Here is a 57,671-nt window from a genome sequence, read left to right on the forward strand (position 1 = left end):
GTAATTTAATATTAAAGTGCTCCGTAATGCCTGTGTGCACTGGCAATAGATAACTACCTGATTAAGTAGAATGATTCTATATAGTAGTCATGTATTGATCTCTGGTATAATGTTCACTAAGTTTATGTGTGTAATGATATAAACAACTGATAAAGAGCTACAATAAAAGTGAATAGTATCCCACGCATATAATTTATGAATATTACGCATTACAAGTGTAGTGCAATTTTAGAATAGGGTGTGTTGTGCCTTTTAACTCGCGCATGATGCATAGTAATAATTTTTAAAATTCAATATTATGGAATATTCCTTGTATGATTGTATGTTAACCAAAGACAATCCCAACGATAAGCTTGGGAAAGTGACGAACCAGAAGCCCAAAAACTTTGAAAATTTATTGGGTAATCTTACTGGCCCTGGTTCCATTTTAAAGGAAACGGAGTCGAAAGCTGTGATCGAAAAGTATTGGGAAACCATTATTGGCTTTGTTCGTGAAGGTTATGGTTATCACGACGATCACATTAGTGTGAATTTGGACATTGCCGGTGTTTTCGAGGACGAAAACGATAGGTTCGATCCATCGCGACACAGCATTAATGTGAGCATTGTTCCTTGTAGTGAATTAAAGACAGCTACTCAGAACATTAAGCCTACCTATGTGAAACCTAATAAGGAAGTGCCGGAAATTCAAAAGGTTTACGACTGGGGAACTGAAAAAATGGATGAGTTTCTTACTCCTGGTGCAGCATTGGAGATTGAAGGCAGTGCACTTAAAATTTACGAGGAGATTGATGGGCAAGGTGTGTTTTTCATTAACAAGGCCGATGGGGTAGAAACCAAGGCTGGCATGCCTAAATTAAATGAGCCCAAGAAACTGTCCTTAAAAGTTCCTGCTTTAAACCCAGGTCAATATAGAATAGAGATTCGCAATACTACCAGAAATGGGAAAATATTAAGAATCGGAATATCAACCGCATATTATACCGTCCAATAGGTTTTTCGCTCATTTACTTACAACAGCCCGCACCTTATTCTAAGGTACGGGCTTATTTTATGCTTTACTTTCTTTGAGCAAGGGCATGCTTCCACCGAGAGCAGGGTCGTGCTCCTACCGAGAGCAGGGGTGTGCTCCTATCGAGAGCAGGGGTGTGCTCCTACCGAGAGCAGGGGTATGCTCAAATGGGTAATTGAACAATTAAAGTAAAAAACCGCTTAAAGCACTAAGAAAGTTTCCAATTGAATTACTTCTGGTAACGAAACTGATACCTGCCATATTCGAAAGGGTATTGCTGGCCATCTTTGGTAAAGAATCCTTTGTTGTCGCACAAGCCATTGCCGTAGCTATAGGTACACGATTCGTTCTCTGCCGTAAACAATACTTCTCCTGAAGCAATAAATTCGCAGGCATGACTTACTAACAAGGGTGTTAATATCTCTGATTGGTATTCCCTTCCTTCCGAGTTGATGCCGGAGGTGGTACCGCTAATAAAAAACTGATCATCCCAATGGTTGTTTGAGGTTTCGTATCCTTCAATCCATTCTTTGCTTAGCTTTCCGCTAAGGCTGTAGGTGTTTTCTTTTTCGTCGGTAAATAGGATCTCTTCGAATGTAACATCGAAAGTTAAGTTTTCGGAGCTTGCCGATTTTCTACTGTCCACTTTAATGCTACCCGTAATGTTTAAATTGTTGATGTAATATTGCTCAAAACTTACGGTATAGCAGCATTCTTCGCTTTTGAACTCACCTTCTATTTGGGTGGTGATACGTCCTCTTTTTAGCTTGCCTAAGTAATCGATGCTGTTTTGTTGTCCGTAGTTAATACTTAGTGTTTTTGTGTTTTCCTGATTGTTGTTATCAGCAATCTTTACAAAGGGTATGGAGTCTTGTTTTGTGGCAGTGCCATTGTCGATACTCAGCATGTTGTACTCCACTTCGTTCAGGATATTTTCCAGTATGGAATTTACCATTGCATTTTCTTCCACATTTACCGCGTTGGTAAGGTTCATTTCCAGTTCGTGTTCATTCGAATTGCACGAGTACATCACAAGCATAGAGGCTAACAAGTAGCATACTTTCTTCCCAAATCTCATCATTCAACTTCTTTTTTAGTGATATGCAGTTGTTTACGGATTTGTTTAAGAAAAGTTATACCTGATTTTTCTGGATTTAAGCAAGTTAGATCATCAGTTTTTATGGGGAGATTTTGTTATTGATTTGTTGGATTATTAAGTCATTTGACTGTTCATGACTTTCAAAAAAAATCCCTCTCTACCGAAGTAAAGAGGGATTTTGAATATGGAAAATTCTATTCTGATTTTTGTGCTATCAATTAGGCAAAATAGAATTTGATAATAAACAATACCACTATAACAATCATTACCGGGCTAATTTCTTTGTAACGACCCGTAAGTAATTTTAAAGTTACGTATGATAACATCCCGAAAACAATACCATCAGCAATACTGAAAGTTAATGGCATCATAATGATACAAAGGAATGCTGGAACCGCTTCTGTAAAGTCGTTCAAATCAACTTTCAAGATTGGCGACATCATGAATAAACCAACAATTACCAAAGCAGGAGCTGTAGCAGCTGAAGGAATCATGATAAATACAGGAGCAAATAACAATGCCAAAGCAAACATACCAGCAGTTGTAAGTGCTGTCATACCTGTTTTACCACCTTCTGATACACCTGCAGCACTCTCAACGTAAGTAGTTACAGTTGAAGTACCCAAGATAGATCCGAAGAATGTACCAACAGCATCGGCAAATAAAGCTTGTTTTACACGAGGTACACGACCATCTTTATCCAACATGTCAGCTTTAGAAGCTACACCAACCAATGTTCCAACAGTATCGAACATATCCACAAATAGGAATGTGAATAATACGATAGCCATATCAATGGTGAAGATTTGAGAGAAATCGAATTGGAAGAAGATAGGAGATACTGATGGAGGAAGACTTACAAATTTGTAGTTTTCCGGCATGTGAGTTACTCCTAAAATTAATGCCAATATGGTTGAGAAAAGGATACCAATTAAAAGAGATCCTTTTACGTTTCTTGCGAAAAGAACACCTGTTACCAAAATACCAACTAATCCTACAATTACGCTTGGGCTTTTCATATCGCCTAAGCTTACCAATGTAGCAGGATTGTCAACAATAACACCAGCTCCTTTTAATCCAATAAATGCAATAAATAGACCGATACCCACCGAAACAGAGTGTTTCAGGTTCAACGGAATGGAGTTAACGATTAGCTCGCGAATGTTGAAAGCTGTTAATAAAAGGAAGATGATACCTTCAAGGAATACGGCAGTTAAAGCAAATTGCCAGCTGTATCCCATTCCTAATACTACGGTAAATGCGAAGAATGCATTTAATCCCATACCAGGAGCCAATGCGAAAGGTAATTTAGCAACCAAAGCCATAACTAAAGTTGCGATGATAGCCGAAATAGCAGTCGCTGTAAATACAGCACCTTTGTCCATTCCGGTTGCACTTAAAATATCTGGGTTAACCGCAAGGATATATGCCATGGTCATGAAGGTAGTAATACCTGCAACAACCTCGGTACGAAGGGTTGACCCTAGTTTGGTAATGTTAAAAAACTTATCTAACATGATTACTAGTTTTTAATTGATGATTAGAAATTCCACTTCACTGCAAGAGTTGGACGAACTTCGAAATCGTCACCTGCAAAGTTGTTAGAGATTTCAACCTCGCTACCAAAAGAGAAGTTTTTAGAAACATTGTACCATAATTGAGGCTCAGTTAAGAATACAGTGTCATCAGATAAACCATTTTCAGTCCAAAGGTCAGCAAAACCTGAGAAAGTCATTTTTCCATCGAAGAAGTTAACATACCAAGTACCAGTAATTTGGAAGTTAGCATCATCAGCATCTTTAATAGCTTTGTAACCAGCATAAGTTGAGAATCCTGATTTAGCACCACCTTTTGCGTAGTTCACACCAAAAATCCATGCATCGTTAATGGTATAACCAAAGTTATCAGCATTACCAACACCACCATTGTACTCAATGTGTAAACCAACTGGCATTTTCTCTGTTTTTAATACACGAGCAATCTCGAAGTATCCTTGGTTGATACCGTTATCTGCATCGTAATCAAAATCAATGAATGTAAAAGTGTTACCCCACTTGTCCATTTTGAACATTTCAAAAGTAGTTGTGAAGTGTCCACGGTCGAAATCGCGGTGTAATTGAAGGTTTTGTGCGTTAGCAGCAAAAGAAACCAAAACAGCGAAAATAGCAAGTAATTTTTTCATGATAAATTAAATGATTGTTTAATAGAATTTAATTAGTAAAAAATTTATAAATGGTTGTTTAATTCTTTGTGATCTCCTTTAAGTGGTTGACTACTGTAGGGCAACCAGTTTCCTTTAATTTTTGATAGGATTGATGTCCGGATGCAATTAAAATACAATTACAACCTAACTCTCTGGCAACTTCATAATCGTGTGTGGTGTCGCCAAACAGGCAAACCTCACTGGCTTTTAGCTCATGTTTTTTCATCAACTGTAAGCCATTGTCAATTTTCGAACTTGCGTATATGTTATCAATTCCTGATATCTCATCAAAATACTTAATAATATTCTCACTACGAGTTGATTCATTAAGCATGTTTTGTTCCATTGCTGATAAAATAAATTGCTTTTTCCCCTCCTTATTAAAGTGAGATAGCAAATTAACAGCTTCAGGAAAAATTCCTGATTGTGGCAATAAAGATGTATAATGATCTATGAATTCATTTGCAGCTTTATCCCAATCTTCGGTCTCAAAATTAAATCCTACTACTTCGTAGTAACTTTTCACAGGAAAAGTAAATACTTCGCGATAGTGTTCGGTTGTTAGTAAAGGCAATCCTCTTTTGTTTAGCATTTTGTTGATGCTAAGCACTCCAATCGACAAATCGTCGAGTAAAGTTCCGTTGTAATCCCAAATAATTGCTTTAAAATCTAACATGCCAGCTTTAGTTTAGGATTTGAGGTTCTACAAAGAGTTGCTTTTGTAATCGAGTGAAAGTCGATAGAATTTATTTTGATTTGTTTGTCTCTTAATCCTTCTTTTATTGAGAATTGTTTCAATTGTAATGCAAGGGTGTTGAGAAAAACAAGGTAATCCTTTTTCGGGTCTGGGAAAGAACATCCACCACAGATGTAACTGGTAAGTTCTTGAATATTTTTCAAGGCAGCCAAAGTACACTTTTGGTTTTCGCTAATTTGTACAATGGAATTTGGTTTAAGTTCGGACGAACCAGATATGCAGTCAACAACAACTCCCGTTTTGTTTTCGGAAAGTACAAGGGTTTTGTTGATGTATGGAACATGCAGATTTGTGTTCTCGCTTACACGCTCAGTTCCCACTTCGATAGGATCTGTATCGTAATCGATAATCGCATATTCTATGTCTGCTCGATCTATAATGCGAGCTGCATTGGTTTTCTTCATCCTTTCGTTTTTTGGCCCAATCTTGAAGGTTTTTCTTCCGATTGGGAATTACCAGTTTCCCAGATGATATTTTTTTAATGAGCGGCAAAAATAGTAAAAATTTTAAATTTCAAAATTGTTTCGATTCAATTGCAAAACAGATAAAGTGTAGAAGCCTTGTTTTTAAAGGGGATAAGTGATGAATAAAAAATGTTGTTTTAATTTTAAATGAATTAAAATTGCATTGCAAACAGCATTTATTAGTTTCGTTTGGATTTTGGATAAGGGCCATCTTAATTTAAAATTATTTTTTAAACTGAATTTGGTATCTTTTATTATTCAATCATTTCTTATCGTCAAATAAAAATTGAGTTATGGTAGTTATTGAAGCTCATGTGGTTCCTGGGGGAACTGAAAGCATCCGTTTGCAAGAATATGCATTGCATATTTTCTCTGGAATCAATACAAATCAGGGAATCAAAAAAGCGATTAAGCGAGGTTTAATTCGGGTAAATGGATTACAGGCTTCAACTGGATTGTGGGTAAAAGCTGGTTTTAAAATTGAACTGTGCGATTTGGAGCTGCCACCAAGTAAGATATATAAGTTGCCATTAGAAGTGGTTTATGAAGATGATCATATTGCTATAATTAATAAGCCTGGTGGGATTTCGGTAAGCGGTAATCAGTTTCGTACGGTACAAAATGCTTTGCCTTACAATCTTCGACCTTCGATGAGGAAGAATGCTTTGCCTGTTTTTCGTCCGGTTCACAGGATTGACAGTCCTACCTGTGGATTATTACTCGTTGCTAAAACGGCTGATGCATCTGCCAAATTGGGCAAACAGTTCGAAGATCGGTTGGTAAAGAAAAGATACAGAGCAGTAGTCATTGGCTCTTTGCACGAAAAAGGAAAAATTGATATGCAGGTGGATGACAAGGATGCGGTAAGCACATTTAAGTTGGTAAAAAAGTCACCATCTATTCGAAACAGATTTTTAAGTATGGTTGATTTGTATCCTGAAACGGGAAGAACACATCAATTAAGAATTCATATGGCCGGTATCGGTAACCCAATTTTGGGAGATAAGATTTACGGTACAGAAGGGGAAATTCTTCGAGGGAAAGGATTGTTTTTATGTGCAGCCGAGTTGCAGTTTTCTCATCCTGATTCTGGAGAGGAGATGAGTATTTCCATCGATCCTCCATATAAATTCGGTCGATTTATGGAGATGGAGGAAAAACGATGGGAGAAATACAATTCGGAAAGTGAGATTGTGTAAGCATTACTCGTAAAAAGCCTCAATCCCTGGGTATTCAAATTTTTTAATAGCCATTTCTTGTGGGAAAATCATGTATTGAACTTCAGCTTCAGAACACACTTTTCCGTCCGGATCAAGAATTTCTGCATGAATGGTTGCAAATCTTCGGTCTTTCGAAATTAGTTTGCCGCGAACGGTTAGCTTTCCTTTATCTGTAAAGGCGGAGTTTTTAAATTTGGCATTCAGAGCTGTAGTTACTCCAGCAGTTTCACATTTTACAAATACTACCCAACAAGCTATTTCGTCAAGAATTGTAGTTTGAATTCCACCATGTAAAACATTTTTAAAACCAGAAAGGTGAGTTTTTGGCTCCCATTGGGAAACAACATATTCGCCATCTTCAAAAAAATCCATTTGTAGGCCTTGTTCGTTGTCGGGCGAACAGCCAAAGCATTTTCCGTTTTCAGTGGAACGATATGGGTTGATGATCTTTCTCATGATACGATTTTAAGTTTTAATTTTAAGAATCCGAAAGTACAACAAGAAAATGATTGTGGAAAATCTAAAATCGAAATTTTAGTTGAAGTTTTATATCTGATTTCGTATTGCCAAGAATCAAAGAAGTGCCTGATCCAATGCTTTCCGTGTTGGAATATTTTGTTTGAGCATATCTGGCATAAAGGGTAATATTATTACTGATTTTATAATTTAGGTTGAAATAAAATCTACTTCCTTTATTGTAATAGGCCGGAACGGAATAAGCGTATAAAATATCGTTTTCATAGGCATATATTCTTGTGTCGTAAGAATCGGTGTCGAATAATGCATATCGCAAACTGATGTTTAGTGGAAATTGAGAAAATCTGTAAATCAGGTCTTGATAAATGAGAAAGCCATTTTCGTTATTTTCTGCCTGCTTGTATTTTGAAAATTCTATTCTGTTTCGGATTTCCCAGTTCGCTGCAGGTTTTGCTGACAGGTGCAGTCGAAATTGAGTTTTCTTAAATTCAATAGGGGTATTTATAAAATCAGAGTTAACGTTATCAGCCTTGTTTTCTTGTTTGTATCTAAAATAAACCGATAGCTTATCACTTTTTGTATATTCTATTTGGGAAAAATATTCATGACCATTGGTCGGCGAATTACTTGAATGTTTTAGCCAGGGAAATTCAAACTGATCGTAGTAGGCTTTTATGCTCCATCTGGGAAATGGATGAAAATTAATACCAATGTAAATCCCTTCTTCATTTTGGTTTCTACTCTGTTCCGAAAAGGAATTTGAGTAATGAGCATGATATTCTTTATCGTATTTGCGGTAAATGGTCTCAAGATTGAATTGAGGATGAATTTGGATGTTTGCTCCTTGTAGTATTCCAATACCTCCCGATTTTGATTGGGCTGCTTCGCCAAATAAATGAATATTATTGATTCGTGTTTGATAGTTTATGCTTAGGTTGTAGTTGTTCTTACCCGTAAAATTGTAATGAGAATAAGCTTTTTTGGTGATTTTTATTTCTGGCGAATAGGAATACTGAATAAAAGCAGCACCAAGTTGAGTATTTTTTAAATTCCAGGTGAAATACCCACCCAACAACTTTTCTTTTAAAGCATCTTTTTTGTTCAACTCATTCCTGTTTCGGTGTAAACCTGTATTTACAATGCTTGATGCAAATGAAGAAATAGTGTCGGTATCAGCGCTAGCATCTATCTTTTTATAAGAAGCAAATGCGGCAATATCAATTCCCTTTAAAGGAGATGTAATGATCGACATTCCTCGAAAAAATCGATTTTCATCAGTTGATTTGTAGGATCTGATACCTTGGTATTTTCTTGCATTTTGAGTGGTGAAGGAAGATTTTTTACCTCCCATGCCTGACCATAAACTTAAGCCTTGGCCAAATTTGATTTGGTAATCGCCCAAATTGATCTGTTTGAAAAGACCATTTGATTTTTTTTGAACATGAGCCGAATAAAAATCGAATCCATTTGAGTTTTCATCCTTAAAAAAAGGTTCACCCTTATCGTTCTCAGCAGTAAAACCAAAGTTTATTCCTGATTTAGGAGATTGCATTTGGTACCTGCTGTAATATTTCCATGGATTTCCAAGGTATTTGGAATTTTCATCAGCTGTTTTATATCCTGCCTCTTTTTGAAAATTGTGTTCACATCTAATTAAGAGTTGATGTTGTAGCTTTTTTACACTGATTGGTTTTGTTTTTGCCTTTGTGGAAATTAAAGGGGCGATGTTTTTAACCAGTTCAGCAGAGAAGCCTTTAATTAATTGCATTTCGTAAATGCTAAGTATTGCTCCGTTTTCTTCTCGATACTTAATTAATTGTTCTATTTGGTTTTGATTCAAAAAGTATAGCTTTCCCAGTTCAGTGAAATTAGCCGTGTTGATGTTTAATGGGTTTTGAATCAATTTGGTGATTTCTTCCAATAAATTGGTGTAATCAGGATTTTCTTCCTCTTGTTCTGCGATATTCTCAATGATCTGCTCTATTAAATCTTGCTCTCCCGTTGTATTCTGTGCATTAGCGATACCTATAAAAGAAAGGAATAGTGCCAATAGTAATATGCTGCGAATTTGTTTCATGATTTGGTCTTAAAATTGGAAACTAATATCGGCCGATGGAGTGTAGCCAAGAACAGGATGTCGCGAGAATGCAATGTTGGTTTTTAAGTTAGAGAAGTTATAGCCTATTCCGAGGCTTATAGAATTTGGGTGGTTGTATGCTCCGGCCCGAAAGAATAATTTTTCATTTACAGGGTATTCTATTCCTGCTTTTACTTGTAGGTTATCATCTATATTCTTTAATATTTCAGAGCTGATAATGGCTCCATTCGATAATTTCCATGAAATTCCAAATCTGCATATAGTTGGAATTTTATCATCGTAATCCCAGGTTTCGAATTTCTCCTGTGTAGGATTGGAAAGATGAAAGCCCATATAGAAATTGGAAGCAATTTCTGCTAACAATCCAAATTCGAATGTATACTTTGATTGTGATCCATATTCGGCATTAAGTTTTTTGCTAATTTGATTGAATTGTAAACCGGCCCAAAAGTGTTTTCCTAGGGCTCTTGAATATGAAAGTCCTATTTTAGACTCTTTATAAAGTTCAAAGCCGAATTGAGTGTAGTTACCGGAAAAGCATCCAAATTTACTTGGAATGTTGATGTAGAATGATTTGGTACTTAGTTCTTTGTTTGTGAATCTGTTTTCGTAGTAAGCACCTAAAGATTTTTTCTTTAATAATGCGAGACTAGCTTGGTTGTGGAAACCTGACCATTCATCGTAGAGTGCAACGGATGCATTTCCCATTGCAAAATAACGTGCTCCCGCAGGCCTGTTTTCATTCGAACAGAAAACCTTTATCGAGATGAATAAAAGAATAAATAATAAAATTTTGCGCATAGTATATTAAAAAAAAACTGTTTTACAGGATATTTACATACCAATGTCTAATAAGTTAAGCTTAAAAGCCTTGCCTTATTATGCGCTCTGATTTTTATTTACACTTATTTTGGTTGATTGAGTTCAAAATTCAAGTTAAATTAAAATAAAAAATCTGCATATCATAACGAAATGCAGATTTATTTCTATAAATAGGGTTTTGCTTTCCTAATTAGTCTTGTAATCGTATTTTACAGTCGATAATTCTTCGTTTGCTTTAACGATTTTTTCTTTCAATCCTTCTTTGAATTCAATTACAGCTTCCTGAAGATTTTCGTCACCTACCGCAAGAATTTGTGCTGCAAGAATACCTGCATTCATTGCACCGTTGATTCCAACTGTTGCTACAGGAATTCCTGGAGGCATTTGCGCGATACTTAAAAGAGCATCCATTCCATCAAGTGATGCCTTAATTGGTACACCGATTACTGGAATTGAAGTCATAGCTGCAATTACACCTGGAAGGTGAGCCGCCATTCCTGCTCCGGCAATGATTGCCTGAATACCGTTTTCTTTTGCGTTTTTAGCAAATTTTTCAACTTGCTCAGGTGTTCTGTGTGCAGATAATGCATTGATTTCGAAAGGAATTTTGAAATCGTTAAGAACTTTTGCTGCTTTTTCCATAACTGGCAGGTCTGATGTGCTGCCCATTATAATGCTAACTTTTGCTTTCATTTGGTTTTTTCGTGGATTTAATAAATAAAATGACAAAAAATTGTACTTTTGCAGCAAAATCAGGAATTGTTTTAATCCCAAAATGTGAACCTGCATCCGTCGCTAATTTTATAGCGTAAAAATGAAAAAAAAATATGTATGTTCCATGTGGAGTTGAAACATTTTTTATTTCCTGAAAAAAATAAGGATAAAATTACAATAACGATAGCTTAGGGCATTGCCTTAACCGCCCGATAACTCAGAAAAATTCTGACAGGGGAAGTCGGACAACTAAGACAAATATTAAAGACTAATGAAAACTGTAAAACTTCTTGATCGAGAATTTCGTGTATCAATTCCAGCAGAGGAAATTGACAAGGTAATTGCCCAAATGGCTGAAACAATGAATAAAGAATTGGCAGGAAAAGATCCTTTGTTCATTTGTATTTTAAATGGTTCATTCATGTTTGCATCAGATTTGATGAAGCAAATTACTGTTGAAAATGCACAAATCACTTTCATGCGTTTGTCATCTTACGAGGGAACAAGTACCACAGGTAAAGTGAAAAAATTAATGGGCTTTACTGAAGACTTGAAAGATCGTACAGTTGTATTATTAGAAGATATTGTGGATACTGGAATTACAATCTCGAATACTTTAGAGCAGATCAAAGATTACGAAGCAAAAGAGGTGTTGGTAGCAACAATGTTGTTCAAGCCAAAAGCTTTAATCAGAGATGTGAAATTACACTATGTAGGAATGGAAATTCCAAATGATTTTATTGTTGGTAGAGGTTTGGATTATGATGGAATTGGAAGAAACCTACCAGATATCTACACTGTAATTGATTAAATAATGTTGAATATTGTTTTGTTTGGACCTCCAGGTTCGGGAAAGGGGACGCAATCTAAATTAATACAAGATAGATTCGGTTTGATCCATCTTTCAACAGGAGATGTTTGCAGGGAGGAAATAAAGAAAGCTACACCGGAAGGGTTAGAAGCGAAAAGACTAATTGATGGGGGAAACTTTTTTCCAGATAAGTTGGCGTATCGCATTGTAGAGAAATTTATCGATTCGAATAACGAAGCGAGGGGTTTTGTGTATGATGGAATGCCTCGCCATGTTGGTCAGATTCCTGTTTTTGCAGATATGTTAGCCAAGAGAAACAGTATGGTTGATATTGTGGTTGAACTGAAGGTAGAAGAAGAGGAGTTGATTCAACGTTTGTTGAAAAGAGGAGAAACTTCGGGACGACCAGATGATAGCGGACGTGAAGTAATTGAAAAGCGTTTGCGAATTTATGATGATGTAACTGCGCCAATCGCAGAAGAATATAAAAAAGCAGGAGTTTACTTTTCTGTCGATGCAATGGGATCGATGGATGAAGTTTTAGACAGAATTTCGAAATTAATCGAAGAGAAATTGTCTATTAAGCCTGTACTTGCTAAGGTGCATTAGAAAATAACAAACTATGTCGGGATCTAATTTTGTTGATTACGTAAAGATTTTTTGTAGATCGGGAGCTGGAGGGAATGGTTCAACGCACCTTCATCGTGATAAGTTAACGATGAAAGGAGGTCCTGATGGTGGTGATGGTGGTCGTGGAGGTCACATCATTATTCGTGCAAATGCTCAGTTATGGACATTGATTCACCTGAAGTTTAGCCGTCACGTATTTGCTGGTGATGGTGGATCGGGAAGCCAGAGTAGAAGTACTGGATTCGATGGTGAAGATAAGGTGATTGAAGTGCCTTTAGGAACTGTAGCGCGTGATGCTGAAACCGGAGAAGTTATTTTCGATGTTACCGAGGATGGAGAGGAAAAAGTTTTGGTAAAAGGTGGTCGTGGAGGTCTGGGAAACTGGCATTTTAGATCATCTACCAACCAAACGCCAAGATATGCACAAACAGGTGAGGAGAGAGTTGAGCGTTCGGTTATTTTAGAGCTGAAAGTTCTTGCTGATGTTGGTTTGGTTGGATTTCCTAGTGTTGGTAAATCAACTTTACTTTCTGTTGTATCTGCAGCTAAACCAAAAATAGCGGAATACCACTTTACAACCTTGGTTCCTAATCTTGGAATTGTTGCTTATCGCGATGATCGTTCTTTTGTTATGGCCGATATTCCTGGAATTATTGAAGGAGCTCACGAAGGAAGAGGTTTGGGATTGCGCTTCTTACGTCATATCGAACGAAATTCAGTGCTTTTGTTTATGGTAGCTGCGGATAGTGATGACATACATAAGGAATACAAAATTTTGCTGAATGAATTGAAACAGTTCAATCCTGAGTTGTTGGATAAGCAGAGATTGCTTGCCATCACCAAGTCCGATATGTTAGATGAGGAGTTGATGGATGAAATTAAGCAGGATTTGCCGGATGTTCCATGTGTTTTTATATCTTCGGTGGCTCAAAAGGGAATCATGGAGCTTAAAGACATGATTTGGAAAGCAATTAACGAATAAAATATATAGTGAATGGATACCTTAATTCAATTGGATAAAGAGCTTTTTATGTGGTTTAATAGCCACAATACACCATTTTGGGATGTTGTAATGATGTTTTTTACCCGAAAAGAATTTTGGATTCCATTGTACCTTTTGCTTTTGTATCAGATTTACAAAGTAAAAGGAAAAGAAGCCATTTATTGGATTTTAGGTGCATTTTTACTTATATTTTTGTGCGACCAGATTTCTACTCAACTATTCAAAAATGTGTTTGAAAGATTTCGCCCAAGTCACGATCCTAGTTTGAAAGGAGTTGTAAATTTGGTTAGTGGTTATACAGGTGGTCGATATGGATTTGTATCCTCTCATGCAACAAATTCATTCGGTTTTGCACTCTTTACATCTCTACTATTTAGAAATAAATTATACACATTCTTCATATTTTCTTGGTCTTTATTGGTAGTTTATACCCGTGTTTATCTGGGAGTTCATTTTCCGGGTGATATCATTGGAGGAATGATTTTAGGATTGATCATTGGATACGGCGTTTATCGATTAATCAAATGGTTTTCCAACTCACGCAAAGGACCAATAACTCGAGGAAGACGAAACATTCAATCTCTTTCTTATTCTGCAGCCTGGTTGCTTTTAGGAGTTGCTTCTTTCGAAATCATTACCATTTGCTTGGTGGTAAGAAAACTGTTGAAATACGGCTTGTTTTAGAAATCGGTTAAATTTATCGACTGTCAAAAGGAGTAGCAAACTCCGGTTTGTAGGAAATTACTCTTGAAATTTGCTCAGAAACTCCGATCAGTCTATTCTCACTCTAGAGGAGAAGTTAGAAATCCGGAGTAGCGAAATTTGCCTTGTAAATTGGATTGAGAAAGCCAGATTTGTAAAATTCCAGTGTGAAATCCTTTCAGAAACTCAGATTAATCCATTTTCATTGTAAAAAAGGAGTAAAATAAGCTGGAGAAATACAATTTACATTGAAAATAGGAGTGGGAAATATAGATTTCTAAAATTTAACCTGAAAATTCTATCAGAAACTCAGATTTTTCCTTTTTCACTCTAAAAAAGAGTGAGAAATCCAGATAAATGAAAATAAAATTGAAAAATGGAAGTAAGAAATCGAGATTTTAGAAATTTCAATATAAAACGCTTTCAGAAGAACAGTTTACTTGTGTTTTAAAGGGAAAAAGCTTTGCGAAACTTAGTTTTATAGAAAATACCATTGAAAATCGACTCAGAAATTCAGATTTGGAAAAAAACAAGCAAAATTACATCCAGAAATATGACGGACTCTAATGTTCCATTTAAGAACTCTTGGAAACTCATATTTTTGAAAAAACGGAATGTAATTTCATTCCAATGAAATGGTGGTAAGCTGATAGAATTTTATTCTCAGGGTATTTCTTCAGGCATAAAAAAAACATGGAAATGAAACATGAAAAATGAGGACCAAGCAGATCATTTTTACTTTTTTATTATCCATTCATAGTCATGCTTCGATAGCTTGATTTAATGTCGATTTAGGTTTTAAATTTTGTATTTCTCATGATTATGGTTAAGTTTAAGTGTTGAAATTTATTAAATTTAGAGCTTGTGTTAATTTGGAATGAATTTGATTTTTAATTCATTTAAATTGATTTTTAGAGAAATAAGTTTTCACTATTGTTTTCTGAACGTATGATTCCTCTTGTCTTTTAACAGGCTGTTGATAAACTACTTTCTTAGGAATCGTTCTTTTAGCTATATTTGTAAAAACGCGAAATTTTCATGACTGCAAAATATTCTGAAGACTCAATACGTACACTCGACTGGAAAGAACACATCCGTAAACGTCCCGGGATGTATATCGGGAAATTAGGTGATGGATCTTCCCACGACGATGGTATCTACATTTTATTAAAAGAAGTAATTGATAACTCCATTGACGAATTTGCAATGGGTATTGGTAAGTCGATAGAAGTTACCATTACCGATCGTATCGTTACTGTTCGAGATTATGGACGTGGAATTCCATTAGGAAAGGTTATCGATGTTACATCTAAAATGAATACTGGGGCCAAATACGATTCAAAAGCTTTTAAAAAGTCTGTAGGATTAAATGGTGTAGGTATTAAGGCTGTGAATGCCTTGTCTGATGAATTTATTATTGAGTCCTTTCGCGAAGGAGAAGTTAAGAAAGCTCAATTTTCGAGGGGTGTACTTATAAAGGAAGAAGAAGTACAGCCAAGCGAAGAAAAGAATGGTGTTAAAATCACTTTTCATCCCGATGAGGAGATGTTTCCGAATTATAGATATATTTCGGAATACATCGAAACCATGCTGAAGAATTACGTGTATTTGAATGCAGGTCTTTCGATATACTTTAACGGAGAAAGATTCCTTTCAAGAAATGGTTTATTGGATCTTCTGACTGAGAATATGAATTCAGAAGGTTTGTACAACATTGTACACATGAAAGGTGATGATATTGAAATCGCACTTACTCATGGTCGTCAGTATGGCGAAGAGTATTACTCTTTCGTAAACGGACAGCATACAACCCAGGGAGGAACGCATCTTGCAGCATTTCGTGAAGCCGTAGTAAAAACGATTCGCGATTTTTACAAGAAAGATTTCGATACTTCGGATATTAGAACTTCAATTATTGCTGCAATTAGTATCAAAGTTGAAGAGCCTGTATTTGAATCGCAAACCAAAACCAAATTAGGTTCTAAAGATATTGGTCCAAATGGACCATCGGTTCGTAATTTCATTATGGATTTTGTGACTTCTAACTTGGATAACTATTTGCACAAAAATCCAGAGGTTGCAGATATCTTGCATAAAAAGATCCTTGAAAATGAGAAAGAGCGAAAAGCCATTTCAGGAATCAAGAAAATTGCAAAGGAAAGAGCTAAAAAGGCCAACCTTCACAATAGAAAATTGCGCGATTGCAGGGTTCACTTTAACTCTAAGCATGAATCAAAATCGGAAACTTCTATTTTTATCACCGAGGGTGATTCGGCAAGTGGATCGATTACAAAATCAAGAAATGTAAACATGCAAGCTGTATTTAGCTTGAAGGGGAAGCCATTAAATACATATGGATTAACCAAGAAGATTGTTTACGAAAATGAAGAATTTAATTTGCTGCAAGCAGCCTTAAATATTGAAGATGGTATGGAAGGATTGCGTTACAACAACGTAATTATTGCAACGGATGCCGATGTGGATGGTATGCACATCAGATTGTTGTTGATTACCTTCTTCCTTCAATTCTTTCCGGATTTGGTAAGAGGAGGACATCTTTACATTTTACAAACGCCTTTGTTTAGAGTAAGAAACAAGAAAAAAACTTATTATTGTTACTCTGATGAAGAAAGAGAAAAGGCAATTAAACGTTTGGGTGCAAAGCCCGAAATTACACGATTTAAGGGATTAGGTGAAATTTCGCCGGACGAATTCAAAAACTTTATTGGAAAAGACATAAGACTAGATCCTGTTGTGATGAAAAAAGATGATTCTGTTTCCGATATGTTAGAATTCTATATGGGAAAAAATACTCCTAAAAGACAGGAATTTATCATCGAGAATTTATATGTTGAGAAAGACGAATTGTAATCGTTGATATCCCCAAATCAGCAAATCGAATAACTTAAACCATTAAACCCAAAAAATCTCTATGAGTAGCGAAGAGAGACAAGATATGGAGAATCCGGAGGAGTTGGACAACGAGTTGAATGGCAAACAATCGGAAGCCATGAGAAATGTTACCTACTTAAAGGGTATGTATCAGGATTGGTTTCTTGATTATGCATCATATGTAATCCTGGAACGTGCAGTACCTTATGTGAATGATGGATTAAAACCGGTTCAGCGTAGGATTTTGCACGCCATGAAACAATTGGACGATGGTCGTTATAATAAGGTAGCGAACATTATTGGTAATACCATGCAGTATCACCCTCACGGCGATGCCTCAATTGGTGATGCATTGGTTCAGTTGGGACAAAAAGATTTGTTGATCGATACTCAGGGAAACTGGGGAAATATACTTACTGGTGACTCTTCGGCAGCTCCTCGTTATATTGAGGCTCGCCTATCAAAGTTTGCATTAGAGGTTTTATTCAATCCTAAAACCACGAACTGGAAACTTTCCTACGATGGTAGAAACAAGGAGCCAATTACGCTTCCTGTTAAATTTCCATTATTGCTGGCTCAAGGAGTAGAAGGGATCGCTGTTGGTTTGGCTTCAAAAATACTACCTCACAACTTTAATGAATTAATTCAGGCTTGTATTGCTTATCTTAAGGAGGAGGAATTTGAGCTTTATCCTGATTTTCCAACTGCTGGAATGATTGAGGTGAGTCGTTACAACGATGGCTTAAGAGGTGGTGCGGTTAAGGTTCGTGCCAGAATAGAGAAGGTTGATAACAAGACATTAAAGATATCTGAGATTCCTTATGGTAAGACAACTACCAGTCTTATTGATTCAATCATTAAAGCCAATGATAAGGGAAAAATCAAGATTAAGAAGATTGATGATAATACAGCTGCCGATGTTGAAATTTTAATTCACCTGGCAAATGGTATTTCTTCAGATAAAACCATTGATGCACTGTATGCATTTACCGATTGTGAAACATCAATTTCTCCAAATGCATGTATTATTGAAGATGATACACCAAAATTTATTGGAGTATCGGAAATTCTTAAGCGATCAGCCGACAATACCGTTGCTCTGCTGAAATTAGAGCTTGAAATACGTAAACGTGAGCTTGAGGAAGCATGGCATTATGCATCATTGGAAAGAATCTTTATTGAAAATAGAATCTATCGCGATATTGAGGAATGTGAAACATGGGAATCGGTACTTGAAACCATTGATGAAGGATTAAAGCCCCATACACAGCATTTAATGCGTGCTGTTACTCAGGATGATATCGTTCGCTTAACAGAGATTAAGATTAAAAGAATTTCTAAGTTTGATATCGATAAGGCAAAAGATTTCATTCAGTCTATCGAGGATGAGATCGAAGAAATTAAGGTTCACATTGCTAATATTATTCCTTTTACAATTCGTTATTTCCAGGCAATTAAAAAGAAATACGGAAAAGGAAAAGAGAGAAAAACAGAAATCAGAAGCTTCGAGAATATTGTTGCAACTAAGGTTGTTGTTGCAAATCAAAAACTATACATCAATCGCGAAGATGGTTTCATGGGAACCGGCTTGAAGAAAGATGAATATGTATGTGAATGCTCGGATATTGATGATATTATTGTTTTTAGAAAAGATGGTACCTATTTCGTGACCAAAGTTTCTGAAAAATCATTTATAGGTAAAAATATTCTTCACCTTACAGTCTTCCGTAAAAACGATAAAAGAACCATTTACAATGTAGCTTATCGTGACGGACGTGGTGGAATTTGCTATGTAAAACGTTTCTCGGTAACAAGTATTACTCGTGACAAAGAGTATGATTTAACCAAAGGAACAGCAGGTTCAAGAATTCTTTATTTCACAGCCAATCCAAATGGAGAAGCAGAAATTATTAGAGTAGTTCTTAAGCCGAAACCAAGATTAAAGAAATTAAACTTTGAGTTTGATTTTGCTGAATTGGCTGTTAAAGGGCGTGCATCAATGGGAAATATTCTTTCCAGAAATGATGTGCACAAGATTAGCTTGAAACATGAAGGAGTTTCAACCCTGGGAGGTCGTAAAATTTGGTTCGATCCGGATGTTTTGCGTCTGAATACCGATCAGCGAGGAGATTTCTTGGGAGAATTTATGGGAGATGATAGAATTCTTGTGGTTAGCAGACCATCTACTTTCCATTTTACCAGCTTCGATTTAAGCAATCATTATTCGGATAAGATCAGTATTATTGAAAAATTTGATGCGGAGAAAGTATGGTCTGCTGTATTCTACGATGCAGATCAGGAATATTGGTATTTGAAGAGATTTACCATGGAAGGAAATGGTAAACCAACCGGTTTTGTGGGTGATAATCCAGAGAACAAATTATTGATTCTTACTGATGAAAAACATCCGAGGTTCGAAGTTTCGTTTAAAGGCAAAAATGAAGATAGACCAAACGAAATTATAGAAGGAGAGGAGTTTATTGGAGTAAAATCATATAAGGCAAGAGGAAAACGATTAAGTATATATGAAATTGCCGACATTAAAGAAATTGAACCTCTTCCAAGAGAGAATGAAATAAAAGAGGAAGAGGTAGAAAGTGAAGCAGTTGATGAGCTTACAGTTGAAGATGGTAAAAATAAAATTGAATTAAATATGTAATTGCACAGGTGTCTTAGACACCTGTTTTTTCTTATAGTTATGCGAATATTTTTAGTAGGATATATGGGGAGTGGAAAATCGAGATGGGGTAAAATGATAGCCAATCATTATGGGCTTCGTTTTATCGATTTAGATACTCATATTGAAGAACGAGAAGGAATTACAATTCCCGAAATATTTGCAAAATACAATGAGGAAGGATTTCGTGAGAGAGAGAAAAGAGCTTTGCAGTCTATTGGCGATATCGACAATGTAATTATTGCTACAGGAGGAGGAGCTCCTTGTTTTAATAATAATATGCAAGAAATGAATTCTTTGGGAGAAACGCTTTATATTGAGGGAACTCCTGAATTGTTGCGCGATCGAATTACAAGTTCTAAAACAGAGCGTCCTCTTGTGAAAAATTACTCTCAAGATGAATTGTTGGAATACATACAGAATCACCTTAACTCAAGAAAGCCTTTTTATGAACAGGCAAAGTATAAAATTGTAACTGGAGATTTAGAGTTAGAAAACTTTATTCAAATTTTAGATCCAATTATAAACTCTCTAAATCAGCAAGTTTAAATTCATTTAGATTATTTAGGATTTTATTGGAAATAATGAATTTTCTTAAATTCAATGCTCCTGATTCAGGAATAGCAAAACACTTCATATTTGCAGCCAAAGCCGATATAACGCCATTTAAAGAGTCTTCGAATACAAGGCATTCATTTGGATTTACACCAAGCATTTTTGCGGTTGAAATAAATATTTGTGGATGAGGTTTGCCATATTCTTCGTACTCTGCAGAATGAACAACTTCAAAATATTCTCGAATGTTCAATTTGTCTAATACAGCCTCAATAATTTTCATTTTTGATGAGGAAGCCAAACCTACTTTTATCGATGAATTTTTTAGGTTTTCCAAAACATTATACACACCTGTTAAAGCTTTTCCTTTTTCTTTAACCAGCTTAATTACATTGTTTACGATAGTATCAACAACTTCAGTTTTGCTTTTGTGATTCCAGGTTTGAATTTCCCACATGGCATCTACAACTTCATCAATTCTTTTTCCCATGAAAATTTCAAACATTTCTTTGCTTGTGTTAATTCCCAATGAATTGAATACAAGGTTTTCACTCTCCTGCCAAAAGGGTTCAGAATCAATTAGTAACCCATCCATATCAAAAATCACGGCTTTAATCATGTGGCAAAAGTAGTATTTTTTTATATGATATTTTAAATTGATAGATTTTATCAAATTGTTAATAATTGTTAAATCACTGACTACCTAACTAAAGAAAAGTCGATTTTTTTAAATTTGTTAGATACCAAATGAAAGTTACTAAATATGGATATAGTTGTTGAGCATCTGACCAAAAGATATGGACCTCAAAAAGCTGTGGACAATGTTTCTTTTCGCGTAAAGGGAGGAGAAGTGTTGGGCTTTTTAGGGCCGAATGGTGCAGGAAAGACAACCACGATGAAAGCAATTTCCTGTTATATTAACCCCGATGAGGGAGATGTTAAAGTGGGAGGTTATTCTATAAAAGAGCATCCTGAAATAATAAAGAAGAATATTGGCTATTTACCTGAAAATAATCCTCTTTATCAGGATATGAATATTATTGATTTTTTAGAGTTTATTGCTAAAATTCATGGTATTCCTAAATACTTGATACCCGAGCGTATTTTGGATATGGTTCGAATTTGTGGGCTTGAAGGAGAAAAGCATAAGTTGATTAGTGAACTTTCCAAAGGATATCAGCAAAGGGTTGGTTTGGCTCAGGCTTTAATTCACGATCCTGAAATTTTGATATTAGATGAGCCTACTACAGGATTAGATCCCAATCAAATTGTTGAAATTAGAGAACTAATAAAACGAATTGGGAAGGAAAAAACAGTAATTCTAAGTTCTCATATCCTTGCAGAAGTAGAAGCTACTTGTGACCGAATCTTAATCATTAACAATGGTAGAATTGTTGTTGATGGTACAGCTGAGGACTTAAGAAAACAAGCTGCAGGGAATGAAATTTTAAAGTTGGGAATTCAAGGTGGTGATGTAAATGATATTTTCGAAAATTTATTGAATTTGGAAACGGTTGATTCTGTTGATTTCATTGATATCGATAAACAATTGTTTGAGGTACAGTCACTGAAGGAGGAAACTTCGGTAAAGGCTATTTTTGACTTATGTGTCCAAAACAATTACTATATTTCGGAATTAACACCAACCGAGAAAAAATTGGAAGATATTTTCCGTCAGTTAACTCTTCATTAATAGATTTATGAAGCAAATTTTACACATTGCATATCGAGAACTGAATTCTTTTTTTGATTCACTTACAGCCTATGTATTAATTGTGATATTTCTTGGCTTTAGTGGATTTTTTACCTGGATTTACGGTGCTGATGTATTCTTTTTAGGGCAGGCAAGTCTTGACACGTTTTTTACTGTAGCCTATTGGAGTTTGTTTATTTTCATTCCAGCATTAACCATGAGATCTATTGCGGGAGAGTTAAAGGCCGGTACATTAGAGTTATTGCTTACCAAACCAGTAAGCGATTGGCAATTAATTTTAGGGAAGTTTTTGTCGACATTTTTTCTTATTGGAATAGCTTTAACACCTACATTGTTCTACTATTTTACTTTGTGGGGAATTGGTCCAGTTGATCATTCGGCTATTGTGTTAGGCTATTTAGGATTACTTTTAATGAGTATGGTATATATAAGTATTGGATTGTTAACTAGCTGTTTGTTTTCGAATCCAATTGTTGCTTCTTTAACCGCAATGTCAATTGGTATATTTTTCCATATCATTTTTGATGTTTTGGCTGCAAATTTTGTTGGATTTACTGGAAGTGTGTTCAGTTTTTTGAGTTTATCTACACATTTTGAGTCAATTACTCGTGGTGTTGTTGATACAAAAGATTTAATCTATTTCTTTTCAATTTCGTTCTTTTGTTTGTATTCGTCTAAAATGATTCTTTCGAATAGAAACCTTCAAGTATAATGTGTTAGATATTAAATATGATAAAAAGAAGAAAAGTTATATATAATATTTTAATGGTAGCTGGTTTGTTGATTGTGTTGAATTCACTTTCATCAATGTTTTTTCTTAGAGCAGATTTTACCGAAGATAAAAGATATACCTTAGATCGTTCTACAAAACGTATCCTAAAAGAGGTAAATGAGCCAATCATTATCACTTTATATATTTCTGAAGATTTACCAACAGATGTTAATAGAACCGTTAAGGATTTAAAAAACTTACTAACGGAATATAGTCATTACAGCAATCGAAAAATCGATTTTGAATATATCAATCCAAATAAAAACGAAGAACTTGAACAAGAAGCTATAGAAGCTGGAATTCACCCTGTACCTCTAGAAGTTAGAGAGAAAGATCAGTTAAAGGTTCAAAGAGTGTTTTTAGGCATGGTAATACAGGTGGGTAACGAGTTTGAAGCAATTCCTTTAATAAAACCTGGAATTGCGATGGAGTATACTTTGTCTACGTTGATTAAGAGGTTAACTATTAAAGATAAGCCTCAAATTGGTTATATAATGGGACATGGAGAGCCGGAATTTGCTGCAATTGAACAAGTATTGGATGAATTATCAATATTATATGATGTAAAACCAGTTTATCTTCTAGCAGAACCTGATTTGGAAAAATATGAGTGTTTGATGTTGATTGGCCCTACTGGTACAATTTCTCCAACTCAATTGGGAAGCCTTGATAACTATCTTGAAAAAGGAGGATCGTTGATGATTGCGATGGAACGTGTTAGGGGAATGCTGAATGATGGTATAGGAGTTACAGTTAACACAGGTTTGGAAAAATGGCTTGAGAATAAAGGGTTATATGTTGAGGATTCTTTTGTTGTTGATAAAAAGTGTGGTACAGTAACAGTGCAGCAACAAGGATTTTTCTCATTTCCACAACAAATTAATTTTCCATTTTTACCTGTCATTTCTCAATTTACAAATCATAGCATAACAGATGGTATTGAAACACTGATTTTGCAATTTGCTAGTCCGATAAAGTATGTTGGAGATACTTTAATGAATTATCAACCATTGGCCTATACATCAAAGATATCAGGTAAATTAAAAGCGCCGATTAGCTTTAATATTGGTAGAAATTGGAGGGCACAAGATTTTCTATATCCAGATTTAACTGTTGCTGCAACTTTATCTGGACCGATGGGAGGAGAGGAAGATGCTAAGATTTGTTTAATTGGCGACGGTAACTTTATTGTAAATGGATTTGGTGCAAATAAAATTTCAATTCAAAAAGATAACATTAATCTTTTTGCAAATGCTATAGATTGGCTTTCAGATGACTCTGGATTAATGAGTTTGAGAACAAAAGGAGTGTTGTCTAGACCGTTGAAAGAAATTTCTGAAGGGAAAGTGTTTATGATTAAGTACTTTAACTTTTTGATTCCAGTAGTGCTTTTAATTGTTTATGGAGTAATACGATTTAAACGAAGAAGCAACAGAAGAAGTAAAAGGATGCGACCTGGATTTATTAAATAATGAAGGAAATTCATTGTTCCCGGCTTCCGGCAAATCGGGGAAAGATTTAACCGGAAGCTAATTAGCATATCAATGAATCGGGGAACAAATAAAAACTTGCAGTTTTTATTTATCGAAAGCAATTTAATTATATTAAGGTCACTAATCAAAAAAAATCTTCATTAGCCTATAAGGTTACACTTGAAATATAATGTAAGTTGCAGTATATTAATATTATCCGATATTGTAGGCTTTGTTAATTTAAAAACAATTTAAATAACTTAACTGGCTGTGTGTTTATAAATTAGTGGAATTTGTTTATAAGCCCCATAAAAAAAGCGAAGATATTTCTTCGCTTTTTTTATGGAGTTCATAAGATTAACTCTTTCGTTTGATTCTTAATTTTTGCCCTACTTTAAGACTTTTGGCATCATTAATATTATTCAATTTCATAATATCGAAGTTCGAAACCCCAGGGAATTTTTTAGCAATTGTCCAGAAATTATCACCACTTCGTACCGTATAGTAAACATACGATCCATCTATTTTTTCAGGTGTATTTGTAGCAGCAACAGCAGTGCTTGTGGGACTTACTTTTTTCCCCAATGTAGCTTGTTTTTGAGCATAGCTCATGCTGTTGAAGCTTTGGTAATAATCAGCTTTAGATTTAGGAACATAAACTACCAGTTTTTGTCCTACTTTAATTAAGTTTCTTCTGATGTTATTCCAGTATCGCAAGTCTGAAGTTCTAATGTGAAACCATGAAGCAATCAAACCTACTGCATCACCAGGCTTTACTTTGTAGTATACCTTAGCCTTGTTTTTCGGTGTTACATGAGCAAATTTTTGATACCTGTCCCTAGGATTAACAACCTTATCCTTTTGGCTGAAATAATAATCCTTCTTGTATGCAAAAATTGAATCTTGCATATCGATGAATTTTGAGGTTAATTTTAACGGAAGTTTAAGGGAATATGCTTTTCCTCCAGGTAAAATATCAGCTCGATATTGTGGATTTAAATCTCTTAATTGTTCATTAGGAATATTAATTACTTTCGAAACTTGATCAAAATGTAAAGTTTCATTAATCATTAATGTATCGCAAGCAATTGGGAAATTCGATTTCTTTGGATAAAGATTGTGTTCTTTGTGGTAATTGAAAGTATATATTGCAGCAATAAAAGCTGGAACATATCCTCTGGTTTCACGAGGTAGTCGATAATAAATATCCCAATAATTTCTTTTACCTCCACTGCGTCTAATGGCTTTGTTAACATTTCCAGGACCACAATTGTAAGCAGCAATTACCAAATGCCAATTGCCGTATACTTTGTACATATCTTTTAAATATTTAACCGCAGCATAACTCGATTTTACCGGATCTCTTCTTTCATCAACAAAAGAGTTGATGTTTAGTTTGTACATGCGACCTGTTCCATACATAAATTGCCATAAACCACTAGCTCCTGCACGAGATAATGCTTTAGGGTTTAATGCGGATTCAATAATTGGAAGGTATTTTAGTTCCTGAGGTAAGCCTTCTTTATCTAGAATTTCTTCGAAAATCGGGAAATAATATTCCGATAATCCCATCATGTATTCAACCTGAGATCTTCTTTTTTCGGAATATAGTTTGATGTAGTTTTTAACGATTTTGTTGTAAGATAAATCGATTAATGAAGGGATTTGTTTTAAGCGATCGATGTAAACAGAATCACTTAAAGTGACATTGGTATTTACTTTCTGTGCACTGTAATGAGAATCTGTGTTTTTGATATACCAACGATGTAATAGGCTATCCAGATTACTTGAAAAATTAGTATTGATATTATCATCTAAATCGTAACGAACATCAACATTGTTCAATTTTAGAAATGCTAGGGTATCTGTTTCTGATTCAGGTTCGCTTGCAGCAATTTCAGAGCTCACAGTATCTAAATCAGATAAAGTATTTTCAATTACTACTTGCTCTTCCTTAATATTTTGTTTTACAGATGGCTTAATTGTACTGCATGCCAATGCAGTTACCGATAAAATTATGGGTATAAAAAAAATCTTTCTTCTCATTGTCTCTCTCGTCTAAAAAGTAATTTGGCATCTAAATCCAAGCGTATTGCCCGTAAAGGCTGAGTAGCTTACTGCTGGTTCTACCCTAATAGTAAGTTCTTCGTTCACATTAAAATTCATTAAATGTGCATCAACGGCAGCATCAATGATATTAAATACGTAAACTCCGGCTAAAATGATATAGCTGAGGTCTCTGTCGTGTTTGTAGGAGTCTTTATTGTTTTGTAATTGTGTTTTGAACCAATTATCAAAGCTAGCTGAAGAATTTTCAAAGTCGAATCCATCGGTATAAAGGCCTTCATAACTTTTCGAATCAGGCTCAGGGATAGGAGTTTCTAAATCAGGAGACTGATATTTATAGTCATAGTATAGAGAAAAATCCCTAAATCCATCCTTGTATTTGTTAAAGTTTTTGGTATTCCAGTTAATCGCGTAAATGGTAGCACCAATTCCAGCATAAAGGATAGGAATTTTCCAGTACTTTTTATTGTATGCCTGACCTAAACCTGGTAGTATTACCGAATACATTGTAGCCTTATGAGGAGAGTGTATCTTAACACTTGATTCCACCTGTACGGTATCTGCAGTAAATTTCTGAGCCTGAACTTGTGTGTTTCCAGCTAAGATAAAAACGAGCAATACCGCCACTGTACTTAAAAGTGGGCGTAAATTGTTCAATTTTAATTGTTTTATGTGTTACTATTTACGAATTCATTTGATCCATAACGGCCAAAATACGCTCTAAATCATCGTCCGATTTAAATGGGATAATGATTTTTCCTTTACCGTTATTGGTACGTTTTAAATCAACTTTAGTTTTAAAATGTTGCGAAAGATGGTCTTTTAATGACTCATACTCTTTAGGCAATGAAGTTTTGGAAGGAGCTTTTTTCTCCTTACTGCCTTTGTTCAATTCACGAACCAATTCCTCAACTTTTCTTACCGAGAAATCATTCTCAACGGTTAGTTTAAAGATGTCAAGTTGAGATTTAGGATCGTCAACATTTACAAGAGCTCTTGCATGCCCCATAAGAAGCCTTTTCTCGCGAATTCCTTTTTGGATTTCAGCAGGTAGTTTAAGTAATCGTAAATAGTTGGATATGGTTGAGCGTTTTTTTCCGACACGTTCGGATAAACTCTCTTGTGTTAGTTTAATTTCATCAATTAATCTTTGATAACTAATGGCAACTTCAATAGAATCAAGATCTTCACGTTGAATATTTTCAACCAATGCTAATTCCAACATTTTGTCGTCATCAGCAAGGCGAATATATACAGGAACACTATTTAAACCTGCAATTTTAGCGGCTCTAAATCGGCGTTCCCCGGCAATAAGCTGGTAAGAATTATTATTGATTTTACGCACCGTTAACGGCTGTACAATACCTAATTCTTTAATAGATTGGGCAAGTTCATTTAAAGCTTCCTCGTCAAACTTTGTTCTAGGTTGGTAAGGATTGGCTTCGATTTTGGAAATTTCAATTTCGTTGCTTACACTTTTTTCTGGTCTTGCCTGTACTTCATCAACGTCGTCGATTAATGCACCTAATCCCCTTCCTAATGCGCTTTTTTTTGCCATGTTACTCTTTCAATATTATATTATTCGCTGATAATCTTTTCTTTATTACTCATTTTGGTCATGTTGTTGTTCTGCAACAATTCGCGAGCCAAATTTAAGTAATTAATTGCACCTGCCGAGTCTGCATCGTAAAGAATTGCAGGTTTTCCGTAACTTGGAGCTTCTCCAAGTTTGGTATTTCGTTGAATAATGGTTTCAAATACCATATCCTGGAAATGTTTTCGAACTTCGCTAACTACTTGGTTTGATAGTCTTAAGCGGCTATCGTACATGGTTAAAAGGAAACCTTCAATTTCCAATTCGGTATTTAAACGGGATTGAATGATTTTAATTGTGTTTAAAAGTTTACCAAGACCTTCCAATGCAAAATATTCACACTGCACAGGTATGATAACTGAGTCAGCTGCCGTAAGTGCATTGACAGTTATTAAACCTAATGATGGAGAACAGTCGATCAAAATAAAATCATAATCAGGACTTACCTTTTTTAATACATTCGAAAGTATTTTTTCACGATTTGATAGGTTGAGCATTTCAATTTCAGCACCAACCAAATCAATGTGAGAAGGAATAATATCAAAGCCTTCAATATCACTTGTAAGAACTGCGTCTTTCGGATTAATTCCGTCAACTATACATTCATAAATGCTATTTTCGATAGAACGAACATCATAACCTATTCCTGATGTTGAATTAGCCTGTGGATCAGCATCAATAATCAGTACCTTATATTCCAAAACGGCAAGGCTCGAAGCCAGGTTGATAGCCGTAGTGGTTTTCCCAACCCCTCCTTTTTGGTTCGCCAGAGCAATAATTTTAGCCATAAACAATTCTAATTACAAGGATTTAAATTAATTTTTTTGATGTAGTTCCAAAGATACAATTTTAAGCGACATTTAAAATTTTGAGTCATTCTAAAATACCAACAGAAACCATTAAATTATCAACATATTACTTGTGTGATTTAAGAAAAACGTTCTGAAATCAACTTCTTTAATATCAATTGTTTTCATAATCGAAAATGAGAGTTTAAATGATTTTAAACTTTTGCGAATAATTTAATGCTTTCTTTAAGTAATTGTTCTTTTTTGATTGGTACAACTACAGGAATTTCACATACAATTCCACCCGCTAAATTCGATATTGCAGCAATCTCTTTCGCATTCAAACCTGCCGTTAAACAAAGTGTTGCAACACTAATTACAGTATCACCAGCACCCGAAACATCTGCAATTTCACGTACCACTGCCGGAATGTGTTCGAAAGTATCTTCATTGCTGATAAAAACACCAAGTTCTGAAAGAGTTATCAGCAACTTGTTAATATTCATTTTATTCTGGAACTTTTTAGCTTCACTAAATAATCCTTCTATATTACCTTTTTCAAGGTTAAGATTTGATCCTTCAACAAACTCTTTGAAGTTAGGTTTGAATAAGGCTACGTTTTTATAATCTGAATAGTGACGTTTTTTAGGATCGACAAGAATAGGAATATTATTATCGTTGGCAAACTTCGTAATTTTATCAATTAATTTTTTGGTGATAACACCTTTATCGTAATCTTCGAAAATTACAGCATGAATTTCGTGTTTATCTATCAAGTTTTTAATATGATGAATAAATTCAGCTTCAATCTCATCAGCTAATTCGTGAGTATCTTCTTCATCTACACGAATAATGTGTTGATTATCGCTAATAAATCTAGTTTTAACTGTTGTTCTTCGATGATTGCTTACAATAATTCCCGACTGTTCTTCTTGAATATCATTAAGAAGATTTAAGAATTCTTCTCCTTTCTCATCGTTACCTATTACAGAGCAAAGGATAGGATTTGCTCCCATAGACTTGATATTAAGAGCAACATTGGCTGCACCGCCCAGTCGGCTTTCGCGATTAACGCATGAAACAATTGGTACGGGAGCTTCTGGTGAGATTCGATCAACTTTGCCCCAAACATAGGCATCAACCATTACATCACCAATAATTAGCACATTATAATCGGAAAAACTATCAAAAGTTTCTTCAAGTTCAGTTTTGTTCACAATAATTCGATTTTCGAGATTATTTAAGCAAAGATAAACAAATTCGTTTGTTGGTAAAGATTGCAGGAAATCCTTAGGTTTTTTTAACACTTATTTCATTTTAGCTTACATCGGATCAACATCAAAATTGATTTGTATGCTTTTAAATTTTTCAATCTCCTTCAGGAAATTTGCTTGCTGATTTAGAATCCATTTAGCCTTTGCAGGCGAACTTTTCTTTTCAATTTTTAAAAGAATATTCACGATAAATGAATTTTGAATTCGATTTATAACTGGAGATTGAGGTCCAAAAACTCTAATCCCAAAAATTTTGCGAAGTGAGTTTGCAAAATAATTGGCAGCTTCGTTAACCAGGCGTTGATTCTTGTGCTTCAAACTAATGTTGATTAAGCGATAAAATGGAGGATAGATATATTCTTTACGTTCTGCAATTTGTGATGAATACATCTCAAAATAGTCATTTTTAACTACGTTTTTAATGATTTCATGTTCAGGGGTATAGGTTTGAATTAATACCTTGCCTCTTTTCTTTTTTCTACCCGCACGACCTGATACTTGTGCCATCATTTGAAAACTTCTTTCGTAAGCTCTAAAATCTGGATAATTAAGCATAGAATCGGCATTTAAAATTCCAACTAAGCCAACATTATCAAAATCCAAACCTTTCGAAACCATTTGTGTTCCAACCAAAATATCCAATTCATGTTTTTCGAATTGATATATTAGTTTCTCGTAAGCATTTTTCTTTCTGGTTGTATCCAAATCCATTCTGCCAACTTTAGCTTCAGGAAAGTAGGAGAGAAGTTCTTCTTCAATTTTTTCAGTTCCGAATCCTCGATCTTCCATACCAGATGAGCCGCAATGTTCACAATTGTTTGGAGGTGTCATGCCATGACCACAATAATGGCATACCAGTAGGTTGGTATGGCGATGATAGGTAAGGCTAACCGAACAATTTGGACAGTGAGGAACCCATCCGCACGATTTGCATTCCAAATAAGGAGCATATCCTCTTCTGTTTTGAAATAGGATAATTTGTTCTTTGTTCTCCAAACTTTCAGTCATATGTGACATTAATTCGGGAGAAAATATCGATTTCATCATTTTCCTCCTGCGAGCTTCTTTAATATCAGCAACAATAACTTCAGGCATTTCAATTTCCTGGTGTCTTTTGAATAATTCCACCAAACCGTATTTGCCTGTTTGTGCATTGTAATAACTTTCTAAGGCAGGAGTTGCTGTTCCCAAAAGGGTTTTTGCTCCATGTAAATTGGCCAGGTATAAAGCTGCATCTCTTGCATGATATCTTGGAGAGGGATCAAATTGTTTGTAGGTGTTTTCATGTTCTTCATCAATAATAATTAATCCTAAATTATTGAAAGGAAGAAAAACAGAAGAGCGAACACCAAGGATTACCTGGTAAGCTTTATGAGAATCAGATTTCAGAATATTGTTATAGATTTCAACTCGTTCTGAATCGTTGAATTTTGAATGGTAAACACCAACTTTATTGCCAAAAACCGATTTCAAACGGTTAATAATTTGAGTGGTTAATGCAATTTCGGGAAGTAAGTAAAGAACTTGTTTCCCAAGTTTTAATTGTTCTTCTATTAAATGAATATAGATTTCTGTTTTACCACTAGAGGTTACACCATGCAAAAGCACGCAATTTTTGTGTTCGAAGTTTTCTTGAATCTCATTTATTGCAATCTCTTGATGTGGATTTAATTCCTTTAATCCTGTTGTATTGATTGAACTATGATCTAATCGGTCTAATTTTTCGAAGTAAAACTTTAAAATATTCTTATCTACCAACGATTTTAAGATTGCTCTTGAACAATCAACAGATTTTAAAAGTTCATTGCTGCTAACTTTCTCTGGTTTCTCCTCAAAATAATGCTTGGAAAGATTTAGATAAGAGTAAAGTAATTCTTGTTGTTTTTTTGCACGCTTCAATCGATTTAATATTTCACCAATTTCTTCCTCTGTGAAATTTGAATGCAGACTAACAAATTCTTGTTTTTTCTCTTTGTATCCCGATGAAATGTGCTCTTCAACCACCACAGCACCTTTGTCTAGTAATGACTTAATTTGTGGAAGTGTATTTTTTAATCCTGTAGCCTGATTTAAGCTGGCAATACTTACATCTTTCGACTTGCTTAAAATGTTTAGGATTTGATCTTCAGTTTTACTTAGAGTTATATCAGCAACAAATTCATCGTTAAGGATAATTTTTGTTTGGCTCTCCAATTTTAAACCCGATGGTATGGCAGCCTTGTATACATCACCCAATACTGATTGATAGTATTGCGATATCCAATCCCAAAATTTTAATTGAAAACGATTAATTACCGGAAAGTCATCCAAACAGGATAGTATGTTTTTTACCTTGTAATCGGTAGGGGCATTATTGTGAAGTGCTTGTACAATGCCTGTGTACAGTTTTTTTGTGCCTAACGGAACAACCACCCTTTTCCCAATGGCCATTTGGTCTTTAAACTCTTCCGGAATAGAATAAGTGTAAACACCGGCCAATGGAAGTGGCAGTATAATATCTGCGAAATTTGAGTTATTGTTCATTTTTGAGGCATTTTCCCCAAAGTTATTAGTTCTGATTGAAATCCCAAGGCAGGAATCTCAATCAGAAGAAATATAACTTGAACAAAAGCTGTCGCAAATTTTAATTATACCGATTGGCTTTTATAATGTCGATTATTTTCGATTCTCTCAATATTCTCCTATAAAAGTCTATCGGCATTAACAATTGTAGATACAAAACTCGCTAAAGCTTCATTTTGTATAACAATTGGTTTTAGATAGAAAGGATTTCGTTGATACGTAAGTATGTATCCTTAACTTTCTTTTTGTTCTTAATGGTTTTGTTGAAAGGAACATGAGTAACATCACCATGAACCATTCCTACCATGATACTTTTTTGATCATCCAACAATGCATCAACGGCAGCAACACCCAATGTAGAAGCAGTTACACGGTCGAATGCTGATGGAGAACCACCACGCTGCATGTGACCAAGTACTGATACACGAATGTCATATTCAGGATGTTCTTTTTCAATTTCTTTTGCAATCGTATATGCACCACCCGATTTATCACCTTCGGCAACAATTACAATACCACTTGATTTGTGTTCTTTATAACCTTTTTCAAGGTAAGCTTGCAATTCTTTCGCGTGAGTTTCTTTCTCAGGTATCAAAATAGCTTCAGCACCAGTTGCAATACCACTACGCAAAGCGATAAAACCAGCATCACGTCCCATTACTTCAATAAAGAATAAACGGTTGTGAGCGCTCGCAGTATCACGAATTTTATCAACAGCATCGATTACTGTATTGATCGCAGTATCGTACCCAATAGTATAATCGGTACCATACAAGTCGTTATCAATGGTTCCAGGGATACCTACAACCGGAATATCGTGCTCTTGTGTAAAGATACGAGCTCCCGAAAAAGTACCATCACCACCGATTACTACTAAAGCATCGATTTTGTTATCAAGCATTTGCTGATAAGCTTTCTGTCTTCCCTCCACGGTTCTAAACTCGTCGCTTCTTGCCGAACGAAGTATAGTACCTCCTTTTTGCAGGATGTTACTTACATCGTGAGATTTCATTTTCTTAAAATCACCATTAATAAGGCCTTCATAACCTTGTTTGATACCTACAATTTCAAGTTTGTTGAAGATTGCAGTGCGAACAACAGCTCTAATTGCCGCGTTCATACCTGGAGCATCACCTCCTGATGTAAGTACACCAATTTTCTTAATTCTTGACATACTAATATTTATTTTATTTTCAAGTTTGATTTTCTCAGTAATTTCGTTCATTAACCAACCAGGAGTGGATGTTGCCCCACTAATACCAACCGATTTTGCATTGGCAAACCAACTAACATCAATATCTTGTGGTTCTGATATGAAATAGCTATTTCGATTTATGCCTTTGCAAACATCGAATAGTAATTTTCCATTAGAACTTTTCTTTCCGCTTACGAAAACAATTACATCATGTTTTTGCGCGAACTCTTTAATTAAAGGCACTCGGTTTGCAACTTTACGACATACTGTGTCATGTGCTTTAAATGGAGCCTTCATTATTTTTTGTAATTCTTCACGAAGCAAATTAAACCCATCCAGAGTTTTGGTTGTTTGCGAGAACAATTCTGCTGGTAAATCCGGATTAACCGATTTTAGGTCTTTTGCTGTTTCAATAACAATTGCCTTACCACTGGTTTGACCTACCAAACCATTTACTTCGGCATGACCTTTTTTTCCGTAAATGAGAATTTGGCCATTTACCTTTTTAAGTTCGCGGAATGACTTTTTAATTCTTTTTTGAAGGTTTAATACTACCGGGCAAGTGGCATCAACGATTTCAATCTTATTCTTTTTTGCAATACGATAAGATGAAGGTGGTTCCCCATGTGCGCGAAACAGTACTTTCCTTTCCTTTATTCCTTTGAACTCATCATGTTCGATTGTTTGTAATCCTAAATCATTTAAACGGTTAACCTCAATGCTGTTATGAACGATATCGCCAATACAATACAGTTGCCCATCTTTACTTAAGTTTTCTTCAGCTTTGTTTATGGCATTTACTACGCCAAAACAAAAACCAGCATTAGGATCGATTTCAATCTTCATTTTTTCTCTCTTAAAGATAATTAAACGACTTCGTTCATTCTTTCAACAATCCAATCCAATTGTTCTTCTTTGCTAAGCTTGCTATTGTTAAGAACGATAGCGTCGTTAGCTTTGCGCAACGGACTTTCATCTCTATTTTCATCGATAAAGTCTCTCTTCTTCACATTTTCACGAATATCATCCAATGATATCTCTTCGCCTTTATCCTTAAGTTCTTTATAGCGACGGATTGCTCTTACTTCAACATCGGCGGTCATGAATATTTTTAATTCGGCATTTGGAAATACAACCGTTCCAATGTCTCTTCCATCCATTATTACGCCACCTTCTTTGCTCAATTCACGTTGAAAAGCAACCATTTTTTCACGAACAAACTTAATTTTTGCAATCAAGCTTACGTTGTTTGATACAGCTAGAGAACGAATTTCGTCTTCAACCAATTCACCATTTAAATAAGTTTCATGACGTTGTTTTTCGTCATTGTATTGAAATGATATAGAAACTTGATCGATTAAATGACTTAGTTTGTTCTCGTCTACCTTATCGTCATTTATAAGCGCGTTTCGCATTGCAAAAAGAGTTACCACTCGATACATTGCTCCACTGTCGATATAAGTGTAATTTATTTTTTTTGCTAAATCTTTGGCTACGGTGCTTTTACCACACGATGAGTGTCCGTCGATAGCTATAATTAATTTCTTATCAGATATATTCATTCTTTAGTATTGCTGGAAAAATTTGTGCAATTGCGTACAAAAGTAGTAAGAAAATCGATCAAAAATAGGATTCGTGATCTAAAAATGTAGCCTAGTCGTCTGTAAACGATTGCAATGCAGCTTCCCTAAGAATGGTTTTATCTGAAATTAAAGTCGCTAAGTCTCGTACTAACAGAAAAATGATTGCTTGATCCAGCAAGATGATATTTTGCCGAAGCAAAGTTGATACGAAATCGAGAAACTTTGAAGCCAAAACCCCAGGTGAAACCTACGGTCGATTTTTTTTCTTCTACGGCCAATTCATCGCGGCGCTGAAAGTTATAACCCAAACGTATTGCGAAATTTTTTGTTGGAAGAAATTCTGCACCAAGAATTAAATGTTTTAATGCTTTGTCAACAAATCCATCTTCCGATGATTGGTTTGAAAAAGTATCATCAACTTTATCCAAATCGGATTGATAAGATTGATTGAATTTTTCCAAATGACGATAGGTAAGGGCAAATCGGAAAGGGGCGTGTTGCAGTTTGGTACTCATTCCAATAAGAATTTCATTAGGCAAATCTTCGCGATGTGAACCATAATATGGCTTTACCTGATATCCAAAATTTTTTGCCACCAATGATGCTCTAAAAAGTTTATCGGAACTATCGTAAATAATGGCTAAATCGGTAGCCAAACCAAAAGAATTGTATTTTTCTAAAGAGGAGTAAATGGGTTTTAGTGTTAGCCCCACACTTAAGTTTTCGTTTATCTGTTTTCCGTAACTAATAAAAAGCGCATAGTCTGAAGCTTTAAACTTACCCGTGATATCGCCAAGCTCGCTGGCCTCGGTAAACTTGCCGTAATTTACGTAGTGCATTCCTAGCGAGAACGTACCAATGTTTTTATAGGTTTTGGTGTATGAAGCATATCCGTAATTGATATCGGCCAAGTAACTTACATAGTTCAAATTGATAGACTGATCTAATTCAGGATGTAAAGCTGCTGGATTGTAAAAGGCATAATCGGCATCTACATTTCCCAAAGCAACTTGATCTCCACCTAAAGCTGCAACATGCGCGGAACTTCCCAAGTTTAGGAATTCATAAATATTCTCTCCTGCCGACTGACTGTATGCCTGAAGACTGGAAAGTAATAGAATTAGGTATATGACAAGAGATCTGTTCATGTTTAATATTAGGAAATCTAAAGATATAAATCCGAATTGAAATTTATAATAATAAAGTTTACAATTGATCTTTTTTCTTTTTCAATCGATCGGTTACCTCGTAAACTGCCGGGCAGTAATGTGTGTTTTTCAAAGTTAAATTTAGGATCTGATAAAAGCGTTTTCTATCGGTATGTGGATATTCACGACAAGCTCTTGGGCGACTCTCGTATACCATGCAATAATTATCGGGCATAAGGAATGGGCAAGGCGTTTCACGAAATACATAGTCGTTGTCATTGTCCATTTCCAGATATTGATCAATTACTTCTGATGGTTTCATTCGCAAATGTTTGGCCAAACGTTCAATGTCTTTGTCGATAATGATTGGGCTAATGCTTTTGCAACAATTTGCACATTCAAGACAATCCAATTCTTCAAAAACTTCATCGTGAAGATCATGTACAATGGTATCCAATTGTTTTGGTTTCTTCTTTTTTAGTTTGGCAAAAAACTCTTTGGTATCGCTCTCGGTGTTCTTGGCTTTTACCTTCAACTGCTCTAAATCGATCTTTATTTTGCTCATGAAATTACTTCTTAACTTTTGAGAATTTTAGTTTGGCCTGCGATAAGAACAAGCCTGATATTACAATTGAAATCCCAAGCATTTTTTGAAATGTAAGTGTTTCGTTCAGTACAAAAAATGCAAAGATTGCAGTAAACACTGGAATGACATTGATAAAAATATTGGATTTGTTAATGCCTAAATGTTTTAATCCATAGGTAAAAAATATAAATGCCAATGATGAAGCAAACACAGCCAATTCAATCAAAGCAATCCAAACTTCGCTTGTTGGTTTTGCATTTAAGAAATGATTCAATTCAAAGCTTAGGAACAAGGGTAAAAAGAAAGCGATGCCTATTAAGTTTTGATAGGAAATCAGCGTAAGCGGATTGTATTTTGAAGCCAAGCCTTTTAATACAATTGAATAACCTACAGCAGCGCCTACAGCCACAAACATTAATGCAATTCCCAGAGGGGAAGCTACCAAATCGAATTGTTTATTGAAAATGATAACACCTACACCCACTACCGAAAACAAAATTCCCAACACAATTTTAGGACTTACCTTTTCTTTGTGAAAGAAATAAGCTGCAATTGGCGAAAACAATGGAATGGTTGAAATGATTACCGCTCCCAAAGTTGATGATACTAACTTTAACCCGAGACTTTCGCCTAAAAAATAAAGAAATGGCTCAAAAAATGCCAATAATATCAAGTGCATTCTGTCTTCTTTACGAATGCCTTGAATTCGTTTCAGGCTTTTACCAATAAGAAATAAAAGTGCAGATGAAATAATTAGGCGTAACAAAACTGTTGTCATTGGATTGTAAACCAAGTAAACAATTTTTACCCATACAAAAGAGAAACTCCAAAAAAGCATTGCCAATACAATACTGGCATATACCATAAGAGATTGTTTGTTCATTTTCAGAAAGCTTTGAATAAGTGTTTTCAATTCTGTAAAATCTAATTAAAAATCCCAAACTATGAACGATTTCTTCATTATCGCAAATTTAAATCCTCACAACCAATAGGTTGCTCTGGGTTAAAATTTTCTTTGGCCTTGAACTCGTCACATATTTTGGCTTATTCAAAGCTTTCTTTCAGTTAGCTTCAGAAATTTGAGGCGAAATTACATATAATTATTGAGGAATAATAAAGCGCTAGGTTGGTAGATTTTATGGGGGGTTTAGAAATTAACATTATTGAAAAAGAGAATGAAATTATTGAAAAACGATAAAAAAGAATTGAAAAACAAAAATAATTATTTAGGTTTGTGTCCATGTTAATCATTTTAAATATCAATTTATGAAAAAAGGAATAATAAATAGTTTGAGCTGGGTATTTAAAACTATGTACTCTTTAAGTGTTGTGGCTTTTGCTGGAATAATTATAGGAACAATTATTAGTCCGCTTATAAATCACTCTACAGGTTCGGATATTTTAAACTATAGTTTAAGCACCCATATCAAATTACCAGTTTCTTATGAAATATGGAATGATGGAGAGTTTAGTAATAATGCTAGTTTAAATGTCAATGAAATAAGTTTAAGTGTTAATTCGATTTGGTATAGAGTGTTAGATATTATAAGTTCATTGATTACTTATGGCTGTGTAGCTTGGGTATTTAAATTATTGAGTGAAATATTTAAATCTTTATCACAAAGTATTAAAGAAGTGCAATTTTTCGATCTTGAAAATTATACTAAAATAAAGAGAATTGGTTTTATTTCTTTGGGGTTTCATGTTTACGGTTTTGTTGAATCAATATGTATTGCATGGTTATTTATTGATGAATTATCCATAGGAGGTAAAGCGGTTTCATATGGTCCTGATTTATCAGATTTATCGCACCTATTTCCAATTTTAATTATTTTCGTAATCGCAGAAGTCTACAAAGCTGGAATAAAGCTAAAAGAAGAAAGTGAATTAACCATTTAAAAGAATAGATATGCCAATAATAACAAACTTGGATGTAATGCTTGCCAAACGCAAAATGAGTTCGAAGGAGCTTGCAGAGCGTATAGGTATTACTGTGGCTAATCTATCGATTCTTAAGAGTGGGAAGGCTAAGGCCATTCGTTTTTCTACGCTTGAGGCAATTTGTCGAGAATTGGAATGTAAGCCTGGGGATATTTTGGATTTTACTGAATAGTTACTTCTTGTCTCTACCGAACCATTTTTTAGTATACGGTATAGTATCATCAATTAAAAGGGCTTCCTGAATGAGAAGCATTACATCTTGATTGATATCGTTGAGCCTGGAAAGGCAGATACTCCCAACCATTTTTCGATCTCTGAAGTCGAGCAGTTTGTTTTCGTCGGCAAACTCAAGAGCTCTGGTAAAAGATAGGTCTACTGTTCCATCCTTATTGGGAAGTAAGTAACAAATCCAGGCTTTTCGGTAATAAAACGGAACTTTGTATCGGTACTTGGCAACAACATGAGGAAAAGACAACATCAGGTTATGAAGCTGCAAGAGAATTTCTCGTTGCTCTCCTTCAAAATTGTATATGTATTCTTCAACTTTGTCCATTGATATTGCTAAAGATTAAGAGTTAATATTTTGAAGCCAATTCAATGCCGCTTCTTCGGTTGAGAAGGCACCTACTTTGTATTTTTTATTTTCAGAAAGCATTTGAAAGAAAATGATAAGTGCTGTTTCGTTCGGATTGTTTACGATAAGTGCATCTGTAATGCTGTCGTATTTCTCCAGTGATTGATTATTGGCTTCAACAATTTTAGGAATATCATTGGGGCCAAAAGTCATTTCAGAATCAATACAGTTAGTCAGGATCTTTAGTGCTCTTGGGTAATTCGGATTACACTTGGTTTCGTTTATGTATTCAACAATTTCATTTAAACTTACTTTTTCAGAATATGTTGTTTCCAGAATTTGAGTCTGCTGATTAAAAAATGTTTTTATCATAGCGATAATGTAGTGGTTTTATTCAGAGATTAAAGGGCTTATATATAAAACTAGCTTCGATCTTTTCTATCTTAATTAATAAGTTTTGTAAGATATCATCTATTGATAAAAATAACAAGTCCATTTCTTAGAATAGAAAGTGTATTGATTTCATCTCAAAGTCTATTTCTTGGAGGTGAAAGTGTAATGAATGGATCTGAAAGGGCACTGATTGGAACATGAAGCCTATTGCAATAATTTGAGAGTGCGTTGATATCTTCTCAAAGTCCATTTCTCGAAGTCGAAAGTCTAATAATTAAACCTGGAATGTTATTTCTTGAAGTTAAAGATCTATATCTTGAAGGTAGAAGTCTATAGATTAGAACTTGAAGTCAATTTCTTATGACCGAAAGTCAACCGATTGAGCAGTGAACTCCATTTCTTAAAGTTGGGAGTCTATTTCTAGGTATAGGAAGCCTACTTCTCGAAACTGATAATCTGTTTCATGTGAATGCCTGCCTATTTCTTTAAGCTGATAATCTGTTTCTTGTGAATGCCTGTTTATTTCTTTAAGCTTGCTCTTTATTGCTGGTATATTTCGGGATAGTGTCTCAGATTTTGTGTAAACCTAATTTAAAAGTAATGTGCACACATCTGTCAGGGAAAGCCAAATGAGAGTCATTTAATATGGTTCCCTAACATTGCATTGGTTTACCCCAGGCACCAGAATTCTTTATGCATGCGAATTACATTGAGGCACTAACTTGATTAATGACAACAAGAAGGCTTTTCTTGTTGAGCTTCTTCAACAGGTACTGTCATTGCTTTTTCCGGTGGACTTAAATATGGAATTCCAAGGCTTAATCCACGAAGAATGAATAGCACGCCAATAAAAACAATTGCATACGGAATCAGTTTGGTTATTTTTTTTCGCAGTTCCAGTGTAATCATGTTTCCGATAAGAGAAATGGCCAAGAGCATTGGTAAAGTTCCCAATCCGAATATAAACATGAACAAACTACCGCTGGCCGATGATCCTGTTGCGATAGCTCCTGCAATGGCAAAGTATACCAATCCACAAGGCAATAAGCCATTTAATAATCCAATCATTAACAATGAGCTATAACTTCGCTGAGCAAATAGTTTTCCCAATGACATTTTTAATTTGCCTACGAATGAGAATACCCCTTTATCGGCATTGAATCGATTTTTATAGATGGATGGTGTTATTACGGAAAGAATCATGATGGCTCCCATAATAATGGATACCCATTGTTGAAATCCGCTCATTACCAATCCACGCCCCAGAAGCCCGAATACTGCTCCCATTACCGCATAGGTAATTGCTCTACCCAAATTGTATAAAACGCCACCAAAGATTCTGGCTAACCACGAATCTGTTTTTAGCGGAATTGCTAGTGCTATAGGACCACACATTCCAACGCAGTGGAAGCTCCCTAAAAGTCCTAGAGTTAATGCTGATATATATACCATGTGTTTGTTTTGTTTAACCACAAAGTGCACTAAGTTCATTCACAAAGAACACTAAGTTTTAAAATATTACTCTTCTGATACCAAGTTTTAGCGATTTAACATTGAAGTTAACCAACAAACCCAATTTACATTTAGAAAGTTTCAGGTATGTTAATATCTGTGCCAAATGAACATCATTCAAAGTTTCAACAGACTTTATTTCTACAATTACAGAGTTCTCTACGAGAAGGTCGAGTCTATATCCACTTTCAAGTTTCACATCTTTATAAACCAAAGGAAGTGCTTTTTGCTTCTCAACTTTTAGTCCTTCCTGACAAAGTTCATAGTACAAACACTCTTCATAGGCACTTTCCAAAAGGCCAGGTCCCAAAGCTGTATGTACTCTAAATGCACAGTCGAGAACTTTCTTATAAATCATTTCTCTGCTTAAGATTGTAGTGCCTGGTACCATACTTTGATGTTAAAACTCTTAAGAATAAACTTTGTGTTCTTTGTGAAACGCCTTCGTGTTCTTTGTGGTTCAGCCCTTATTTACTCAAATAAATCGCCTCTTCCTTATAATAAGGAATATCATTAAAAACCCAATCTAATTTTATGGTGTATCGGCCTTTTAATAGATTACTTGTGTTTAAAATATGAACGCCGCTATCGTTTAAGGCTAATTTGTATTTCAGGTCCAAATCGTAATCGGCAGGTCGGTACACAATAATGTCGCCTTTTACTCCAGATTTCATATCAGCAGGAAAAGTAATTTCAATATGATCTCCCACTTGTTCAATACTAACAGGAGTTTCTAGCTGCTGTGCATTTTTAATCTTATTGATTTTATCCTGATGTTTCACCCCTGTAGGATAATAATCCTTCGATACCAGGTTTATCTTTTGAGTTGTACTAAATCCAACAAAAATCAATACACCAATAACGTATATCGATGCCATGATTCCCAGTTTTGTTCCCCAATTCAATTTCTTCATCTTATAACTCTCTATATATTTATCAGGCCATTAATTTGGCCCAACAAAAGTTAATTCCACCTCTTCAATTAATTTCTGATCTGCATATACTCCAATGTTAATTGGTACTTTATCGCCTTTAATTTCCGACTTAGGGAGAATGGCAAAAAATACACCTTCTCTTATTGAGCTTGCATCAGCTTTTAATTCTTCACCAATTACCTTAATCTCACCTTCGTGATCCATAATTTTAAAGTGAATTGGCATTTCTTCGGTAGTTTTGTTCACCACCTTAAAGTTATACATATTACTGATTTTACCATTGTCTTGCTGCTGGAACATTAAGCCAGGCGTACGCAGAATAATTGCTTCCAAATCGCTTCTTGAGGCAAACAATCCTATCACAACACCGATTAATGCTGTAAGTACTATTGTATAAGCAATTTTACGAACCGGCCAGTTGTTCTTTTTGCCTTCGGCGATATTCTTTTCAGAATCGAAACGAATTAATCCCTTAGGTTTACCAACCCATTCCATTACCGAATTACATTCATCAATACAAGCGGTACAGTTGATACATTCCAATTGAGTTCCATCACGAACATCAATACCTGTCGGACAAACATCAACACATTGATAACAATCGATACAATCTCCTTTTCCTTCTTCTTCGCGATCTTCACCAGCTTCAAGCGGAGCACGTTCTTCGCCTCGTTTGTAGTCATAGGCAACCACAATGGTATTTGAATCGAGCAATACACCTTGTAATCTTCCGTATGGGCAAATCATTCCGCATACCTGTTCACGCAATTTTGCGAATACAAAGTACATTGCTCCTGAGAAGGCTAATGCCACAGTAAAACCAACTTTATGCTCTGATATTGGATCGTTTATGATTTTCCACAATTCATCTATTCCAATAATGTAACTTAGGAATGTATTTGTGATAAGGAAACAGATGGCATAAAAGAGAATTGCCTTTAAACTTTTTTTCCAGAACTTTTCGAAGTTTAAGGATTGAGCATCTAGTTTTCTTTGTTCCTGGTGTGACCCTTCGATTAGGTATTCGATTTTTCTGAAGATGAACTCCATGAAAACAGTTTGTGGACAAGTCCACCCACACCAAATTCTACCGTAACTAACGGTGAAAAATACGATGAAAACAAATAGAGTGATCATCGAAAAAAGAAAGATGTGGAAATCCTGTGGCCAAAATCTTACACCAAACAGAATAAACTTACGCTCCAGAACATTTAATAGAAACAAAGGTTCACCGCCTACTTTTATAAATGGTAAGCCAAACATCAGCGCAAGCAATGTATAGCTTACTATATTTCTGTAGTTATAAAGTTTACCTTTTGGTTTCTGGGCGTAAACCCATCTTCGCTTTCCACTATCATTCAGTGTTGCCAACTGATCGCGATAAGTGTTGTAAGGATTTTCAGGAGCCATTGTTTTGTTTGTTGTTGTAATCTAAAAGCAAAAGAGTCTACCAGTAACATACTGATGACTCTTTTGAATTGTTATTTTATTCTACTAATTCACCTTGAGCTTCTCGTGCATTAGGAGGATTAGTTCCTACTAAACTCATGGTGTAACTTGAAACTTGTAACATTTGAACAGGCGAAAGTTGGTTTTGCCAAGCTAACATTCCTTTTAGTGGTTTACCTACCTTAATAATTTGGTAAACATCCTGCAAAGAACCTCCGTTTAGCCAGTATTTGTCGGTAAGGTTTGGTCCGATTGCATTTCCTTCTCCAACAGCACCGTGACATGCAATACAGTTCTTGTCGTAGATTTCTTTTCCTTTGGCAAGATTATCTGCATCCGTCATTAAAACCAATGCATTTTCATCAAACTTAGGTTTAGGTTTGTTTGCTTCTGCCAGGGCCATTTCCTTATTGTATTCTGCAATTTGTAAATCATCTCCGAACACATGATAGCGGAAAATGTAAACTGCCGAAAACACAATGGTTGCATAGAATAAGTATCGCCACCATTTTGGCATTGGATTATTCAATTCTTTGATGCCATCGTAGTCGTGATCGCTAATCAGGTGTTTGTTTTCTTCAATATATTTATCGTTATCCATTGGTATAGATTTAGGGTCAATTATTATTTATCTCAGAAGAATCCATATCATCTTCATCAAGAGCATAGCTTTCCATTTGAACGAAATAGGCCTTGTTACTTTTCTTAAAAGCCCACCAAACCATTCCTGCAAAGAACAGGAAGAAAATCAGTAATGAGATACTTGGAAAGAATCCCACATCTGATATGCCTTGTAAGTAATGACTAACTAATTTCATACTTAATAAGTTTAAAGTAGAAAGGAAAAAGGTTAAAGTAAATGTCTCCAATTACCTTATCCTTTATCCTTGTTACTTGTTTTTATTCTTTTACCGATATATCTCTACCCAAACGCTGTAGGTATGCAATCAAAGCAATAATCTCTTTGTCGCTTGTAACATCAATTCCATTTGCATTCAAATCAGCAGCAATTTCTTGGGCTTGTTTTTTCAAATCATCGTTTGCCACCTGATCGTAATTAGCAGGATATGGAGCTTCATCGTAAGGAACCCCAAGTGTGGTCATCGCTCTAATCTTCGCTGGAGTTGATGAAATGTCCAGTTCATCTTTAATCAACCAAGGATACTTAGGCATGATTGATTGAGCATTCATTTTCTGAGGATCCAACATGTGATTGTAGTGCCATACATTGGTCTTGTACATTTTGCCACCAGGAACACCGGTACGAGCCAAATCCGGACCAGTACGTTTCGATCCCCAAAGGTGTGGATGATCATATACAAATTCACCTGCTTTAGAATACTCACCATAACGCTCCGTTTCAGATCTAAATGGACGAACCATTTGCGAGTGACATGTGTTACATCCTTCACGGATATAAATATCGCGACCTTGTAATTCAAGTGGCGTATATGGTTTTACACTTTCAATGGTTGGTACATTTGATTTGATCAAGTAAGTTGGGATGATCTCGAAAGCACCACCAATTAAAATTGCTACTGTTGATAGGATCATAAACTGTATAGGTTTTCTTTCTAACCAACGGTGTAAACCTTCTCCTTTTTCACGTTTTTTAGGAGAATGCAATGCTGGAGCCGAAGCTTCTTCATTATCTGCACATTTTCCTGAAGCAGCTGTCTTTAACAGGTTGTAAACCATCAAGAACAAACTTGCAAAGTATAATAATCCACCAAGAACACGTACGTGATACATTGGAAGAATCTGGGTAATTGTTTCAAGGAAGTTAGGGTAAGCCAATAATCCGTCAGGAGTAAATTCTTTCCACATTAAAGTTTGAACTACAGCTCCCCAGTACAATGGCAATGCATAGAAAATCATACCTAAGGTTCCCATCCAGAAGTGAGCATTCGCCAATTTTTCCGAATACAATTTGGTTTTCCACATTTTTGGGAATAGGTAGTATAGCATACCAAAAGTTAAGAATCCATTCCAACCCATAGCTCCAATGTGAACGTGAGCAATTGTCCAGTCGGTATAGTGTGTTAATGAGTTCACCCATTTTAATGACATCATTGGACCTTCGAAAGTTGACATACCGTAAGCGGTTACGGCAACCACCATAAATTTCAATGTTGCACTATCGCGAACTTTATCCCAAGCACCACGAAGCGTAAGCAATCCGTTGAACATACCACCCCACGATGGAGCAATCAACATGATGGAGAATACAACTCCTAATGACTGAGCCCAATCAGGAAGCGCGGTGTATAACAAATGGTGAGGACCAGCCCAGATATATAGGAATACCAATGCCCAGAAGTGAATAATCGATAATCGGTATGAGTAAACCGGACGATTCGCCGCCTTAGGCAAGAAGTAGTACATCAATCCCAAATAAGGAGTGGTTAGGAAGAATGCCACTGCATTGTGTCCGTACCACCATTGTACCAAAGCATCCTGAACACCAGCATAAACTGGGTATGACTGAATCCAGCTATAAGGAAGCTCGATTGAGTTACCAATGTGAAGTACTGCAACCGTTACAAAGGTTGCGATGTAGAACCAAATGGAAACATATAGGTGATCGGCTCTACGTCTTAGAATTGTACCAAACATGTTCCATCCAAATACTACCCAAATAATTGTAATTGCGATGTCGATTGGCCATTCCAATTCTGCATACTCTTTACTGGTAGTGATACCAAGTACGAAAGTAATGGCTGCAGAAACAATAATTGCCTGCCATCCCCAAAAGTGAACCCAGCTTAGTTTATCGCTAAACATTCTGGCTTTTAGCAATCGCTGCAGCGAATAGTATACTGCGGCAAAAATACCATTCCCAACAAATGCGAAAATTACCGCATTGGTGTGGATTGGACGAATACGTCCGAAAGTGGTGTATTCCAAATTAAAGTTAAAAACAGGGAAAGCAAGCTGCAAGGCTGCCAATAACCCTACCAACATTCCGACTACACCCCAAAGAATGGTTGCGTAGGCAAAATATTTAACGATTTTGTTATCGTACGAAAAATGTTGTGTTTCCATTAAATTAAGATTTATGGTTCTTCTTTGCTGTATTTTCTAGATCTAATAATTCTTCGGACTTCTTCTCTTTGTCTTCGAATAAAATTCTTACCGAAGGAGAGTAGGAGTCATCGTATTGCCCTTTTTTAACGGCCCATAGAAATCCAATTAGGAATCCTCCTGCCACTAGCATACTCACACCGATTAAAACGAACAATACACTCATACTTTATAACTGTTAGCTATTAGCTTAAAGCTTCTAGCTGGTTTATACTAATTCAATTGAACAGAATTGGAGGTTTGATATGTTTCCAATCTATTCTTCTCTTTATATTTTTTACTTTCTTCTTTGTTTTTTGCAATCAAATTGGTTGTGATGGTTGTAAAAGCCACAATCGAAACGGAACTAATCGGCATTAACAGTGCTGCAACAATAGGAGATAATATCCCTTGTATGGCAAAATAAAGGCCGACAAAGTTATACATAAACGAAAGCAAGAAACTTAATTTTACAATCCAAATGCTCTTCTTTGTAATAGATAAGAACCGAGTCAGTTCAGAGAATTTTGAGGATTCCAAAATCGCATCGCATGCAGGTGAAAAATGGTAAACATCATCTGCAATTGAAATTCCCACATCGCTCGACTTTAAAGCTCCGGCATCATTTAATCCATCGCCAATCATCAATACTTTTTTGCCTTCTTGCTTCAGTTGATTGATATATTCCAACTTATCATTTGGCGATTGATCGTATCGAAGGTTAGATGAGGCTGGAAAAATTTTCTCCAGGTTTTCTCTTTCTGCATCATTATCACCGGTAAGAACGTGTAAATCATATTTCGATGATAAGTTTTTAATTAAGTCTGATAAACCAGATCTGTATTGATTGCTTAAAGTAAAGTGACCTTTCACATTTCCATTAACCGAATAATAAACTTCTGTAGTTAAAGATTTGCTTTCTGAAATTCCTTCTGAAATGAATTTTGCTGAACCTAGTTTGATTTCGTGACCATTAACAATCCCTGATATTCCCATAGATGGAAGCTCATGATAATCTTCTACATCCTCCGGACTGATATCTCTTAGGTGATCGTAAATTGATGAACTTAAGATATGAGTTGAATGTCTGGTTAAAGACTTTACGGCAACATAATCATCAGAAGTCAATTTTTCACCTTCAAAGGAAATTTTCACTTCATCAGCTTGGGTAATGGTTCCAGTTTTATCGAAAACAATGCTAGTAATGGAGTTTAATTTCTCAACAACATGAGAACCTTTCAAATAAATTCCCAATCGGCCCATTAATCGCATGGTATTACCCAATGCAAAAGGAGCAGATAATGCCAAAGCACAAGGACAGGCCACAATTAATACTGATGTAAAGGCAAAAATGGCTTTGCTGGTATCATTAAATAGCCAGTAAACGCCACTTAATACCGCAATGGCAATAATAATTAGCGTAAAATGTTTACTAATTCTGTCTATTAAAGAATTTAGCTTTGAGGCCTCACTGTTTTCTTCATTAAACTGATTCCAAAGCTGAGTCAGACGGCTTTGAACTACATCTTTTTCGATGGTTAGTTCAATAGCGCTACCCATTTGCTTACCACCAGCAAAAATTTGATCTCCAGCTTCCTTGAATACGGGTTTCGATTCTCCTGTTACAAAACTATAATCAATCTGAGCATCTCCTTTGGTCAGAATACTATCTGCAGGAATTAGTTCCTGATTTCTAATCAGAATGATATCACCTTTTTTCAATTTTTCAATTGGAGTACTTACCTCTTGGCCATTTTCCATTTTACTAACCGCAACTGGAAAATAGGAGCGATAATCTCTCTCGAAAGACAAAGCCTGGTAAGTTCGGTTTTGATACCATTTGCCAATGAGAAGGAAAAATATCAATCCTGTAAGAGAATCCATATATCCGGCGCCAGTTCCAGAGAATATTTCATAAGAACTTTGAATGAATAAAGTCAGAATTCCCAGTGAAATAGGAACATCAATATTTACAAAACGATGTTTGATTGCTTTGTAAGCTGAAACCATGTAATCATTACCGCTATAAAGAAATACCGGAAGAACCAGGAAGAAATTCATCATTCCAAAGAAGTTCTTGAAATGAGTTTCCAAATATTCATTTCCAGGAACATATTCAGGCAAACTTAAAAGCATGATGTTTCCAAAACAAAAGCCTGCAATACCTATTTTGTAAAGCAATTTTTTGTTGGCATCCTTGTTCTGCTTTTGCTGAAGTTTGTCCAAAGTAATTTCAGGTACATAGTGAATGGAAGAAAGTAATTCTGCCAACTGGCGAATGCTAACCTGATCAGAATCGAAGGTTAAGCTTACCTCTTTTTTTACAAAATTGACCATCGATTTTAATACTCCTTGATTCAGAATATTTAAATTTTCGAGCAACCAAATACAAGAGCTACAATGAATAGCTGGAACGTACAATGTAAGTTTACGGATATTTCCTTCAGAGAAATCATACAATTGACTGGCAATTTCTTCTTCATCAAGAAATGCAAACTTCTCTTTAAATTTTCCGCTCTCAATTTTAATTCCTGGATTGGACTCAAAATCGTAGTACGAACAAAGCTCATTTTCATGCAAAAGCTGGTATACAGTGGAACAACCGTTGCAACAAAATGGCTTGTCATTCCACATTACCGGATACTTGCCACAGTCGTCGCCACAGTGGACACAAATTTGATTTTTTGTTTCTTGCTGCATATTTGCCATCTTGCAGAGCGTAATTTTAATTCTGACTATGAGAACAGATTCAAGTTTAATTTATATTGTTGTTGCGATAACCGCTCTTCACTTTCTAGTTGGTATTGGATATCTTCTTTACAAGTTGGGAAGACCTTCAAAATCCCAAAAGGAAGAAAGTGAAGAAACAGATTAATCTTTGCTTTTTGCCAATTTTGGTAGTTTAATCATTTGGAACAATACCAGGAAGATTACACTCCAGATTGCTAAAACACCACCAACAAAAGTCACAATAATCCAGATTGGAGCATTTGCTCTTGTTCCCCACATTGCTCTTTCATCAAGTGGATTTACAGGATCGGTGGGAACACCAAGAGTAACGACTCTCGCTTCTTCCAATTTTCCATAGAAATCATCATCGGTTACTTTCACAAGCATGTTCACTTGTCCTTCTCTGTCTCCAGGAAGATCTGCAGGAAATTGAACCTTAACATCACCTTTTTCGTTCGTGTAAGGATCTTCACCAGATACATCAAGATATCCGAAGCTTCTCTTTACCAGGAAGCTCATTTCGATGCCTTGTAGACCTACACGTTTTCCTTTTTTAGTAACACCACTTAATTTAGCCAATAATGTTTTATTAGCTTCATTAACGTTTAATTCAAGTTTAACATCAGTAACCTCTGGATTTTTAACCTCTGCTACTTGTTGTTTAACCTTTTTGTTTTTGTCGAAGGATCTTAAAAAAGCAATTACCATCCACTTGTCTTCATCACTAATGGTTTTCTCGAAAGTAGGCATTGCACCTTGTCCCTTATTTACCTTGTAGTAAATTTCCCCATCAGATTGCACCAGGAAATTTTGTGCACCCAAATCGGTTGGAGCAACAGGAGCTAAAGGAAGCATATTTGCGATTGTTGGATCACCATGACAAGATTTACAGTGAAGGTTGTATATTTTTTTACCTGTACTTACATTCTTTGATGTTGCTTCGTACGGATTTTGTTTCTTTTTAGCAGAGTTTGGAACAGTCCAGCCCTGCGCATTTGCCAATGAGCCTGAGAAGATAAAAATCAGGAACAAAGCAGCTATATTTTTAATTGTATTCTTCATGATTCTTTTCGTTTAGGCATCAATTTTAACTTCAATTCCTTTGCTCTCTGCTGTTTCTACAATTGGTACAACAGGGAAAATTTTAGAAAGTACAGTGATAATCAAAAGTACCAATGCAAAGCTTAGAACAGTAACCGAAATTTCGATTGCAGAAGGATAGTAATGCACAAAGTTTTCAGGAACATTCTGGATTGGAAGATGAGGATGAAGCATTGTAGGGATTACAATTACATAACGTTTAAACCATGCACCAGCCAAAACAAATAATGAAATGATCATGATTGGTAAAGGCTTTCTGAATTTCTTGTTCACCAATAGAATAATAGGAATAATGTTTCCTAACAATTGGGAAGCCCAGAACATGATTGCCCAGTTTCCATAAAATAATTCCTTCAAGTGAATGTCATCACCAGTTTTCATTTTATAACCAGGAACCAAAAATTCATTCAGGTTGAAATAAAGGTACACCAAACAAACAGCAACCAAAAGCTTACCCATTTTATCGAATTGCAAATCGGTAATGTAATCTTGTAGCTTGTAATTTACCCTGAAAAAATACATGGCAATGATTAAGGCTGCAGAACCTGCAACGAATGCACCAGCCACGAAATAAGGGCCAAAGATTGTTGTATCCCAACCATTGCGCAGAGTTGCTGCAAACAACCATGATGTAACGGTGTGGATTGCAAGACCAATTGGAACAATAAGAACCATTAATGTTCTAATCATTTTGTGAAGGTGCTTGTGTTGTTCTGGTGTATTGATATATCCTAAAGAAAGAATATTATACAACTTCTTCATGATTGGGGAAGCCTTGGTAAGCTCTTTTTTACAGATTGCCAAATCAGGAATCATTGGTAAAATCAGTAATAGTGCACTCACCGTAAGGTAAGTGGTAATTACAGTTACATCCCAAAGAATTGGCGACTGAAAACGACCATGAATCATTACATTTAATACTCTGTCTGGTCGACCCATATCCAACACAATTACCAAACCCGCAACTGCCACAAAGGCTACGGCTATAATTTCGGCAATTCTTGAAATAGGTGTTATCCAGTCGATACGAAGTAATCCTAAAATTGAGGAAATTAACATCCCTACCAAACTTACTGCTACAAAGAACACGAAGTTGGCAATGTATAATCCCCATGAAACGTAATCGCGCATGCCGGTCACACCTAATCCATCTTTTAACTGGATGTAGTAGGCCCAACCGCAAACACTAATTACGGTAATTAGAAATACAATCCAAAGTTCAAGACCTTTATGGTTTTGCATTGGATGTAGAATGTCTTTTTTTATTTTTTCAAACGAAAGATTAGTTTCTTTCTGTTTTGGTAAGTCATTCATAAGATTTAGTTATTTAGGGCAAATAATTATCTATTGTTTATTGATATTCTAGTGAAGATTTTCCTCGTTTAACAAATCGCCATTAAACTCAAAAGCTCTGTTTTTAGGAGGTAGATAGTAAACTCTTGGCTTGGTACCCAATTCTTCCATTAATGTATAACCTGCGTTGTCCTCAATTAATTTAGAGAAACGCACTGTTTCACCAGAGGTTCCGTTGGTAACTGCATCTTCATTTCTATCTCCAAAGTAGTATACACCATTTGGACATGCTGATACACATGAAGGAAGTTTATCTTCACGTAATCTATCTGCACTAAACAGACATTTACTTACGGTACCTTTTTTCTGTGGAACGTTAGCTTCTATGTTATAGGTGAGATCTTTATATTTTTCGGCATCTTTAGGTTCTGTCCATTGGAAAATACGTGCTGAATAAGGACAAGCTGCAATACAGAATCGACAACCAATACATCTTTCATTGTCAATTAGTACGATCCCATCCTGACGCTTGAAAGTTGCATCAACAGGACAAACCTTTGTACAAGGAGGATTATCGCAATGTTGACAAGGTTTTGGCATGAAATAAGGAGCTGTATGATCAGCATCTTGCATTTGAAGCACATTAATATGGTGTTGGTCAGCTCTTAGTTGGTGGTGGTTTTGACACGCCGACATGCATTTTCTTGCATTTCGACATTTACTCAAATCAATTACCATCACAAATGATTTTCCCGGAATACCTTCTCGTCCTCTTTTTTGAAGTTCATCAAGAGGTTCATTAACCGTAGGTCGCAATTGGTTTTTGTCTACTTGCACAAGTTGTCCGTCTTGTGTAAGCAAATTCACCATTTCTGCTGGTTTTTTAGCTGCTGCTTTAGCTGCTCCAATTAGAGAAAAGCTACTAACAACACCTGCAGCACCAACTGAAATACCAAAACTTTTCAGGAATTTTCTTCTGCTGTTGTTCGATGTTTCTTCTTTCATTATGATTTAAGGTTAGTTTTCAAATAAAATATCAATTATACCTTCTAATTAGGCGGAACAATTGAGTAGAATAGCAACTCTTTAAAATCATTCTAAATAAGAATGGGCAACTCTTGATTTTGCTGACCTTAAAGGCTTTTTGTTTAATCTTTTTATGTTTCACCAACGTTAGCGTTGTATCTCAAATATAAAGAAATATATCGAAATCCTGATCTTGCATTTTAGCTTAATGACTGGAGGAAGTGTTTTTATTATTTTAATTCGATTTTTATAGCGTTGGCTCTAATTTTCTGAATGTTTGATAGTTATTGGATTTTTTGATTGTTCTGGGAGTTGTTAACTAACATTTAGTGAAATATTACACTTTATGCCTATCCAGATGAATAAACAGATTTTCAATAGCTCTAAAATCAAGATTTATAGATAGATGTGAGATATATCACATTTAGACAAATGCCTGTTTATTAAATGTTTATTGATTTTTTAAATGCTGTTATAAAAAGTATCTATGTGGTAGTACTTGAATGCTTAAGAATATAGTATACATTTGAATAGTTTATTGATAAGCAATAAGGGATGAAAATATCTTTTATTTATCGAATGAATTACAAACGTTTAGCAAATGTTTAAATCAGGAATCACTTATGAAACTGCTGTTGACGCTTAAAAAAATAGGGATGTTTTATTACGAAGGATTTGCAGGGCAAAAATCATGGAGTAGACAAGTATGGTTGATTATCATCTTGAAATTATTTATTATGTTTTTTGTTTTAAAGCTATTCTTTTTTCCAAATTTTCTAAAAACAAAATATACTAACGATAAGGATCGCGGTGATTACGTGATTGAACAATTAACTAATCCTAAAAAATAGTAATATGATTGAAAACTTCGACATGTCATTGGTCGATTGGTCCAGAGCTCAATTTGCTTTAACAGCAATGTATCACTGGATATTTGTGCCATTGACACTGGGTTTGGCTTTCATTATAGCCATAATGGAAACCATCTATGTGAAAACAGGAAATCCGGAATGGAAAAAGATCACAAAGTTTTGGATGACACTATTTGGAATTAACTTTGCAATAGGTGTAGCTACCGGAATTATTCTGGAATTTGAGTTTGGTACCAACTGGTCGAATTATTCCTGGTTTGTGGGTGATATTTTTGGGGCACCTTTGGCGGTAGAAGGTATTATGGCATTTTTCATGGAATCTACCTTTATCGCTGTGATGTTCTTTGGGTGGAATAAGGTAAGCAAGAAGTTTCACCTAATATCAACATGGTTGGTTGCAGTAGGATCAAACCTCTCAGCTTTATGGATTTTGGTTGCCAATGGTTGGATGCAAAATCCAGTAGGAATGAAATTTAATCCGGATACTGCCAGAAATGAAATGGTGAATTTTTGGGATGTTCTTTTCTCTCCAACAGCAGTTAATAAGTTTTTACATACGATCTCATCGGCGTATACTTTAGCGGCAATTTTTGTAATTGGTGTAAGTGCATGGTATTTATTGAAGAAGTTGAATGTGCCTTTTGCCAAGAAAAGTATTGTGGTTGCAGCTGTATTTGGTTTAATAACCTCATTGTTTACAGTTATGACTGGTGACAATTCAGCACGTGAAATTGTTCGCGATCAGCCTATGAAGTTTGCCGCTATGGAAGGTTTATATGATGGTTCGAAAGGTGCAGGATTGGTAGCTTTTGGTATAATGTCGTCTACTTCGGAAAATGGAAACGACAACATGAAGGACTTTAATTTTAAGCTTGAAATTCCAAACCTGCTTTCCTATATGGCTTATATGGATGGCGATGCTTTTGTTCCCGGAGTAAATGATGTGATCAATGGATTTACTGATAATGATGGAGTAGTTCATCCTTCGGTAAGGACCAAAATAGAAATGGGACGTAAGGCCATTCATGCCTTGAAAACCTACAAGAAAGCTCAGAAAGATAAGGATGTTAATTTGGCTCAGACTTCTCTTGATGAGTTGAATGAGAACTTTAAATATTTTGGTTACGGATATTTTGATGATCCATACAATACCGTACCGCCAATCTCAATAACCTTCTATAGTTTCCATATTATGGTTGGATTGGGAATGTGGTTTTTACTGCTATTTACATTGGCCTTATTGTTCGTTTATAAAGAATCGATTGTGAGTAATAAGTGGTTTTTGCGTGCTGCAATTTGGAGTATTCCATTGGCCTATGTTGCGTCGCAAAGTGGTTGGATTGTTGCAGAAATGGGACGTCAGCCATGGGTGATTCAAGATCTGATGCCTACTCTTACTGCAGTATCAAATATCGATATAACATCTGTTCAGATCACTTTCTTTTTGTTTTTGACTATTTTTACTGGATTATTAATTGCTGAGATTAAAATCATGTTGAAACAAATAAAACTTGGACCAAATCATGGAGGGCATTAATCATGTTTGAAAATTTATCACATTTAGCATTACAACAATATTGGTGGGTGATTGACTCACTTTTAGGGAGTATTTTGGTTTTCTTAATGTTCGTTCAAGGAGGGCAAACTTTAATATATCGATTGGGAAAATCCGATGAAGAACGAACGCTTTTAATTAATGCCCTTGGCCGTAAGTGGGAATTTACATTTACTACCTTAGTTACATTCGGAGGAGCAATGTTTGCTTCGTTTCCATTGTTTTATTCAACCTCTTTTGGTGGAGCTTATTGGGTTTGGATGGCTATTCTTTTTTGTTTTATCATTCAGGCTGTAGCTTATGAGTTTCGTTCTAAACCATCAAATGTTTGGGGAGCCAAAACTTTTGAGGTGTTCTTGTTTATTAATGGTTTACTTGGGACAATTTTGATTGGAACAGCTGTAGGAACATTTTTTAATGGAGCAGAATTTACCGTTAATGAATTGAATCAATCAAGATGGGCAAATCCATATGGTGGATTAGAGGCAGTTTTAAACTTACACAATGTAGCTTTGGGATTAACTGTTTTCTTTCTGGCGCGTTTGTTGGGAAGCTTATACTTCATGAATCATATCGAACATGAAGCAATTTTTAATCGATCGAAAAAGCAATTGTTGTATTGTGGAATTCCTTTTTTAGTGGTTTTCTTATTTTTTGCAATTCGCTTGTTGGTTATGGATGGTTTTGCTATTGATGCAGAAACGGGAACCGTAAGTGTTGAGGCATACAAATACTTGCACAACTTTTTGGCAATGCCATTGGTACTAATTTTATTCCTTGTTGGTGTTGTATTGGTGTTGTTTGGATTGATTAAATCATATTTAGCAGAAAAATATACCAAAGGAATTTGGTTTACTGGTGGAGGAACAATTTTGGTAGTATTTACACTTTTCTTGCTGGCAGGGTTTAACCATACTGCTTTTTATCCATCTAATGCTGATTTGCAGTCTTCCTTAACCATTCAGAATGCATCAGCTTCGCATTACACTTTAACGGCAATGAGCTATGTGTCCTTAATGGTTCCTTTTGTAATTGCCTACATTGTATGGGCTTGGAGAGCAATCAATAATAAAAAATTAGATTTGGAAGAATTGAGAAATGAAGATCATTTGTACTAAAAATAGAGAATCATGTATTTATCATCAATAATATGGCTTTTTACCTGGCCACTCTTAATATATGTAAGCTATAAAGCTGTAAGATATGCTTTAAGAAAGTTAGAATCGAAGCTTGAAGAGTAAGATAATTTGATCGGCAATCATTTAATGATTGCCGATTGTTTTAAATGAATTTTTAGATATCAACTAAAAATGTATTTTTGTGCATCCTAATTTTTAAGATATGAGTGGATTGGATAATATCAAACCTATACATAATTGGTTCAGTAAGAAGTTGGATACACATCCGATAGTGATTAGTGGACCTTGTAGTGCTGAGTCTGAGGAGCAGTTGGTATCAACTGCAAAGGCTTTAAATGATACAGAACAGGTTCAGATATTTCGAGCTGGAGTTTGGAAACCTAGAACCAGACCAAATTCTTTTGAAGGAAGAGGTTTGGATGCCTTACAGTGGCTAAATACCGTAAAACAGGAAACTGGCTTGTTAACCATGGTAGAGGTGGCATCGCCTAAGCATGTTGAAATGTGTTTGCGCCATAATGTTGATATATTGTGGATTGGAGCACGAACAACATCAAATCCATTCTCGGTTCAGGAATTGGCAAGTGCATTGCAAGGAATGAATATGCCTGTAATGGTTAAAAATCCTATTAATCCAGATATCAATCTTTGGATTGGAGCTTTAGAGCGCATACACAAAGCGGGAATCTCAAAACTTGCGGCAATTCATCGAGGTTTTTATCCGTTCGAGAAGACCATTCTACGAAATATCCCTAAATGGGAAATTCCTATTGAATTAAAATCGCGCTTCCATAATTTACCTATTATTTGCGATCCTAGTCATATTGCAGGAAGTAGAAAATACATTCACGAAATGGCTCAGAAAGCTATGGATTTAAATATGGATGGCTTAATGATAGAAAGTCATATTTGTCCTGATGAAGCTTTGAGTGATGCCGATCAGCAACTAACACCTGAGGATTTAAATCAAATGCTGAGAAGTTTGGTTTGTCGATTACATGTAGTGGGCGATGAAGAGATTGATCAGCTTGTGAAATATAGAAGTCAAATTGACTCGGTAGATGCACAGTTGATTGAGTTGCTTGCGCAGCGAATGAATATTGTTGAAGAAATAGGAGAGTACAAAAAGGAGAAGAATATGACGATTCTACAACTTCAGCGATGGGAAAAGGTTCGTGAGCGTGGAGTTGATCTTGC

General features: G+C 35.5%; 53 protein-coding genes (1 of these 53 running past the window's edge). 18 read left to right on the forward strand and 35 right to left on the reverse strand.

Annotation, left to right across the window (positions count from 1 at the left end):
• Positions 1 to 298 precede the first annotated feature (298 nt).
• A complete protein-coding gene (locus BXY64_RS02780) occupies positions 299 to 994 on the forward strand; it encodes a DNA-binding domain-containing protein (protein ID WP_120238441.1) in 696 nt (231 codons plus the stop codon).
• Positions 995 to 1,241: 247 nt separating this feature from the next.
• Here BXY64_RS02780 and BXY64_RS02785 read toward each other — a convergent pair whose 3' ends face one another.
• From BXY64_RS02785 to BXY64_RS02805, 5 genes are all read right to left on the reverse strand, one after another.
• Positions 1,242 to 2,093 carry a hypothetical protein gene (locus BXY64_RS02785; protein ID WP_147375876.1) on the reverse strand — a complete coding sequence of 284 codons (852 nt, stop codon included), beginning with the start codon at positions 2,091 to 2,093 and terminating at the stop codon, positions 1,242 to 1,244.
• A gap of 236 nt (positions 2,094 to 2,329) precedes the next feature.
• Positions 2,330 to 3,628, reverse strand: coding sequence for an NCS2 family permease (locus BXY64_RS02790; protein ID WP_120238443.1), 1,299 nt, complete (start codon positions 3,626 to 3,628; stop codon positions 2,330 to 2,332).
• 23 nt (positions 3,629 to 3,651) lie between these two features.
• Positions 3,652 to 4,293 (reverse strand): DUF5020 family protein, encoded by a 642-nt coding sequence (locus tag BXY64_RS02795; protein WP_120238444.1) that lies wholly within the window; start codon positions 4,291 to 4,293, stop codon positions 3,652 to 3,654.
• A gap of 58 nt (positions 4,294 to 4,351) precedes the next feature.
• Entirely contained in the window at positions 4,352 to 4,990 is a 639-nt protein-coding gene (locus BXY64_RS02800) for an HAD family hydrolase (protein ID WP_120238445.1), read from the reverse strand.
• The gene (locus BXY64_RS02805) at positions 4,984 to 5,475 is read right to left on the reverse strand and encodes a YbaK/EbsC family protein (protein ID WP_120238446.1); all 492 of its coding nucleotides are present in this window, start codon (positions 5,473 to 5,475) and stop codon (positions 4,984 to 4,986) included. The genes BXY64_RS02800 and BXY64_RS02805 overlap by 7 nt, the downstream gene beginning before the upstream one ends.
• A gap of 353 nt (positions 5,476 to 5,828) precedes the next feature.
• On the opposite strand from BXY64_RS02805, the gene BXY64_RS02810 reads away from it, so the two are divergent.
• On the forward strand, positions 5,829 to 6,734 hold the full coding sequence (locus BXY64_RS02810) for an RluA family pseudouridine synthase (protein WP_120238447.1): 906 nt from the start codon (positions 5,829 to 5,831) through the stop codon (positions 6,732 to 6,734).
• Between the two features lie 3 nt (positions 6,735 to 6,737).
• Here BXY64_RS02810 and BXY64_RS02815 read toward each other — a convergent pair whose 3' ends face one another.
• The 4 genes from BXY64_RS02815 to purE all read right to left on the reverse strand — a co-directional run bounded on the left by BXY64_RS02815 (position 6,738) and on the right by purE (position 10,845).
• Positions 6,738 to 7,211, reverse strand: coding sequence for a PaaI family thioesterase (locus BXY64_RS02815; RefSeq protein WP_120238448.1), 474 nt, complete (start codon positions 7,209 to 7,211; stop codon positions 6,738 to 6,740).
• Between the two features lie 64 nt (positions 7,212 to 7,275).
• Complete coding sequence (locus BXY64_RS02820) at positions 7,276 to 9,309, reverse strand: helix-hairpin-helix domain-containing protein (RefSeq protein ID WP_120238449.1); 2,034 nt, start codon at positions 9,307 to 9,309, stop codon at positions 7,276 to 7,278.
• A gap of 9 nt (positions 9,310 to 9,318) precedes the next feature.
• Complete coding sequence (locus BXY64_RS02825) at positions 9,319 to 10,131, reverse strand: PorV/PorQ family protein (RefSeq protein WP_120238450.1); 813 nt, start codon at positions 10,129 to 10,131, stop codon at positions 9,319 to 9,321.
• 207 nt (positions 10,132 to 10,338) lie between these two features.
• Positions 10,339 to 10,845, reverse strand: coding sequence for a 5-(carboxyamino)imidazole ribonucleotide mutase (gene purE, locus BXY64_RS02830; protein ID WP_120239737.1), 507 nt, complete (start codon positions 10,843 to 10,845; stop codon positions 10,339 to 10,341).
• Positions 10,846 to 11,137: 292 nt separating this feature from the next.
• Between purE and hpt the strand changes: the two genes are divergently transcribed.
• The 7 genes from hpt (at position 11,138) to BXY64_RS02865 (ending at position 20,130) form a co-directional block, all read left to right on the forward strand.
• Positions 11,138 to 11,677 (forward strand): hypoxanthine phosphoribosyltransferase, encoded by a 540-nt coding sequence (gene hpt / locus BXY64_RS02835; protein WP_120238451.1) that lies wholly within the window; start codon positions 11,138 to 11,140, stop codon positions 11,675 to 11,677.
• Positions 11,678 to 11,680: 3 nt separating this feature from the next.
• Entirely contained in the window at positions 11,681 to 12,286 is a 606-nt protein-coding gene (locus BXY64_RS02840) for an adenylate kinase (protein ID WP_120238452.1), read from the forward strand.
• A 13-nt stretch (positions 12,287 to 12,299) separates the two neighbouring features.
• Positions 12,300 to 13,289: a GTPase ObgE gene (gene obgE / locus BXY64_RS02845; protein WP_120238453.1), complete on the forward strand. Its 990-nt coding sequence runs from the start codon at positions 12,300 to 12,302 to the stop codon at positions 13,287 to 13,289.
• A gap of 12 nt (positions 13,290 to 13,301) precedes the next feature.
• Positions 13,302 to 13,994, forward strand: coding sequence for a phosphatase PAP2 family protein (locus BXY64_RS02850; RefSeq protein ID WP_120238454.1), 693 nt, complete (start codon positions 13,302 to 13,304; stop codon positions 13,992 to 13,994).
• Between the two features lie 1,056 nt (positions 13,995 to 15,050).
• On the forward strand, positions 15,051 to 16,883 hold the full coding sequence (locus tag BXY64_RS02855) for a DNA topoisomerase IV subunit B (RefSeq protein WP_120238455.1): 1,833 nt from the start codon (positions 15,051 to 15,053) through the stop codon (positions 16,881 to 16,883).
• 61 nt (positions 16,884 to 16,944) lie between these two features.
• Positions 16,945 to 19,563 (forward strand): DNA gyrase/topoisomerase IV subunit A, encoded by a 2,619-nt coding sequence (locus BXY64_RS02860; protein ID WP_120238456.1) that lies wholly within the window; start codon positions 16,945 to 16,947, stop codon positions 19,561 to 19,563.
• 39 nt (positions 19,564 to 19,602) lie between these two features.
• Positions 19,603 to 20,130 carry a shikimate kinase gene (locus BXY64_RS02865; protein WP_120238457.1) on the forward strand — a complete coding sequence of 176 codons (528 nt, stop codon included), beginning with the start codon at positions 19,603 to 19,605 and terminating at the stop codon, positions 20,128 to 20,130.
• Here the strand turns inward: BXY64_RS02865 and hxpB are convergent.
• Positions 20,102 to 20,755 (reverse strand): hexitol phosphatase HxpB, encoded by a 654-nt coding sequence (gene hxpB, locus BXY64_RS02870; RefSeq protein ID WP_120238458.1) that lies wholly within the window; start codon positions 20,753 to 20,755, stop codon positions 20,102 to 20,104. The two genes, BXY64_RS02865 and hxpB, sit on opposite strands and share 29 nt — an antisense overlap.
• A 144-nt stretch (positions 20,756 to 20,899) precedes the next feature.
• On the opposite strand from hxpB, the gene BXY64_RS02875 reads away from it, so the two are divergent.
• The 3 genes from BXY64_RS02875 to BXY64_RS02885 are packed head-to-tail and all read left to right on the forward strand — an operon-like array spanning position 20,900 to position 24,094.
• Positions 20,900 to 21,829 (forward strand): ATP-binding cassette domain-containing protein, encoded by a 930-nt coding sequence (locus BXY64_RS02875; protein ID WP_120238459.1) that lies wholly within the window; start codon positions 20,900 to 20,902, stop codon positions 21,827 to 21,829.
• A gap of 7 nt (positions 21,830 to 21,836) precedes the next feature.
• Positions 21,837 to 22,562: an ABC transporter permease subunit gene (locus tag BXY64_RS02880; RefSeq protein ID WP_120238460.1), complete on the forward strand. Its 726-nt coding sequence runs from the start codon at positions 21,837 to 21,839 to the stop codon at positions 22,560 to 22,562.
• Positions 22,563 to 22,579: 17 nt separating this feature from the next.
• The gene (locus BXY64_RS02885) at positions 22,580 to 24,094 is read left to right on the forward strand and encodes a GldG family protein (RefSeq protein ID WP_120238461.1); all 1,515 of its coding nucleotides are present in this window, start codon (positions 22,580 to 22,582) and stop codon (positions 24,092 to 24,094) included.
• A 357-nt stretch (positions 24,095 to 24,451) separates the two neighbouring features.
• Here the strand turns inward: BXY64_RS02885 and BXY64_RS02890 are convergent, their stop codons facing one another.
• The 11 genes from BXY64_RS02890 to BXY64_RS02940 all read right to left on the reverse strand — a co-directional run bounded on the left by BXY64_RS02890 (position 24,452) and on the right by BXY64_RS02940 (position 37,774).
• Positions 24,452 to 26,140 carry a lytic transglycosylase domain-containing protein gene (locus tag BXY64_RS02890; RefSeq protein ID WP_120238462.1) on the reverse strand — a complete coding sequence of 563 codons (1,689 nt, stop codon included), beginning with the start codon at positions 26,138 to 26,140 and terminating at the stop codon, positions 24,452 to 24,454.
• Positions 26,141 to 26,152: 12 nt separating this feature from the next.
• Positions 26,153 to 26,818 (reverse strand): DUF5683 domain-containing protein, encoded by a 666-nt coding sequence (locus BXY64_RS02895; protein WP_147375878.1) that lies wholly within the window; start codon positions 26,816 to 26,818, stop codon positions 26,153 to 26,155.
• A gap of 25 nt (positions 26,819 to 26,843) precedes the next feature.
• Entirely contained in the window at positions 26,844 to 27,719 is an 876-nt protein-coding gene (locus BXY64_RS02900; protein WP_120238464.1) for a ParB/RepB/Spo0J family partition protein, read from the reverse strand.
• Between the two features lie 20 nt (positions 27,720 to 27,739).
• Entirely contained in the window at positions 27,740 to 28,543 is an 804-nt protein-coding gene (locus tag BXY64_RS02905) for a ParA family protein (protein WP_120238465.1), read from the reverse strand.
• 215 nt (positions 28,544 to 28,758) lie between these two features.
• Complete coding sequence (locus BXY64_RS02910; RefSeq protein WP_211334396.1) at positions 28,759 to 29,760, reverse strand: bifunctional heptose 7-phosphate kinase/heptose 1-phosphate adenyltransferase; 1,002 nt, start codon at positions 29,758 to 29,760, stop codon at positions 28,759 to 28,761.
• 105 nt (positions 29,761 to 29,865) lie between these two features.
• Entirely contained in the window at positions 29,866 to 32,340 is a 2,475-nt protein-coding gene (gene priA, locus BXY64_RS02915) for a replication restart helicase PriA (protein WP_120238466.1), read from the reverse strand.
• Between the two features lie 232 nt (positions 32,341 to 32,572).
• Positions 32,573 to 34,420 carry a 6-phosphofructokinase gene (gene pfkA, locus BXY64_RS21585; RefSeq protein WP_120238467.1) on the reverse strand — a complete coding sequence of 616 codons (1,848 nt, stop codon included), beginning with the start codon at positions 34,418 to 34,420 and terminating at the stop codon, positions 32,573 to 32,575.
• A gap of 20 nt (positions 34,421 to 34,440) precedes the next feature.
• Complete coding sequence (cmk, locus tag BXY64_RS02925) at positions 34,441 to 35,136, reverse strand: (d)CMP kinase (RefSeq protein WP_120238468.1); 696 nt, start codon at positions 35,134 to 35,136, stop codon at positions 34,441 to 34,443.
• A gap of 137 nt (positions 35,137 to 35,273) precedes the next feature.
• The gene (gene porQ, locus BXY64_RS02930; RefSeq protein ID WP_120238469.1) at positions 35,274 to 36,305 is read right to left on the reverse strand and encodes a type IX secretion system protein PorQ; all 1,032 of its coding nucleotides are present in this window, start codon (positions 36,303 to 36,305) and stop codon (positions 35,274 to 35,276) included.
• A gap of 58 nt (positions 36,306 to 36,363) precedes the next feature.
• On the reverse strand, positions 36,364 to 36,870 hold the full coding sequence (locus BXY64_RS02935) for a YkgJ family cysteine cluster protein (RefSeq protein ID WP_245996578.1): 507 nt from the start codon (positions 36,868 to 36,870) through the stop codon (positions 36,364 to 36,366).
• A gap of 4 nt (positions 36,871 to 36,874) precedes the next feature.
• Positions 36,875 to 37,774, reverse strand: coding sequence for a DMT family transporter (locus tag BXY64_RS02940; protein WP_120238470.1), 900 nt, complete (start codon positions 37,772 to 37,774; stop codon positions 36,875 to 36,877).
• A 383-nt stretch (positions 37,775 to 38,157) separates the two neighbouring features.
• On the opposite strand from BXY64_RS02940, the gene BXY64_RS02945 reads away from it, so the two are divergent.
• A complete protein-coding gene (locus BXY64_RS02945; RefSeq protein ID WP_120238471.1) occupies positions 38,158 to 38,790 on the forward strand; it encodes a DUF2975 domain-containing protein in 633 nt (210 codons plus the stop codon).
• 10 nt (positions 38,791 to 38,800) lie between these two features.
• On the forward strand, positions 38,801 to 39,004 hold the full coding sequence (locus BXY64_RS02950) for a helix-turn-helix domain-containing protein (protein ID WP_110361114.1): 204 nt from the start codon (positions 38,801 to 38,803) through the stop codon (positions 39,002 to 39,004).
• Here BXY64_RS02950 and BXY64_RS02955 read toward each other — a convergent pair whose 3' ends face one another.
• The 14 genes from BXY64_RS02955 to BXY64_RS03020 form a co-directional block, all read right to left on the reverse strand.
• Positions 39,005 to 39,385, reverse strand: coding sequence for a DUF1801 domain-containing protein (locus BXY64_RS02955; protein WP_120238472.1), 381 nt, complete (start codon positions 39,383 to 39,385; stop codon positions 39,005 to 39,007).
• Between the two features lie 15 nt (positions 39,386 to 39,400).
• On the reverse strand, positions 39,401 to 39,778 hold the full coding sequence (locus tag BXY64_RS02960; protein ID WP_120238473.1) for a hypothetical protein: 378 nt from the start codon (positions 39,776 to 39,778) through the stop codon (positions 39,401 to 39,403).
• 747 nt (positions 39,779 to 40,525) lie between these two features.
• Positions 40,526 to 41,251 carry a sulfite exporter TauE/SafE family protein gene (locus BXY64_RS02965; RefSeq protein ID WP_110361111.1) on the reverse strand — a complete coding sequence of 242 codons (726 nt, stop codon included), beginning with the start codon at positions 41,249 to 41,251 and terminating at the stop codon, positions 40,526 to 40,528.
• Positions 41,252 to 41,309: 58 nt separating this feature from the next.
• Positions 41,310 to 41,702 carry a GxxExxY protein gene (locus BXY64_RS02970; RefSeq protein WP_245996579.1) on the reverse strand — a complete coding sequence of 131 codons (393 nt, stop codon included), beginning with the start codon at positions 41,700 to 41,702 and terminating at the stop codon, positions 41,310 to 41,312.
• Positions 41,703 to 41,778: 76 nt separating this feature from the next.
• The gene (locus BXY64_RS02975; RefSeq protein ID WP_120238474.1) at positions 41,779 to 42,225 is read right to left on the reverse strand and encodes a FixH family protein; all 447 of its coding nucleotides are present in this window, start codon (positions 42,223 to 42,225) and stop codon (positions 41,779 to 41,781) included.
• A gap of 30 nt (positions 42,226 to 42,255) precedes the next feature.
• Positions 42,256 to 43,656, reverse strand: coding sequence for a cytochrome c oxidase accessory protein CcoG (gene ccoG / locus BXY64_RS02980; protein WP_120238475.1), 1,401 nt, complete (start codon positions 43,654 to 43,656; stop codon positions 42,256 to 42,258).
• 76 nt (positions 43,657 to 43,732) lie between these two features.
• Positions 43,733 to 44,296 (reverse strand): cbb3-type cytochrome c oxidase N-terminal domain-containing protein, encoded by a 564-nt coding sequence (locus BXY64_RS02985; RefSeq protein WP_120238476.1) that lies wholly within the window; start codon positions 44,294 to 44,296, stop codon positions 43,733 to 43,735.
• Positions 44,297 to 44,312: 16 nt separating this feature from the next.
• On the reverse strand, positions 44,313 to 44,513 hold the full coding sequence (locus tag BXY64_RS02990; RefSeq protein WP_120238477.1) for a cbb3-type cytochrome oxidase subunit 3: 201 nt from the start codon (positions 44,511 to 44,513) through the stop codon (positions 44,313 to 44,315).
• A gap of 82 nt (positions 44,514 to 44,595) precedes the next feature.
• A complete protein-coding gene (gene ccoN / locus BXY64_RS02995) occupies positions 44,596 to 46,740 on the reverse strand; it encodes a cytochrome-c oxidase, cbb3-type subunit I (RefSeq protein ID WP_120238478.1) in 2,145 nt (714 codons plus the stop codon).
• 4 nt (positions 46,741 to 46,744) lie between these two features.
• Positions 46,745 to 46,945 carry a cbb3-type cytochrome oxidase assembly protein CcoS gene (gene ccoS, locus BXY64_RS03000; RefSeq protein ID WP_120238479.1) on the reverse strand — a complete coding sequence of 67 codons (201 nt, stop codon included), beginning with the start codon at positions 46,943 to 46,945 and terminating at the stop codon, positions 46,745 to 46,747.
• 47 nt (positions 46,946 to 46,992) lie between these two features.
• On the reverse strand, positions 46,993 to 49,458 hold the full coding sequence (locus BXY64_RS03005) for a heavy metal translocating P-type ATPase (protein WP_120239741.1): 2,466 nt from the start codon (positions 49,456 to 49,458) through the stop codon (positions 46,993 to 46,995).
• A gap of 171 nt (positions 49,459 to 49,629) precedes the next feature.
• The gene (locus BXY64_RS03010; RefSeq protein ID WP_120238480.1) at positions 49,630 to 50,550 is read right to left on the reverse strand and encodes a c-type cytochrome; all 921 of its coding nucleotides are present in this window, start codon (positions 50,548 to 50,550) and stop codon (positions 49,630 to 49,632) included.
• Between the two features lie 12 nt (positions 50,551 to 50,562).
• A complete protein-coding gene (gene nrfD, locus BXY64_RS03015) occupies positions 50,563 to 51,903 on the reverse strand; it encodes an NrfD/PsrC family molybdoenzyme membrane anchor subunit (RefSeq protein ID WP_120238481.1) in 1,341 nt (446 codons plus the stop codon).
• 48 nt (positions 51,904 to 51,951) lie between these two features.
• Positions 51,952 to 52,887, reverse strand: a complete 936-nt coding sequence (locus BXY64_RS03020) for a 4Fe-4S dicluster domain-containing protein (RefSeq protein ID WP_120238482.1) — start codon at positions 52,885 to 52,887, stop codon at positions 51,952 to 51,954.
• A 644-nt stretch (positions 52,888 to 53,531) separates the two neighbouring features.
• On the opposite strand from BXY64_RS03020, the gene BXY64_RS03025 reads away from it, so the two are divergent.
• The 4 genes from BXY64_RS03025 to BXY64_RS03040 form a co-directional block, all read left to right on the forward strand.
• Positions 53,532 to 53,759, forward strand: coding sequence for a DUF4492 domain-containing protein (locus BXY64_RS03025; RefSeq protein WP_120238483.1), 228 nt, complete (start codon positions 53,532 to 53,534; stop codon positions 53,757 to 53,759).
• Positions 53,760 to 53,763: 4 nt separating this feature from the next.
• Positions 53,764 to 55,317, forward strand: coding sequence for a cytochrome ubiquinol oxidase subunit I (locus tag BXY64_RS03030; RefSeq protein ID WP_120238484.1), 1,554 nt, complete (start codon positions 53,764 to 53,766; stop codon positions 55,315 to 55,317).
• Between the two features lie 2 nt (positions 55,318 to 55,319).
• Positions 55,320 to 56,453: a cytochrome d ubiquinol oxidase subunit II gene (gene cydB, locus BXY64_RS03035; RefSeq protein WP_120238485.1), complete on the forward strand. Its 1,134-nt coding sequence runs from the start codon at positions 55,320 to 55,322 to the stop codon at positions 56,451 to 56,453.
• A gap of 223 nt (positions 56,454 to 56,676) precedes the next feature.
• Positions 56,677 to 57,671, forward strand: partial view of a chorismate mutase gene (locus tag BXY64_RS03040; RefSeq protein WP_120238486.1) — the 5' portion only. The gene runs 100 nt beyond the window's last position; the window shows 995 of its 1,095 coding nt (coding positions 1-995); its start codon is at positions 56,677 to 56,679; its stop codon lies beyond the right edge, outside the window.

Origin of the sequence: Marinifilum flexuosum (genome assembly GCF_003610555.1) — a bacterium.
GTDB classification, from domain to species: Bacteria; Bacteroidota; Bacteroidia; order Bacteroidales; family Marinifilaceae; genus Marinifilum; species Marinifilum flexuosum.

What these genes read in the sequence shown, in the direction of transcription:
- BXY64_RS02780 (WP_120238441.1), top strand. Translation starts at nt 299, where the DNA reads ATGGAATATTCCTTGTATGATTGTATGTTAACCAAAGACAATCCCAAC.
- BXY64_RS02785 (WP_147375876.1), bottom strand. Translation starts at nt 2,093, where the DNA reads ATGATGAGATTTGGGAAGAAAGTATGCTACTTGTTAGCCTCTATGCTT.
- BXY64_RS02790 (WP_120238443.1), bottom strand. Translation starts at nt 3,628, where the DNA reads ATGTTAGATAAGTTTTTTAACATTACCAAACTAGGGTCAACCCTTCGT.
- BXY64_RS02795 (WP_120238444.1), bottom strand. Translation starts at nt 4,293, where the DNA reads ATGAAAAAATTACTTGCTATTTTCGCTGTTTTGGTTTCTTTTGCTGCT.
- BXY64_RS02800 (WP_120238445.1), bottom strand. Translation starts at nt 4,990, where the DNA reads ATGTTAGATTTTAAAGCAATTATTTGGGATTACAACGGAACTTTACTC.
- BXY64_RS02805 (WP_120238446.1), bottom strand. Translation starts at nt 5,475, where the DNA reads ATGAAGAAAACCAATGCAGCTCGCATTATAGATCGAGCAGACATAGAA.
- BXY64_RS02810 (WP_120238447.1), top strand. Translation starts at nt 5,829, where the DNA reads ATGGTAGTTATTGAAGCTCATGTGGTTCCTGGGGGAACTGAAAGCATC.
- BXY64_RS02815 (WP_120238448.1), bottom strand. Translation starts at nt 7,211, where the DNA reads ATGAGAAAGATCATCAACCCATATCGTTCCACTGAAAACGGAAAATGC.
- BXY64_RS02820 (WP_120238449.1), bottom strand. Translation starts at nt 9,309, where the DNA reads ATGAAACAAATTCGCAGCATATTACTATTGGCACTATTCCTTTCTTTT.
- BXY64_RS02825 (WP_120238450.1), bottom strand. Translation starts at nt 10,131, where the DNA reads ATGCGCAAAATTTTATTATTTATTCTTTTATTCATCTCGATAAAGGTT.
- purE (WP_120239737.1), bottom strand. Translation starts at nt 10,845, where the DNA reads ATGAAAGCAAAAGTTAGCATTATAATGGGCAGCACATCAGACCTGCCA.
- hpt (WP_120238451.1), top strand. Translation starts at nt 11,138, where the DNA reads ATGAAAACTGTAAAACTTCTTGATCGAGAATTTCGTGTATCAATTCCA.
- BXY64_RS02840 (WP_120238452.1), top strand. Translation starts at nt 11,681, where the DNA reads ATGTTGAATATTGTTTTGTTTGGACCTCCAGGTTCGGGAAAGGGGACG.
- obgE (WP_120238453.1), top strand. Translation starts at nt 12,300, where the DNA reads ATGTCGGGATCTAATTTTGTTGATTACGTAAAGATTTTTTGTAGATCG.
- BXY64_RS02850 (WP_120238454.1), top strand. Translation starts at nt 13,302, where the DNA reads ATGGATACCTTAATTCAATTGGATAAAGAGCTTTTTATGTGGTTTAAT.
- BXY64_RS02855 (WP_120238455.1), top strand. Translation starts at nt 15,051, where the DNA reads ATGACTGCAAAATATTCTGAAGACTCAATACGTACACTCGACTGGAAA.
- BXY64_RS02860 (WP_120238456.1), top strand. Translation starts at nt 16,945, where the DNA reads ATGAGTAGCGAAGAGAGACAAGATATGGAGAATCCGGAGGAGTTGGAC.
- BXY64_RS02865 (WP_120238457.1), top strand. Translation starts at nt 19,603, where the DNA reads ATGCGAATATTTTTAGTAGGATATATGGGGAGTGGAAAATCGAGATGG.
- hxpB (WP_120238458.1), bottom strand. Translation starts at nt 20,755, where the DNA reads ATGATTAAAGCCGTGATTTTTGATATGGATGGGTTACTAATTGATTCT.
- BXY64_RS02875 (WP_120238459.1), top strand. Translation starts at nt 20,900, where the DNA reads ATGGATATAGTTGTTGAGCATCTGACCAAAAGATATGGACCTCAAAAA.
- BXY64_RS02880 (WP_120238460.1), top strand. Translation starts at nt 21,837, where the DNA reads ATGAAGCAAATTTTACACATTGCATATCGAGAACTGAATTCTTTTTTT.
- BXY64_RS02885 (WP_120238461.1), top strand. Translation starts at nt 22,580, where the DNA reads ATGATAAAAAGAAGAAAAGTTATATATAATATTTTAATGGTAGCTGGT.
- BXY64_RS02890 (WP_120238462.1), bottom strand. Translation starts at nt 26,140, where the DNA reads ATGAGAAGAAAGATTTTTTTTATACCCATAATTTTATCGGTAACTGCA.
- BXY64_RS02900 (WP_120238464.1), bottom strand. Translation starts at nt 27,719, where the DNA reads ATGGCAAAAAAAAGCGCATTAGGAAGGGGATTAGGTGCATTAATCGAC.
- BXY64_RS02905 (WP_120238465.1), bottom strand. Translation starts at nt 28,543, where the DNA reads ATGGCTAAAATTATTGCTCTGGCGAACCAAAAAGGAGGGGTTGGGAAA.
- priA (WP_120238466.1), bottom strand. Translation starts at nt 32,340, where the DNA reads ATGAACAATAACTCAAATTTCGCAGATATTATACTGCCACTTCCATTG.
- pfkA (WP_120238467.1), bottom strand. Translation starts at nt 34,420, where the DNA reads ATGAAGATTGAAATCGATCCTAATGCTGGTTTTTGTTTTGGCGTAGTA.
- cmk (WP_120238468.1), bottom strand. Translation starts at nt 35,136, where the DNA reads ATGAATATATCTGATAAGAAATTAATTATAGCTATCGACGGACACTCA.
- porQ (WP_120238469.1), bottom strand. Translation starts at nt 36,305, where the DNA reads ATGAACAGATCTCTTGTCATATACCTAATTCTATTACTTTCCAGTCTT.
- BXY64_RS02935 (WP_245996578.1), bottom strand. Translation starts at nt 36,870, where the DNA reads ATGAGCAAAATAAAGATCGATTTAGAGCAGTTGAAGGTAAAAGCCAAG.
- BXY64_RS02940 (WP_120238470.1), bottom strand. Translation starts at nt 37,774, where the DNA reads ATGAACAAACAATCTCTTATGGTATATGCCAGTATTGTATTGGCAATG.
- BXY64_RS02945 (WP_120238471.1), top strand. Translation starts at nt 38,158, where the DNA reads ATGAAAAAAGGAATAATAAATAGTTTGAGCTGGGTATTTAAAACTATG.
- BXY64_RS02950 (WP_110361114.1), top strand. Translation starts at nt 38,801, where the DNA reads ATGCCAATAATAACAAACTTGGATGTAATGCTTGCCAAACGCAAAATG.
- BXY64_RS02955 (WP_120238472.1), bottom strand. Translation starts at nt 39,385, where the DNA reads ATGGACAAAGTTGAAGAATACATATACAATTTTGAAGGAGAGCAACGA.
- BXY64_RS02960 (WP_120238473.1), bottom strand. Translation starts at nt 39,778, where the DNA reads ATGATAAAAACATTTTTTAATCAGCAGACTCAAATTCTGGAAACAACA.
- BXY64_RS02965 (WP_110361111.1), bottom strand. Translation starts at nt 41,251, where the DNA reads ATGGTATATATATCAGCATTAACTCTAGGACTTTTAGGGAGCTTCCAC.
- BXY64_RS02970 (WP_245996579.1), bottom strand. Translation starts at nt 41,702, where the DNA reads ATGGTACCAGGCACTACAATCTTAAGCAGAGAAATGATTTATAAGAAA.
- BXY64_RS02975 (WP_120238474.1), bottom strand. Translation starts at nt 42,225, where the DNA reads ATGAAGAAATTGAATTGGGGAACAAAACTGGGAATCATGGCATCGATA.
- ccoG (WP_120238475.1), bottom strand. Translation starts at nt 43,656, where the DNA reads ATGGCTCCTGAAAATCCTTACAACACTTATCGCGATCAGTTGGCAACA.
- BXY64_RS02985 (WP_120238476.1), bottom strand. Translation starts at nt 44,296, where the DNA reads ATGGATAACGATAAATATATTGAAGAAAACAAACACCTGATTAGCGAT.
- BXY64_RS02990 (WP_120238477.1), bottom strand. Translation starts at nt 44,513, where the DNA reads ATGAAATTAGTTAGTCATTACTTACAAGGCATATCAGATGTGGGATTC.
- ccoN (WP_120238478.1), bottom strand. Translation starts at nt 46,740, where the DNA reads ATGGAAACACAACATTTTTCGTACGATAACAAAATCGTTAAATATTTT.
- ccoS (WP_120238479.1), bottom strand. Translation starts at nt 46,945, where the DNA reads ATGAGTGTATTGTTCGTTTTAATCGGTGTGAGTATGCTAGTGGCAGGA.
- BXY64_RS03005 (WP_120239741.1), bottom strand. Translation starts at nt 49,458, where the DNA reads ATGCAGCAAGAAACAAAAAATCAAATTTGTGTCCACTGTGGCGACGAC.
- BXY64_RS03010 (WP_120238480.1), bottom strand. Translation starts at nt 50,550, where the DNA reads ATGAAGAATACAATTAAAAATATAGCTGCTTTGTTCCTGATTTTTATC.
- nrfD (WP_120238481.1), bottom strand. Translation starts at nt 51,903, where the DNA reads ATGAATGACTTACCAAAACAGAAAGAAACTAATCTTTCGTTTGAAAAA.
- BXY64_RS03020 (WP_120238482.1), bottom strand. Translation starts at nt 52,887, where the DNA reads ATGAAAGAAGAAACATCGAACAACAGCAGAAGAAAATTCCTGAAAAGT.
- BXY64_RS03025 (WP_120238483.1), top strand. Translation starts at nt 53,532, where the DNA reads ATGAAACTGCTGTTGACGCTTAAAAAAATAGGGATGTTTTATTACGAA.
- BXY64_RS03030 (WP_120238484.1), top strand. Translation starts at nt 53,764, where the DNA reads ATGATTGAAAACTTCGACATGTCATTGGTCGATTGGTCCAGAGCTCAA.
- cydB (WP_120238485.1), top strand. Translation starts at nt 55,320, where the DNA reads ATGTTTGAAAATTTATCACATTTAGCATTACAACAATATTGGTGGGTG.